Here is a 43,941-nt window from a genome sequence, read left to right on the forward strand (position 1 = left end):
TGTCGCGTCAGCGTGGTTCAGGGCCGCAACGCCATCGGCATCGAACTGCCCAACCAGAAGCGCGAGACCGTCTATCTGCGCGACCTGCTGGCCTCCACGGAATACGCCAAGCCGGGGCACCTGCTGCCCCTGGCGCTGGGCGAGACCATCGGCGGCGAGCCCTATGTGGCCGATCTGGCGCGCATGCCCCACCTGCTGATCGCGGGCACCACCGGTTCGGGCAAGTCGGTGGGGGTCAACGCCATGATCCTGTCGATCCTGTACCGCCTGTCGCCCGAACAGTGCCGCTTCATCATGATCGACCCCAAGATGCTGGAGCTCAGCGTCTATGACGGGATCCCGCACCTGCTGACCCCGGTGGTCACCGATCCCAAGAAGGCGGTCGTGGCCTTGAAGTGGACCGTGCGCGAGATGGAGGACCGCTATCGCCGCATGTCCAAGCTCGGCGTGCGCAACATCGCCAGCTACAACGAACGGGCCCGCGAGGCTCTGGCCAAGGGCGAGCATTTCGAGCGCACGGTCCAGACCGGCTTCGATGATCAGGGCCGCCCGGTCTATGAGTCCGAGAAGATCCGTCCCGAGCACATGCCCTATCTGGTGGTGGTCATGGACGAGATGGCCGATCTGATGCTGGTGGCGGGCAAGGACGTGGAGGGCGCGGTCCAGCGTCTGGCCCAGATGGCCCGCGCCGCCGGCATCCACCTGATCATGGCCACCCAGCGCCCGTCGGTGGATGTGATCACCGGCACCATCAAGGCCAATTTCCCGACCCGCATTTCCTTCCAGGTCACCTCCAAGATCGACAGCCGCACCATCCTGGGCGAACAGGGCGGCGAACAGCTGCTGGGCCAGGGCGACATGCTCTACATGGCCGGCGGCGGCCGCATCACCCGCCTGCACGGCCCCTTCGTGACCGATGATGAAGTGGAGCAGGTGGCCCAGCACCTGCGCGAGCAGGCCGAGCCGGAGTATCTGGACCTGATCACCGAGGGCGGCGACGAGGACGAGGGCTTGGGCGACTTTGGCGGAAACGGCGGCTCCGGCGACGATCTCTACGACCGCGCCGTGGCCGTGGTCACCCGCGACCGCAAGGCCTCCACCAGCTACGTCCAGCGCCGCCTGCAGATCGGCTACAACCGCGCCGCCACCCTGATCGAACGCATGGAGCAGGAAGGCGTGGTCAGCCCCGCCAACCACGCCGGCAAGCGCGACGTCCTGGCCGGGCCGCCTCCATCCTAGGGCGCTACCGCTCGCGTCGCGGACGCTCGCTGCTTGAGCGCATGTGCAGGGCGCTACCACTCGGCCCGCGGGGCCTCGCTGGTTGAGTGCATCTTTGGGCGCTAGCGCTCGCCGCGCGGCGGCTCGCTGCTTGAGCGCGGCTCAGCCTCTCCTCCCCATTCATGGGGAGGGGGACCGCCCCGGCGACTCAGCCGGGGTGGTGGAGGCGGCGGCTCGGTGTCGGCGGGGGCTCGCGGCGCCGGGAACGCCCGGCCGCCTCGCGCGCTCTTATCCGCCGGATGAACCGATCCTGACCGTTTCGCTGAACAGCGCTTCATCGCAGCGCCGGAATATGGTCAGGCTGGCGTCACACCCTTGCCGCGCCACCGCGTCACAAGGATCGTCTCAACAATCCCGAACGGGAGCCTGATCATGAATATCTCACGCCGCGCCTTCGCCACCGGCTCGCTCACCCTGGGCGCCGCCGTCATGGCCGGCCTGCCCGCCTTCGCCCAGAACAATCTCTCCGCCGCCGACCGCGAAACGGTCGGGCGCGTTTCGTCCTGGTTCCAGGGCGTCAGCGCCGCGCGGGGCGACTTCGTGGAGACCGGCCCCGGCGGCCGCCGGGCCGAAGGCCGCTACTTCATCCAGCGCCCCGGCAAGATGCGCTTCGAATACAGCAATCCGGAAGGCCTGCTGGTGGTGGCCGACGGCAACAACCTGATGCGCTACGACCCGCGCCTCGAGGTGTTCCGCCAGGCGCCCTTGTCCGCCACGCCGCTGTCGGTGTTCCTGGGTCGCGACGTCCGCATCGAGGAAGGCGTGCGCATCGACCGCGTCACCCGCATGGACTCCGGCGCCTTCGCCGTGGTCGCCCGGGACGCCCGTCGCCCCAACGAGGGGCAGGTCATCCTGGCCTTCGCCGGCAGCCCCGTCCGCCTGATGGAGTGGACCGTGATTGATCCGCAGGGCCAGCGCACCCGCACACAGCTCTCGTCCTTCGAGGCCGTGAACAGCCTGCCCAACAGCCTGTTCACCCTGCGCGACCCCACTCGTCGTCCAGGTCGAAACTAAGAGTCGTGTTCTCTCAGTCACGCCGAAGCGACTTCGCTTTTTAGTTGACTTTTTTCTGCTTGCGTGGTTTTTGGGACACAGGACGGCGGCGGCTGTCCTGACCGTCCCGGACACCATCCCCTCCCGGTGGCGGCGTGAGAGAGACGAAACTGATTTACGCCCGGTCCGAAAAGACCGGGCGTATTTTTATGCTGGCGTGGACGCCGGCCCGCCGCATGCTCTAGGTGGCTCATGTCCCTTCGCGTCGTCACCTGGAACGTCAACTCCGTGCGCCTGCGGGCCGATCAGGTCGCCCGCTTCGTGGCTGAACAGGCCCCGGACGTGCTGTGCCTGCAGGAGATCAAATGCCTGCCGGACCAATTCCCGGAGGCCGCCTTCAGGGACATGGGCCTGCCGCACCTGAAGATCGCGGGTCAGAAGGGCTGGCACGGCGTGGCCATCGCCTCACGCCATCCCATCGTCGATGCGCCGGACATGGCCGCCTGCCGCGAGGGCCACGCCCGCTGCGTCTCGGGCGTCATCCGGGGCGTCGAAATCCAGAACTTCTACATCCCGGCCGGCGGCGACGTCCCCGACCGGGCCCTGAATGCCAAATTCGATCACAAGCTGGACTTCTACGAGCGCCTGACCCGCCAGTTCGCCGCTCGGGATCCCGAGGCGCCCCTGCTTGTGGCCGGCGACCTGAACATCGCGCCCGGCGAGAACGACGTGTGGAACCACCGCTACATGTCGAAGATCGTCAGCCACACCCCGGTGGAGGTGGCGGCCATGCGGGCGCTGCAGGCCTCGCTGGGGTTCGCCGACGTGATCCGCGACGCCCACCCGGAGGACCAGAAACTGGCCAGCTGGTGGAGCTATCGCGCCGCCGATTTTCGCCAATCCAACCGGGGCCTGCGGCTGGACCACCTTTGGACCTCACCCGGCCTGACGCCGGCCGTCATCCCCGGCTCGGCCCGCATCCACGAGGATGTTCGCGCCTGGGAACGGCCCAGCGACCACGCACCCGTGGCCCTCGACCTGGCGGTCTGACGAAATCGCCAGACATTAACGCGCCCGCAACCGCCGCCGTGGCCTAGTTTCGGCACAACGGGAAAAGGCCGGTCCGAGGGGGGCTGATGCCGGGAGATGGAGCCAAGCGCACTCTGACCGCCGCCTTGAGCAGGGGGCTGGGACTGCTGCATCTGCGCACGCCCCTGAAGATGGCCGTCGCCTTCTCGGTGGTCCTGGCCGCCATCGCCGTCATGGGTCTGGTGCTGTTCGCCCACACGCAGACGGTAAAGCGCGCCGAAGTGGCCAGCGCCCGCGCCCTGGAAACCCTCCAGGCCGCCGAAATCGCGCGCTTCGCCCTGGCGCGGCAGGAGAACTCCCTGCGTGGCTACATGCTGACAGGCGAGACCTATTATCTGCGCCGCATCGAAACCCTGCACCGCCCCGGTTATGTGGAGCAGGCTGAACGCCTGATGGAACTGGCGGCGGCTGACCCGCAGCTGGCCGAGCGGGTCACGGCCATGACCGCCGCCCATGCCCGGTGGGAAGCGGAAGCCATGGCGCCCGCCGTGGCCATGGCCGCCGACCCCGCACGCCGGATGGAGGCCGCCGCCCTGGTGGGCGAGGCCGGTCTGGCCGACCGCCTCATCGCGCCCGCCGAGGACGCCCTGGACGCCATGCGGGACGACGCTCGCCGCGCCCTGGCGGACCACAACGGCGCCGGAGGCCAGGCGCTTCTGGTCATGGAATTCGCCCTGGTCATCGGCATCCTGAGCGCCGCCCTGATCGCCGCGCTTATGGGCGCCCTGCTGGTGCGCGACATGGGCTCGCCCATTTCGGCCCTGACACGGATCATGCGCCGGCTTGCCGCCGGCGAGATCGACTTCGTGGCGCCCGGTGTTGGCCGCCGCGACGAGATCGGCGACATGGCGCGGGCCGTGGACACCTTCCGCCGCGCCGCCGTGGTCAAGCAGCGCCTCGAGGCCGAAGCGGAGGAGCACCGCCGCAATACCGAAGCCCTGATGATCGAGGCCCAGGCCGCCAACCGCGCCAAGTCCGAGTTCCTGGCCACCATGACCCACGAACTGCGCACGCCCCTGAACGGCGTGCTGGGCATGGCCCAGATCATGGCCCACGACGAGCTGTCGCCGGCCCAGCGCCAGCGGCTGGACACCATCAACAAGTCCGGGGGCGCCCTGCTGCGCATCATCAACGACATCCTCGATATCTCGCGCATCGAGGCGGGACGCCTGTCCCTGGAGCCGGCGCCCTTCCACATGAAGACCCTTGGCGACGATCTGGCCGCCCTTTACGAACCGCTGGCCGCCGAGAAGGGGCTGGCCTTCGCCATGACCGTCGCGCCCGAGGCCGAGGGCTGGTTCATGGGTGACGCCGTGCGCATTCGCCAGGTCATGGGCAACCTGTTCTCCAACGCCCTGAAGTTCACCGAGACCGGGCGGGTCGAAGGCCGCATCGAGCGAGAGGACGACGTCCTTCGCCTGAGCGTCGCCGACACCGGGCCCGGCATCGCGGCCCAGGATCGCGCCCGACTGTTCGACCGCTTTGTCCAGGCCGATGGCTCCAGCACGCGAAAGCATGGCGGGGCGGGACTGGGTCTGGCCATCTGTCGCGACCTGGCGGCCCTCATGGGCGGTACGGTGACGGTGGAAAGCACGCCGGGCGAGGGTTCCGTCTTCGCCCTGGAAATCGCCCTGCCCCCCAGCGAGCCTGCGGCGCGTGATGAAACGGCCGGGACCACGCCGGACCGCCCGGTGCGCGTCCTGATCGCCGAGGACAACCCCGCCAACCGGCTGGTGCTTTCGACCCTGCTCAGCCAGTTCGCCATTCAGAGCGAGGCGGTGGAGGACGGGGAGGCGGCGGTGCAGGCGTGGGAGTCGGGCGACTGGGACGCCATCCTCATGGACATCCACATGCCGAAGATGGACGGCCTGGCCGCCACCGCCGGCATCCGCGAGCGGGAACAGTCCGGGGACCGGCCCCGCACCCCCATCATCGCCGTGACCGCCAGCACCCTGGCCCACGAAACCGACGGCTATCTGGCCGCCGGCATGGACGGGTGGGTGCCCAAGCCGGTGGACGCCCGCCGGATGCTGGAAACCCTGAAGAACGCCCTGGGGGTGTGACGCCTGACCCGCCGACGGCTCGGGCCGTATCGACAGGCAAGGCCTTCATGTGGTTCAGAAAGAACAACCATGGCGACCCCGGGAGGACTCCAACCTCCGACCTCGGCTTTAGGAAAGCCTTGCTCTATGCAGCTGAGCTACGGGGCCTTAGACCGCGTTCCTAGCGGCTACATGGGCGAGTGAAAAGCGAACGGAGTTTGAAAGCGTGGAAAGCGTACAGAAGGCCGGGCTGTCCGGAAAGGAACCGGCTGTCAGCAGGCCCGCGGATCTCGCCCGGCCCCTGATCGTGTTCGGGATGGGCCGGTCAGGCACCCGAATGTGCGCCAACATCCTGAACAACTCGCGGGACGTCGAACTGCAGGGCGAAATCGGCGGGGCCGTGGGCTCCAAGATGATGGCGTGGCTGGCGAGCGTGGCGACCCAGAAGCAGCCGCCCGAACCCGTCCGGATGTATGGGCTGGCCAGGGCGGCCTTCCGCGACAGCACGCCGTCTCGCCCCATGGTCCGCAGCCGGGCCCGCTGGTTCGGCCACAAGACGCCGCGACACGAGCGGCATTTCGCTCGCTACGAAGCGATCTTCAGCGACCCGTCGCGCCAGCCGCACTATGTCTACTGCCTGCGAAACCCGTTCCACGTCTGGCGATCCTATCGGATCATGCCCTGGAACAAGTTCAAGACGGTGGGCGCGTTCCTGGAGGCCTGGATCAGGTCCGTGCAGACCTACGAGCGCATGATTCATCAGGCTCCGGGCCGGATTCACCTGTTCAACCTGGACGACATGGTGCGGGCGCCCGACCTGCTGACATGGGTCGAGGCCAATCTGCTTGATCAGCTCGAACTCACCCCGGACGGGTTTCGGCGCGACATCGACAAGCTGGAGAACTCGAATTCAGCCTCGAACAAGCTGGGCCTGAAACCCTCGCCGCCGCCGGTCTCGGACATGATCCAGATCGCTGTGGATCGGGAAGCTGCGCGCATGGTGCGGGCCTACTTCCCGTGGATGGAAGACGAGTTGGCGCGGTACGAGGCCCAGGCCCCGTTGCACAAGCGTCTATTCCGTTTTCGAGCCGCCTGACCGGCCCAGGAACGAGAACTGCGCCTCCGAGGCCTTGCGAACGAACTGTTCGTTGATCAGCCACGCCTTGACCGGGCGCAGGGTGGCCAGACAGCCGACGACGAACAGCGGCAGGGTGAAGATCAGATGCAGCCACATGGGCGGCCGGAAGGCGATCTCCATCCACAGGAACAGCAGGGTCACGGCGATGCCCACGCCCGACATGACAAAGAAGGCCGGACCGTCGGCCGGGTCGGCGAAGCCGTAGTCCAGGCCGCATTCGGGACAGGATTCGCGCAGGTTCAGAAAGCCTTGGAACAGCGCACCCTCGCCACATCTGGGGCAACGGCAGGCGAGCCCCGTCCTGAGCGGCGACAGCGCCGGCCATTGGTCCTGAGCTGCGTCTGAAGGCGGAGGTGTCTTGGCCATGGCGTCAATATAGGCCCCTGCCCGGCTTCTGACAGGATCTTCGTCCGCGCCACAACGCCGCGCCGGAATTCGCTAGTGGTTAAACCCCGTTAAGATACAATATCTTGTAGGGAACAAATCCTGAATCGGGCGAAGTCAGTGATTCGGTCCTGATTCGTTTCGCCCCTGTTCCCCCGAATCCTGCCGCGCTGTTTACACTCGCCACGTCACGCTTGAGTCCGGGCGCGGTCATGGCCACCTTGGAGCCGTCATGAACGACCGCCCCACCGGCCTGGCCCCGTCCCGCGTCACCGCGGTGCTGGGGCCCACCAACACCGGCAAGACCCATCTGGCGGTCGAGCGGATGCTCGGTCACGCCTCGGGCATGATCGGCCTGCCGCTGCGGCTGCTGGCCCGCGAGATCTACGACCGCATCGTGGCGCGCATGGGGGCCCGGTCGGTGGCGCTGGTCACCGGCGAAGAGAAGATCATCCCGCCCCGGCCCCACTGGTGGGTGTGCACGGTCGAGGCCATGCCGCTGGAGAAGACGGTCGAGTTCCTGGCCGTGGACGAAATCCAGCTGTGCGCCGATCCCGAGCGGGGCCATCTGTTCACCCAGCGCCTGCTGCACGCGCGCGGCCAGCTGGAGACCATGTTCCTGGGCGCGGGGACCATGGCGCCGCTGGTGCGGCGACTGGTCCCCGATGCGGAGATCGTGTCTCGGGACCGGCTATCGACCCTGAGCTATGCGGGGTCGAAGAAACTGACGCGGCTGCCGCCTCGCTCGGCCATCGTCGCCTTCTCGGCCGATCAGGTCTACGCCATCGCCGAACTGATCCGTCGCCAACGGGGCGGGGCGGCGGTGGTCATGGGCGCGCTAAGCCCCCGCACCCGCAACGCCCAGGTGGCGCTGTTCCAGTCGGGCGAGGTGGACTTTCTGGTGGCCACGGACGCCATCGGCATGGGCCTGAACATGGACGTGGACCATGTGGCCTTTGCAGGTCTGAGGAAGTTCGACGGACGGCGCACCCGCTGGCTTCACGCCCACGAGATCGGCCAGATCGCAGGGCGGGCGGGGCGACATCTGAGGGATGGGACGTTCGGGGTCACGGGCGAGTGCGACGAGATCGACGCGGACATCGTCGAACAGGTGGTGGAGCACCATTTCGATCCGGTTCTGTCAGCCGAGTGGCGCAACGCCCGGCTGGATTACGACACCCTGCCCGATCTGCTGCGGTCGCTGACGGTGACGCCGGGGCGGGACGGCCTGACCCTGTCCGGCGAGTCGCTGGACGAGACCGTGCTGCGCCGGCTGATGCAGGACGAGGCGGTGGCGCGGGTGGCGGGATCGCGCGGGGCGGTGATGCGTCTGTGGGAGGCGTGCCAGCTCCCCGACTTCCAGAAGACGACGCTGGATGAGCATTCCCGGCTGGCCCTGACCGTGTTCAAGGCTCTGACGGGCCGGGGCGGGCGCCTGACCGAGGACTGGTTCGCCGCGCGGTTCGACCAGGCGGACCGGGACGACGGCCAGATCGACCAGCTGTCGGCGCGGCTGGCGGCGGTGCGGACCCTGACCTACATCGCAAACCGCCCGGACTGGCTGCACAACCCGAAGCACTGGCGCGAGCGGGCCAAGGTGTTGGAGGAGCGACTGTCGGACGTGCTGCACGAGCGGCTGACCGCCCGCTTCGTTGACCGCCGCACCACCGCCCTGATGCGGGCGCTGAACGTGCGCGAGGACATGGCCACCGAGATCGAAGGCGACGGCCAGGTCATTGTCGAGGGTCAGGCCGTGGGCCGCCTGACCGGGGTGGCGTTTACGCCGGAGCGCGGCGCCACCGGTCTTGAGGACCGCGCCCTGCGCGCCGCCGCGCGGCATGCGGTGGGACCGGAGATCGCGCGGCGGCTGGGCCGGCTGGCGGCCGACGAGGACGCCGCCTTTTCGGTGCTGCCTGACGGGGCGGTGCTGTGGCGCGGCGAGATCGCGGCGCGCGTCACAGGCGGCGACCCGTTCAATCCGCGTGTGAGCCTGCTGGGCGACCTGGGGCCGGCGCCGTCGCGGGAGCGGGCGGTGCGGCGCGTCGAGGCCTGGCTGGCGGCCGAGGCGGGGCGAGCCTTGAGGCCCTTGAAACGCCTGCGCGACCTTACGGCCGGCGGGAGCCTGAAGGGGCTGCCGCGCGGGCTGGCCTTCCGGCTGATCGAGGCCGGGGGCCTGATCGACCGGCGCGCGGTGCAGGCCGATCTGGCGGCGTTGAGCCAGGCCGAGCGGCGGGCGTTGAAGACCATGGCCGTGCGCGTGGGGGTCCATTCTGTGTGGATGCCGGCCCTGATGAAGCCGCGCGCGGTGGGCCTGATGCAGGCCCATGTGGCGGATCAGGCGTTCCGCCCCGCGCCGGGGACGCTGATCGCCACCCCCGAGCCCCTGCCCGGCCCCCGCGCGCTGTCCGCGTTCGGCCTGCGGGCCGTCGGGCCGTGGCTGGTTCCGGTAGAGGCGCTGGAACGCATGGCGGAATTGGTCAGGGCCGAGAAGCCGGAAAAGGGCCGTCCGGCCCTGTCAGAGGCCGCCTTGGCCGAGCTGGGCTGGAGCGCCGATCAGGGCCGCGCGATCCTGAACGCCTTGAAGCGGGCCCCGGACCGCAAACCCGCGAAGACGGGCCCGGTCAAGGATTCGCCCTTCGCGGCCCTGGCCGTTCTGAACGCGCCGGCCCCTGCGACGGCCCGCAGGCGCAGACGTCGCAAGAGCGCGAGCCGCCCTGAATGAGCGACGAGGCCTGCCGGCTGGACGTGTGGCTGCACCGGGCGCGGTTCATGCGGACCCGGGCGCTGGCGGCGGCCTTCGTGGAAGCGGGCCGGGTGCGCGTCACCCGTGGGGGCGTTCAGCAGCGCGTGGACCGCCCCGGTCGAACCGTGCGGGTCGGCGACGAACTGCTGTTCGCCATCGGCGGGCGGGTGACGGCCCTGCGCATCGCCGGATTGGGCGTGCGGCGCGGACCGCCCGAGGAGGCCCGCGCCCTTTACGCCGCTCTTAGTCCCGAAGGATGAACTCGCCTTCGATGTGAAGCTCGACCTCGTCGCCCAGCAGGGGCAGGCCGTAGTCGATGCCGAACTCCGACCGCTGGATGGTCGCCTCGCCGTCGAAGCCGACGGTGTAGCGCTGGTTCACCGGATTGACCCCGGCCTGGTTGAACTCGACCTCCATGACCACCGGGCGGGTGACGCCGCGCAGGGTGAGGTCGCCGGTGACGGTGGCCTCGTCCGCATCGTCCGCGTCCACCACGATGGAGGTGGCGGTAAAGGTCGCCGTGGGGTGGTTTTCAGCGTCGAAGAAGTCGGCGGTGAGAAGGTGGCCGTTCAGGCCGTCATCGTTGGACGCCACATCGGCCAGCGGCACGGTGGCGCTGAGAGCGCTGTTGGCCGGATTGGCCGGATCCAGGGTCAGTTCGCCCGAGACGTTCACGAACTGGCCCACATAGGTGGAGAAGCCCATGTGGCTGACGGACCAGGTGATCTTGCCGTGGCTGGCGTCCAGATCATAGACGCCCGCCCGCACCTGGGCCGGGTCGGTGACGAACGGATCCTGGGCGGTGACGGCGCCGGCGGTCGCAGCAACGGCGAGGATGGCGGCGAAGGCGGCGGGGCGGAATGACGACATGGGTGAATCCCTCCTGATGACTATCTGGCGCGCCGGATCGGCAATCGCCAAAGTTACAGATAGGGGCTCTCTCGGCCCGCGCCAGAGGAACTGCGGTTGACTTGATCGCGCGCGGGGGCCATTTCCGCGACCCGTTCCTGAAACCGCGCCCGGACCCGCGACCTTCGATGACCTACATCGTCACCGACGCCTGTGTGAGATGCAAGTTCATGGACTGCGTGGAGGTCTGTCCGGTGGACTGCTTCTACGAGGGCGAGAACTTCCTGGTCATCAGCCCCGACGAGTGCATCGACTGCGGCGTGTGCGAACCGGAATGTCCCGTGGACGCCATCAAACCCGACACCGAGGACGAGCCGGACGGCAAGTGGCTGCAGATCAATGCGGAATACGCCAAGGTCTGGCCCAATATCACCGTCAAGGGCGAACCGCCGGCCGACAAGGAACAGTTCGAGCGCGAGACGGGCAAGTTCGAGAAGTATTTCTCAACAGCGCCCGGCAAGGGTTCCTGAGCCGGTTTCGGCGCCTCAATTTCGCCACGGTCGCCTTGCGCGGCCAATGTCCGACCCTGCGACGCGGACATTTTGAAATTGCGTGGTTTTGTGATAGATTATCTCTCATTGGGTCGGGCGGTCGCCGCTTTTCTGCGGGCCGCCCGCGTTCGTTAAAGAATCCCGCCCTGGAAGGCGGGATCGGCCAGAGGTTGGGTGTCCCGTTCTCATTTCTAGGTCTTGCGTCCTGATTGTCGGTAATCCCGCATCGCCGACGATGACGACGCATGTCCTGAACGAGCGCCCCGTCTTCGCCGCTGAAAGGATTTGATATGACGAGCAAGAGCGGTCTGGAATTCAAGGTGGGCGACAGCGTGGTCTATCCGGCGCACGGCGTCGGCAAGGTGGCGGCTGTGGAGACCCAAGAGGTCGCGGGCATGTCGCTGGAGGTCTATGTGGTGACCTTCGACCACGAGAAGATGACCCTGCGCGTCCCCACCGCCAAGGCCAAGACCGCCGGTCTGCGCTCGCTGGCCGCCGAGGACGTGGTCACCAAGGCGCTGACGACCCTCAAGGGTCGCGCCCGCGTCAAGCGCACCATGTGGTCGCGCCGGGCCCAGGAGTATGAGGCCAAGATCAACTCGGGCGACCTGATCTCCATCGCCGAGGTGGTTCGCGACCTGCACCGCGCCGAGAGCCAGCCGGAACAGTCTTATTCGGAGCGTCAGCTCTATGAATCGGCCCTGGACCGCATGGCGCGCGAGGTGGCTGCCGCCAACCGCATCGACAAGGAAGAGGCCGTGGCCCTGCTGGCCAAGTCGCTGAGCGCCAAGAAGGCCATCACGCCGCCCGCCGCCGAAGCGGCCTGATCGGGCGCACCGCCGAATTGAAAAGGCCCGGGATCGCTCCCGGGCCTTTTTTGCTGTCGAGCCGCTTTTCTCAGAAGTACTCGGCGTCCGCCGGGCACTGGGCCGAGATGCGGCGGGCGGTGATGCTGGCGGGGATATAGGGTGTGCCGCGTGCCAGCTGGGCGCCGCCTTCAAAGCGGAAGTTCTCGCTGGCGTATGGACCGTTCAGGCGCACATTGACGGTGCGCCCGCGCCGGTCCCGGCAGGTGCCCTCGAAGCGCGAGTTTCCGCCGCCAACCTCGCGCACCGGATAGGTGCATTGCCAACGGCGCGTGGACAGGCCGTTGAAGAAGCGGTTGATCTCGCTGGGACGCACGCACTTCTGTTCTGTGTCGCTGACGCCCAGCACGCGGGTGGTGTATTCCCAGTACCCCGGCTGGGGCTGGTCCGGCGGCGGCGTCTGGGCGTGCGGACCGGTCGCCACGGCCAGGGCGGCCACGGCGGCGAGGCCGGATCCGAGCCCAAGGGCGCGTCGTCTGGTGGTCATGGTCTTCATGGTCGCCCCTTTCGTGTGGCTGTCTGATGGTCATGTTACAGATGGCGCTTGAACGGCGGCTGAACAACAGCCGTTCCCCGACGAGGCGAAAGACTCTCACGCCCTTGACGCAAAGGGGTCTGTGCGCCTATACGGCCCCCTCTCGCGCGGGAGCCCTGCCCCGCGCGCCATTGTTTCATGCGCCGCGCGGCCGTTCGGTCCGCCCGCCTGCCAAGGATTTTGACGATGTCGCGTCGTTGCGAACTCACCGGGATCGGCCCGATGGTCGGCCACAGCGTCAGCCACTCCAATGTCAAGACCAAGCGCCGGTTCCTGCCGTCGCTGAAGACGGTCAAGCTGGCTTCGGAATCGCTGGGTCAGACCTTCTCCCTGCGCATCTCCAACGCCGCGCTGCGCACCCTGGACTACAAGGGCGGCCTGGACGTGTTCATCGTCAAGGCCCGCGACGAGCAGCTGTCGGTCAAGGCCCAGCGCATCAAGCGCCAGATCCGCGCCAAGCTGGCGGAACAAGCCGCCGCCTGATCGGGCGCACCAACAAGCATTCTCAAGGGCCGGCGGAAACGCCGGCCCTTTTGCTTTGCGCCGCTTGGAATGGTCGTCGCGCCTCTCTATCTGTCGCAGGAAACCACAGGAGCCATCCATGACCATCAAGCCCGGCGACCGCCTGCCCGACGCCACCCTCGCCACCATGACCCCCGAGGGCCCTAAGCCGGTGAAGACCGCCGAGCTTTTCGGCAAGGGAACCACGGCCCTGTTCGCGGTGCCCGGCGCCTTCACCCCGACCTGTTCCGCGCGCCACCTTCCCGGCTTCAAGGAGAAGCATGACGAGCTGAAGGCCAAGGGCGTGGACCGGATCGTGGGCGTGTCGGTCAACGACCCCTTCGTCATGGGCGCCTGGGCCGAGCAGCAGGGCCTGAGCGGCGACGACATCCTGCTGGTGGCCGACGGCAACGGCGACTTCACGAAACAGCTGGGTCTGGAGCTGGACGCCACCGGCTTCGGCATGGGTCACCGCTCGCAGCGCTATTCCATGCTCATCAAGGACGGCGTGGTGACCGAGCTCAATGTGGAGCAAGGCGGCGAGTTCAAGGTGTCGTCGGCCGAACATCTGCTGACACAGCTTAGCTGATAAGAGCCCTATCACTCGCCGCACGGCGGCTCGCTGCTTGAGGGCATTATGCGCGCCCTATCACTCGCCGCGCGGCGGCTCGCTGCTTGAGGGCATGGGGCTGTCATGACCACCGACGTCTTCAGCCCGGACAAGCGCAGCGCCGTCATGCGGCGGGTCAAGGGCCGCGACACCGGACCGGAGATGATCGTGCGCCGGGCGCTGAGGGCGCTGGGCGTGGGGTATCGACTGGGGGGCGCGGGCCTGCCGGGACGGCCTGACGTGGTCATGAAGGGGCGGCGGGCGGTGATCTTCGTGCACGGCTGTTTCTGGCACGGTCATGACTGCGCACGGGGCGCCCGGCAACCCAAGGCCAACGGCGATTACTGGCGCGCCAAGATCGGCCGGAACCGGGAGCGTGACCGGACGTCGGAAGAGGCGCTGGCCGCCGACGGCTGGCGCGTCCTGATCCTGTGGGAATGCGAGCTTAAGGACGCTGCAGCGCTGACGGCGCGGCTGGGGTCCTTCCTGTCCGTCTAGGCGGCCTCGGTCTCGCGGGTTGCGGCGGCTTCGGCCAGAACGTGATTCAAGGCGCCCAGCAGGGCCGCCGGCGTCAGGGGCTTGGAGACGAAATAATCCATGCCCGCAGCCATACAGGCGTCGATGTCGTCCTGGGCCGTATCGGCGGTCACGGCGATCACAGGGGTCGTGCGGTTGGGCCCGTCGCCGGCGCGCAGGCGCCGGGTGGTTTCGCGCCCGTCCAGTTCCGGCATGCGCACATCCATGAAGATGACGTCGTAGGTCTGGACCTCGGTCAGGGCCAGGGCGGCGAGACCGTCAACGGCCGAACCGATTTCAACGCCCAGTGGCGTCAGGATCAGCTGGACGGCGCGCCGGTTGATCTCGTGATCATCGACCACCAGCACGCGCAAGGGGCGCCCGGCGGGCTCCGCCTCTTCGACCGTGTCGGCCTCGACCGACATCTCGGCGGGTTCGGCGACCTCATCCGCGACGGTTTCCGAGGCGATGACCAGCGCTGGCTCGGGCTGCTCCGATGGGTCAGGCGCCTCGGCCGCGGGCTTGCGGGCGGCGAGGGGCCGGCTCTTGGCGACACGATCAACCGCTTCCGGCGCCTGGACCGGCGGCGCGTCGGGGGCGGCGGCGCGCGGCAGGGTCAGGGCCAGGGTGAAGGTCGCGCCCTCGCCCCTGGCGCTGCGCGCCGTCAGCCAGCCGCCCATGAGGCGCGCCAGATCGCGGCTGATGCTGAGGCCCAGACCGGTGCCGCCGTGACGGGCGGTGACCGCGTCGTCTGTCTGGTCAAATGGCGTGAACAGGCGCGCCAGCTGTTTCGCGTCCATGCCCGGACCCGTATCGATCACGTCCAGGGTCAGGGCGACGCCTTCGTCCTGATCCCAGGCGCGCATGCGAACCGTGACGGTTCCGTCCTGGGTGAACTTCAGGGCGTTTGAGATCAGGTTGTTGAGCACCTGCCGGATGCGGGTGGGATCCCCCCTCACCCAGTCTGGCGTCTGGGACGCGCCCTCCAGACGCAAGCGAAGTCCCTGCTCGGCCGCCTCGCGCTGCCAGAGCCGGATGGTGCGGGCCAGCACCTGACGCAGGTTGAAAGGCTCGGCCTGGACCTCCATCCGGCCCGCTTCCAGCTTTGCGTGGTCCAGCAGATGATCCAGCAGGGTCTTCATCATCTGACCCGCCTCGCCGATCAGGGCGGCGGTTTCGCGCGAGCCGGGATCGGCGGCTCGGGCCTCCAGCTCCTGGGCGCCGGTCAGGATGGCGGACAGGGGCGTCCTGAGATCATGGCTGATGGTGGCCACGAAGGCGGACTTGCCGGCGACCGCGGCCTCGGCCTCGCGGCGACGTCGATCCGAGTCGCGTTGGGCCTCCCGTTCGGACTCCGCAAGGCGGGCGTTGCTGCTGTAGGCGGCTAGGGCGAAGGCCAGAATGGTGAAGCTGATGACCGCCGCGGCGGTGGCCTCCGCGCGCCCGGCGCCTTCCGCCAGCATCAGCAGGGGGGTGGCGATCAGATACAGAAACAGCGGCGCCAGATACAGGCCCAGCATCAGTGACGAACGGCCCGAAACCATCAGGGCGTTCATCACCCCGCCCGCGATGATCATCACGGCGCAGATGCCGCCCGCCAGGCCGCCCATTTGCCATAGCGGCAGGGCGAAGAAGCCGTAAACCGCCGAACTGGCGGCGATAGCAACCGCAGCGATGATCTTGCGCCAGACCGTCAGGGTCTCGGTTTTTCCCGACGAGATGGGCGAACAGGCCAGGGCGTCAAGCAGTTGCACAATGAAGTAGGCGGCGATCCACGCCAGGGCCAGGCCGGCTCCGATAACCGGCGAAAACACCAGAACGCCCACCACCGCCACGCCCATGCGAATGGGCAGGTTCTTGCGGCGACGCCGAACCGCGTCGGCGAAGGCTTCGTCATGGATGGCGGCGTCGTGAGCCATGAATACGCCCGTTTGCCCGCCCCGTCGGCGGCGTTGGGCGCGTATCCTGCCCCAGCTTGCCCTAACGCGGAGTCAACGCCGCCTTACAGATTGAGCAGGGCGGGGTCGCCGCCCTGAGCGGCGATATTGACGCTGATGGCCTTTTCCGCCGCATAGCGGATCAGGCTGTTGGGCCCGCCCGCCTTGGGACCGGTGCCCGACAGACCTTCGCCGCCGAAGGGCTGAACGCCCACAACCGCGCCGGTGATCGAGCGGTTCACATAGACGTTGCCCGCAGGCACCAGTTCCATGACGTCCGCCGCGAAGGCGTCGATGCGGCTGTGCACGCCCAGGGTCAGGCCATAGCCACGCGCCGCCAGCTTGCGCGCCACCTCTTCCAGGTTGTCCGGGTCGTAGCGATAGATGTGAAGGATCGGACCGAAGACTTCCTTTTCCAGGAAGTCGGGCGCGGGCACCTCGGCGATGACGGGGGCGAACAGATCGCCCTTGTCGGCGCCCTCGGGAAGGTCGGCGCGGGCGACGACCTTGGCCTCCTTCTCAAGACGCTGGACGTGCCTCTCGAGAATCTCCCGGGACTCCGCGTCGATGACCGGTCCGATGTCTGTGGAGGGATCGGCGGGATCGCCCACCACGCGGGTCTTCAGGGCGCCGGCCAGACGCTGGATGAAATCGTCGGCGTTGGACCTGGGGATGAACAGCATGCGCAGGGCCGAGCAGCGCTGACCGGCGGAGCCGAAAGCTGACGCAATCACATCGTCGATGACCTGTTCACGCAGGGCGGTGGTGTCCACGAACATGCCGTTCAGTCCGCCCGTTTCGGCGATGAAGGGGATGATCGGACCTTCACGGGCGGCGATGGAGCGGTTGATGGCCGAGGCGGTGTCGGTGCCGCCCGTGAAGGCGACCCCGTCGATGCCCGGATGATTGACCAGGGCCGCGCCCACCGTTTCGCCCCGGCCCGGGACGAGCGCGAGAAGGTCAGGATCCAGGCCCGCCTTCTGGAACTGACGGACGGCCTCGCAGGCAACCAGCGGCGTCTGTTCGGCGGGCTTGGCCAAGACGGCGTTGCCGGCGGCCAGGGCGGCGGCCACCTGGCCGGTGAAGATGGCCAGGGGGAAGTTCCACGGACTGATGCAGGCGAACACGCCCCGGCCGTGCAGGACCAGGCGGTTGGACTCGCCCGCCGGGCCGATCAGATCCTCCGGGCCGCCGAACTGTTGCTCGGCCAGCATGGCGTAGTAGCGGCAGAAGTCCGCCGCCTCGCGCACCTCGGCAACCCCGTCATCCAGGGTCTTGCCCGCCTCGCGGCACAGCAGCGCGATCAGGCGGTCCATATCCGTTTCCAGAGCGTCGCCCATGGCGCGCAGGATCGCCGCGCGCGCGGCGCCGCCGGAGCGGTCCCAGGCGATCTGGGCTTTCGCCGCACGCTGAACCGCCTCGTCCACATCCTCGGCCGTGGCTTCGGACACGTGCCCCAGAATGCGCGAGCGATCGCACGGGCTCGTCACATCGCGCGGATTCTCGCCCGCCTTCAGGGCGCCGCCGATGAAGGGGCCGGCGTTCAGCTTCTCACGGTCCAGCGCCTCCAGCGTCTGGGCGTGGATTTCGCGGTCTTCGGCCTGGGAATAGTCGCGGCCGAGTGAGTTCAGGCGATTTCCGTACATGTCTCTGGGCACCGGGAGTTTGGGGTGACGGTCGGGCTGAGCCTCGACGGCGGAGATTGGATCGGCGGCCACGTCGGCGGCCGGGACGCGCTCGTCCAGCAAGGCGTGGACGAAGGATGAGTTGGCGCCGTTCTCAAGCAGGCGGCGCACCAGATAAGGCAGCAGCTCCTCATGGCCCCCGACCGGCGCATAGGCCCGGACCACCGGTTCGGCGCCTTCGTTCCACGTATGACGGGCGGCGTCGTACAGCGCCTCGCCCATGCCGTGCAGGCGCTGGAATTCGATGCGCACCTCGCGCTCGCGCGCCATGCGGTTCACGGCGGCCAGGGTGTGGGCGTTGTGGGTGGCGAACTGGGAATAGATGTGGGGCGCGGCTTCCACCATGGCCTCGGCGCAGACCAGGAAGTTCAGGTCCGTGGCCTGTTTGGTGGTGAAGACGGGATAATCCACGCGCCCGGCGATCTGGGCGCGCTTGATCTCGGTGTCCCAGTAGGCGCCCTTGACCAGACGCACCATCAGCCGGCGGCCCGAACGCTGGGCCAGGTCGGCGATCATGGCGATCACCTGCGGCGCGCGCTTCTGATAGGCCTGAACCGCAAGGCCCAGACCGGTCCAGTCGCCCAGCTCGGGTTCGTGAACCAGCCGGTCCAGAAGCTTGAGCGACAGAACGAGGCGGTCGGCCTCCTCCGCGTCGATGGTGAAATTCAGATCGTACTTTGCGCCCAGCTTGGCCAGACGCAGCAGGCGTGGATACAGTTCATCCCACACCCGATCTTCCTGAATGGCCTCGTAGCGGGGCGACAGGGCCGACAGCTTGACCGAGACGCCGTGGCCATCTTCGGGGCCCAGCCCTTTCTTGCGGTTCTTGCCCACGGCCTCGATGGCGCCGGCGTAGATGCGCTCGTAATGCTCGGCGTCGGCGGCGGTGCGGGCGCCCTCCCCCAGCATGTCGAAGCTGCACAGCCAGTCGTGACGATCCGCGCGTTTGAGCGCCGCGCCGATGTTGCGGCCCAGCACGAACTGCTCACCCATGATCTTGACGGCGGTGACCACGGCCTGACGGATCACAGGCTCGCCGATGCGGCCGGCCACCCGCGCCAGGAAGCCGGGCAGGTCGCGCCGGGCGTCCTCATCCACATCCACCAGTTTGCCGGTCAGCATCAGGCCCCAGGTGGAGGCGTTGACGAACAGGCTGTCGGACTGGCCCAGGTGCGACGCCCAGTCGGCGGAGCCGATTTTCTCGGCGATCAGGCGATCCCGGGTGTCGTCATCAGGAGTGCGCAGCACCGCCTCGGCCAGGCACATGAGGGCCAGGCCCTCTCGGGTGCCCAGGCTGTATTCCTGCAAGAAGCCCTCCACCACCCCCTGCCGGTTGGCGGCGGCGCGCGCCCGCTCCACCAGGGAGACGGCCTCGCCGACCACGGCGCCGCGCTCCATCGGGTCCAGCGGCATGCGCGCAAGCAGGTCCGTGACGGCCTCGCGCTCATCACGGAACTTCAGTTGATCAAGGGCGTCCCAGTGACTCACGCGCGTCGCAGCTCCGGCAGGTGTTCGGCTCCCCATACTCTGGCCAGAAGGAAATATCCTCTGTATCTTTGCCGTCAGGACCGAACAATATTTGGTTCAAACCGGGAAACGCCGAATGCATGATTTGGATGCGACCGATCTCAGAATTTTGAAGACTCTTCAACTGGATGGGCGGATCACCAACGCCGAGCTGGCCAAGCGCTGCAACCTGTCCCCGGCGGCCTGTCTGGAAAGGGTCAAGCGGCTGCGGCAGCGCAAGGTGATCCTGGGCTATTCCACCCTGATCGATCCGGCGGCGGTGAACCGGGGGCTGCTGATCTTCATCGAGGTGGTTCTGGACCGCACCACCGGCGACCTGTTCGACGCCTTCGCCGCCCAGGCCAGAAAGACGCCCGAGATCATGGAGTGCCACATGGTGGCGGGCGGGTTCGACTATCTGATCAAGGCCCGGCTGGCGGACATGGAGGCTTACCGCGCCTTTCTGGGGGACGTTCTGGTGCATATGCCGGGGGTGCGCGAGACCCGCACCTATGCGGTGATGGAGGAGATCAAGAGCATCCCGATTCTGCCCATCTGAACGGGCTTGTCAGGGCGCGGATCATGTCTCGCGTTTGTCGCGGTTAGGCGTTAAGCCTGTCGCCCTTCGGAAACGGGGAGCTCAAGCCCTTAATGCGCATCGTACTGGCCACCGACGCCTGGGAACCCCAGATGAACGGCGTCGTCCGCACCCTGACCCGCACGGTCGCCGAATGCCGCGCCATGGGCCACGAGGTGGAGGTCATCGAGCCGGGGCAGTTCAAGACCATCCCGTGCCCCACCTATCCGGAAATCCGGCTGGCGCTGGGCGCCGAGGAGGAGATCCGCGAGCGGCTGCGCGCCTTCGAGCCGGAGGCGGTGCACATCTCCACCGAAGGGCCCATCGGCATCGCCACGCGGCGCATCTGCGTGGAATGGAAGCTGCCGTTCACCACCAGCTATCACACCAAATTCCCCGAGTACGTCTCGGCCCGGTTCCCGATCCCGGTGCAGGTGGGCTACGCCTACATGAAGTGGTTCCACAAGCCGTCCGGGCGGTTGATGGTGGCCACGCCGACCCTTCGGGACGAGCTGACCGAGCATGGGTTCAGGAACGTGTCGCCCTGGTCGCGGGGCGTGGACACCGAGCTGTTCCGGCCCGACCGCGAGCCCATCTATGAGGAACTGGGCGGAAAGGACTGGCCGCGCCCGTTCTGGCTGAACGTGGGCCGGGTGGCGGTGGAGAAGAACATCGAGTCCTTCCTGGAGCTGGACCTGCCCGGCACCAAGATCATCGTCGGCGACGGCCCGGCCAAGGCCGAGCTGGAGGCCAAATATCCCGAGGCCAAATTCCTGGGCGCGCGGTTCGGTGAGGAATTGGCCCGCTGTTTCGCCGATGCGGACGTCTTCGTGTTTCCCAGCTGGACCGACACCTTCGGCCTGGTGATCCTGGAGGCCATGGCCGCGGGCGTGCCGGTGGCCGCCTATCCGGCCCACGGACCCATCGACATCATCCCCGGCTCCGGCGCGGGCGCGATCGATGACGACCTGAAGACCGCCTGTCTCGAGGCGCTGAAGATGGATCCCGTGACCGTGCGCGCCTATGCGGAGAAGTTCAGCTGGCGCGCCTCGGCGGAGCAGTTCGTGGAGAACCTGCAGCCCTATCCCGAGCCGCAGAAGACGCGGCTGTGGCGCCGCCTGCGACGCCTGGCCCGGGTGCGCGGCAAGGCGGCCTGAGCCGAACCTTCGAGCACGGACAAAGAAAAACGCCGCGAACCGAAAGGCTCGCGGCGTTTGTCGTTTCAGACGATGGGTCCGGTCACTCTTCCGGACGGGTCATGCTGGTCTGGTTGGTCACGGCCTCGCGCTGGGCGGCGAAGCGCTCGGCGTCCAGCGGGATCAGGCCGCGGTCCTGCAGATAGCCGCCGCGTCCCATGCTGTTCTCGGAGACGTATTCGGCCACGAACGCTTCCAGACCGGGCACCACGCCGATGTGGGCTTTCTTCACGTAGATGAACATGGAGCGGCTGATCGGGTATTCGCCCGAGGCGATGGTGTCCACCGTGGGGGCCACGCCGTTGACCGTCGCGGCCTTCACCTGATCCATGTTCTGCTCCAGGAACGAGAAGCCGAACACGCCCAGGGCGCCGGGGGTGCGCGTCAGGGTCTGGACGATGGCGTTGTCGTTCTCGCCGGAGTCGATCCAGGCGCCGTCCTCGCGCAGGGTGTGGGCCAGGGTCTCGAAGCGGTCCTCGTCACTTTCAGCCAGGGCGGCCAGTTGCGGCACGGCCTCGGCCGACGGCGCCATGCCCAGCTCCAGCCAGGAATCGCGGGTGCCCGAGGTGGGCGGGGGGCCATAGACCTGGATGCGCTGGGCCGGCAGGCCGGCGCGCACCTGATCCCAGGAGGCATTCGGGTTGGCGACAAACGCGTCGCCCTCGCCCGGCACCTGGGCGGCCAGGGCCAGATAGAGGTCGCCGCCCTCGAAGGCGAAGTCGGCGCCGTCGCGGGCCGTGGCGATGACGATGCCGTCATAGCCGATCTGGATCTCGATGATGTCGGTGACGCCGTTGGCCACGCACTGGTCGAACTCCGACGCCTTCATGCGGCGCGAGGCGTTGGCGATGTCCGGGGTCTGGGTGCCGACGCCGGCGCAGAAGGCGGCGATGCCCCCGCCGGTGCCCAGCGACTCCACGCGCGGGGCGACGCCCCCGCTGCGCTGGGCGAAGTTCTCGGCCACGCGGGTGGTGAAGGGGAAGACGGTCGAGGAGCCTGCGGCCCACACCGTGTCGCGCTGGGCCCCGGCGCCGCCGGAACCGTCGCCGCACGCGGCCAGAAGGGCGGCCGCGGCCGCCACGATCAGATAGGGTCTCATGTCCTGGATTCTCCCATGGAAGGTCGAAACCGTCCTTACCCGGAGCATGTGACAGGGCGTCTGCGCGTCCGTGACGGTTCCGTTACAGAAGCCGCTTGCGCATGGCCTGGGACAGCATGTCGATCAGGGTGACGGCGATGACGATGACGATGGCGATGGCCGAGACCGTCGCATAGTTGAACGCCTGAATGTTTTCGAACAGCAACTGACCGATGCCGCCGGCGCCGATCAGGCCCAGAACGGTGGCCGCGCGGCTGTTGGACTCGAAACGATACAGGGCGAACGAGGTCCAAAGGGGCGCCACCTGGGGGATCACGCCCCAGACGATCTCATGCAGTCGGCCAGCGCCGGTGGCGCGCACGCCCTCGACCGGCCCGTGATCGATGGACTCCACGGCCTCGGAGAACAGCTTGGCCAGCACGCCAGCGGTGTTCAGGGCGATGGCCAGCACGCCGGCCAGCGGCCCCAGGCCCACCGCCACGATGAACAGGGTGCCCATGACCAGATCGGGGATGGAGCGCAGGATGTCCATGACCCGGCGCATGGGCCAGACGATCCAGTTCGGCGCGATGTTGCGAGCGGCGGCCAGCCCCATTGGAATGGCCAGGAACACGGCGATGAAGGTGCCCCACAGGGCGATCTGGATGGTCAACCACATCTGGCCCACCAGCCGCGCCCACAGATCGGGATTGTCCCACGGCATGGGGGGGTTGAGCAGTTCGCGGCCGTAAAGACGGATGTTGTCGGTGTTGGTGAACAGCAGCGGCAGGCGGCTCATGTCCACCGGGCCGAAGCTGATCAGCAGCAGCAGCAACAGGCCGCCCCACAGCAGGATGTCCAGCGCCCAGGCCCCGGCCGAACGGGACGGCGGCTCGGGGATCACGCCGGGCTGAAGCGGGGTCGCGGTCAAGGCGTCACCTCACGACGCGAACGCAGCTCGGCCAGACGTTCCTGAGCTTCAGCGATCGCAGCCTGATCGCCTGCGGCCCGGGCCTCGCGAAGGGCCTGGTCGGCGCGCATCTCGCGGATGGGGTCCAGATAGCTGCCGTCGGCGGCGCGGAACTGGGAGTAGTTGAGCGCGGCCAGAACCTGACGCTGGCGCTCCGCCTCGGGGCCTTCGCCCTGGCCGTAGGTCAGGAAGAAGCTGCGGATCCGCTCCTTCAGGGCCGGATCCAGATCGGACCGCAGGACGATGCCGGACTCCGGGATCGGCGGCGATTCCCAGATGGTCTCGAGCTGCTCGACGATCTGCGGATTGTTCCGGGTCAGGAACACCGTGTTGACCGAGTTGGAGGTGGCCACATCCAGCACGCCGGTGGCCACCGAGAAGGAATTGGCCTGGTGGTTCGCCGAACGCACAGTGCGGAAACAGTCGCTGGGCTCGATGTTCCGGGGGCTGAACAGGAAGGTCATGGGCGCCAGGGTGCCCGAGGTGGACTGGGCGTCGCCCAGCCCAAACGTCAGGCTCTGATCACAGGCCAGCACCTGATCCAGCGTAATGCCTGAACCGCGCCGCACGATCAGGGTGGAGGTGTAGCTGTCTTTGCCTTCCACATCGACGGTGCGGGCGATGACCTCGCCTTCAGACCGGTCGATGGCCTGCAGCGCCGGCAGGGCCGAGAACCAGCCCACCTGCACCTGATTGAAGCGCATGGCCTCGATCAGGGCGTTGTAGTTGCTGGCGAAGAAGGGACGGACCTCGACGCCGATTTCTTCTTCCATGTCGTTCAGCAGCGGCTCCCACAGGGGGCCCGAGGCGGTCTGGCTCTCGGCCGACAGGATGGAGAAGGTGATTTCGGTGGGCGCGCCGTCGGCGCTTTCATCGCCTTGTCCGCACGAGACGGTCATGGCGGCGAGGGCGATGGCGGAGGCGGCGATGGCCAGACGACGGGTGATCATCCTTGAGTCTCCCAGAACGCGTCCTCGAACTCGGGACCGTAAATATCAATGAGGGTGGCGCGGTCCAGACCGGCCGAGGGGCCGTCATAGACCACCTTGCCCGCCTTCAGCGCGATGACGCGCTCGCAGTAACGGATGGCGTAGTCCACCTGGTGCAGGGTGACGATGACCCCAAGGCCGTCGCGGCGGTTCAGCTCGACCAGCAGCTCCATAACCTTGCGGGCCGAGACCGGGTCCAGCGAGGCCACCGGCTCGTCGGCCAGAATGGCCTGGGCGCCCTGGACGATGGCGCGGGCGATGGCGCCGCGCTGCTGCTGGCCGCCGGACAGGGTGTTGGCGCGCTGGGCGGCGTAGTCGGCCACGCCCACCCGGTGCAGGGCGGCCATGGCCTTGTCCTTGTCCTCGGGCGGCCACAACCCGAATATCCCGCGCCATGCGGGCAGGCGCCCCAGAGCGCCGAGCATGACGTTGGAGAACAGGCTGAGGCGACCAACCAGATTGAACTGCTGGAAGATGAAGCCCAGCTTGCCGCGCGTGCGGCGCACCGAGGACGCCTGACGCCCGTTCTGCTGCACCGTCTCGCCGAAGACGACGACCTTGCCCTTGCCGCCGTCGATGGGGATCAGACCGGTGATGGAGCGAAGCAGGGTGGACTTGCCCGAACCGGACGGGCCGATCAGGGCGACCATCTCGCCGGGCGCCACGGACACGGTGACGCCGTCCAGCGCCTTGCGCGCGCCATAGGTCTTGGACACGTCGCGCACATCTGCGACGGCGGCGATCTGGGAGCTCATGAACGCGTCAGGGGGCTGCTGGAACGGGTGTGTTCGAAAGGGCAAGCGCCCCTTCTGCCGGGCGCGGATGACTTGTTAATGACACGCCGGGCCGCTTTGCGTCCAGTGCGTCTGATGCGGCGGATTGATCCGAAGGGTCAGATCGCTTTCAGACCCGTCGGACGATCGGTCATCCAGGGCGGCGCGGGCATGGCCCGGTGGGCGTCGGCCAGCGCCTGTGACCAGCGGGCGCCCAGTTCGCGGAAATAGGGATCCTCCGCCTCGATGCGGCGCTGATCGCTTTTCAGGGCGTCCCGCTCCAGGGTGATCAGATCGAACGGCGGGCCCACCGCCACATTGGAGCGGATGGTGGAATCGAACGAAATCAGACCCAGCTTCACCGCGTCGTCCAGGGGCGTGTCCGTCGTCAGGGCGCGGTCCAGGATCGGCTTGCCGTATTTGAACTCGCCGATCTGCATGTAGGGCGTATCGGCGCCGCACTCGATGAAATTGCCCTGGCTGTAGATCAGGTACAGGCCCAGCGCCCCGCCCGCCACCTGACCGCCCATCAGCACCGTGGCGCTGACGTCCACCGCCTCGGCCTCCAGCGAGGGGGCGATGGTCTCGCGCACGCTCTTGACCGCATGACCGACCAGCTGGGCGGCGCGGAACAGGGTCGGCGCGGTGTGCAGGGTCTCAACCTCTTCGGAATCCGCCATGCGAATGCCTTCGCGCACCATGGCCAGAGCCGTCTGGGTCACCGACAGGTTGCCCGCCGTGGCCAGGGCGATGACCCGCTCGCCGGGCGTCTCGACCACGTGCAGCTTCTTGTAGGACGAGATGTTGTCCACGCCCGCGTTGGTGCGGGTGTCGGCCATCATGGCCAGGCCTTCGTTCACCAGCATGCCGACGCAATAGGTCATGGATTGTCGTCCGACTTGAAACCCCGGAAAGCCATAACCGATTCGAGGGTGATGTGATCCACGTTCATCGCGGCCATCCAAACTGGCGGCCGCCGGACTGCTGGGCCTGCTGCTGGCTCTGGGACTGACGCACGTCGCGCACGTCCAGCTTGACGCTGAGGCGTTCGCCCCCGCCGCCATAGCTGGTTCCGCGCACCGGGGCGGCGCCCAGGTAGTCGGGGCCCGAGGCGATCCGCACATGGGTCTCCGAAGGGCTCACCCCGTTGGCCGGGTCGAAGCCCACCCAGCCGAGGCCGTCCACGTGCGCCTCTGCCCACGCATGGGCCGCTTCCTGATCGGTCTGGCCGTCCATGCGCACCATGTGGCCCGAGACGTAGCGGGCGGGCACGCCGAGGCGACGAGCCACGGCGATGAACACATGGGCGTGGTCCTGACAGACGCCGCGCCCCTCGGCGAACGCCTGCGCCGCCGTATGGGTGGCCGAGGTGACGCCCACCTCGAAGGTGATCCGCTGGTGCAGCGCAGCCATCAGGGCGTGAAGTTGCTCCAGCCCGGATTTGTCGCGGAAAGTCTCTGCGAAATCGATCAGGGCGGCGTCGCACGTGGTCAGGGGTGTGTCGCGCAGAAACACCAGCGGCGACAGGCGCTCGGGCCAGCCGCTCATCACCCCGCCGGTGTCGGTGGTGGTGACCTCGCCGGTGACGCGCACGGTCAGGCTGTCGGCGGGCTGCTCGGTATAGAGTGTGTGGACGATGTTGCCGAAGGCGTCCTCGGACTGGCGCAGGCGGGCGTCCACGTCGGTCTCGATGCGCCAACGGTCCACCTGCTGGCCGTCGCAGGAGCGGGGCGTCAGGCGCAGCACCTGGATAATGAAGCGCGCGGCCTGATCATAGCTGTAGGTGGTGGCGTGATCGATCCGGATGCGCATGGTCAGCTCAGATACTGTTCGCTGATGGCCTGACCAAGGCGGTTGTTCTGGTCCAGAAACGCCTGGATGTACTCGTGCAGGCCCGACTGGAAGATGCGTTCGATTGTGGCCTCCTCGAACTGCATCAACCGGGTGTTGGCGATGCGCTGGGACAGGCCGCGGCGGCCATAGTCTGCAGCCAGAAGCTCCAGACAACTGACGATCTCGGACTGGCAGCTGGCCAGCGAGCGGGGCATCTGGCGGTTCAGCACCAGCAGGTCCGCCACCAGCCACGGCTTGACGTTGTCCCGGTAGACCCAGCGATAGGCGGTCAGGGCCGAGACCTCGCGCAGCAGGGTGGTCCACTGGAAATAGTCCAGCTGGCCGCCCACCCGTTCCCCCTCGGGCAACAGCAGGTGGTATTTCACGTCCAGCAGCCGGGCGGTGTTGTCCGCCCGCTCCACCGCAGCCCCCAGCTTCAGGAACCAGTAGGCGTCGTTCCTCAGCATGGTGCGCGATGACGCGCCCTCAACCGACAGGGTGACGGTCTTCACCCACTCCAGAAAGTTGACGAAGTCGTCGCGCCGGGTGGGCCGACCCTGCTCCGCCAGACCGTTCCAGGCGCCGTTGATGGCTTCCCACAGCTCCACCGTCAGGGCGGTGCGCACCGAGCGCGCATTGGTGCGAGCCCGGGTGATGCAGGCCGTGATGGATGAAGCGTTGTCCGGCGCAAAGGCCAGGAACTCGCGCACGGACCGCTCGCCCGGCGTGGCGCCGAGCGCGGCGAAGGCGTCGGCCATGCCGGCGGAGGCCACGGCCCCGGACCACACCCCCTCGCTGGCGCCCTCCCGCGTCGGTATGGCGGCAAGGCGCAGGGTGGCTTCCAGAATGCGCGCCAGATAGTCGGCCCGCTCGATGTAGCGGCCGGTCCAGAACAGGCTGTCGGCGGTGCGTGAAAGCATCAGTCCTCCAGCACCCATGTGTCCTTGGTGCCGCCGCCCTGACTGGAGTTCACCACCAGAGAGCCGGCCTTCAGCGCCACGCGGGTCAGGCCGCCGGGCGCCGCCCTGATACCCTGCGGCGACGACAGCACGAAGGGACGAAGGTCCACATGGCGGCTGGCCAGCTCGCCCTTGTCCAGGGTCGGGGCCGTGGACAGGGACAGGGTCGGCTGGGCGATGAAGTCGTCGGGGTCGGCGATCAGCTTCTTTCGGAAGTCTTCGATCTCGGCCTTGGTCGCGGCGGGCCCCACCAGCATGCCGTAACCGCCCGAGCCGCCCACTTCCTTGACCACCAGCTGGTCCAGCTTGCCCAGCACCTCCTTCAACGCCTCGGGCTCGCGGCAGCGCCAGGTGGGGACGTTCTTCAGGATCGGCTCCTCGCCGGTGAAGAAGCGGATGATCTCGGGCATGTAGGTATAGACCGCCTTGTCGTCGGCCACCCCGGTGCCGGGCGCATTGGCGAGGGTCACCGTCCCGGCCTGATAGGCGGTCATCAGGCCCGGCACGCCGAGGGCGGATTCCGGCTGGAACGTCAGGGGATCCAGCCAGGCGTCGTCCACCCGGCGATAGATCACGTCCACCCGCTTGGCCCCCTGGGTGGTGCGCATGAAGACGAAGCCGTCGTCCACGAACAGGTCGGCCCCCTCGCACAGCTCAACGCCCAGCTTGTCGGCCAGAAACGAGTGTTCGTAGTAGGCGGAATTATACTGACCCGGCGTCAGCACCACGATGCACGGGTCCGCCCCTGCCCCCGCCGGCGCGCAGGCGCGCAGGCTGTCCAGCAGCATGTCGGCATAGGTCTCAACCGGCCGCACCGGATACTCGGCGAACAGGTCGGGGAACAACCGCATCATCATCTCGCGGTTCTCCAGCATGTAGGAGACCCCGGACGGGGTGCGGACGTTATCCTCCAGCACGTGGAAGCCGTCCTCGTCCGTGCGGACCAGGTCCACCCCGGCGATATGGATCCAGATGTCACCCGGCGGACGGCGGCCCTGCATTTCGGGCCGGTAGCAGGAATTGGTCAGCACCAGTTCAGGCGGAATGACGCCGGCTTTCAGACACTCCTGAGCGCCGTAGATGTCCTTGAGAAAGGCGTTCAGGGCGCCGACGCGCTGGACCAGACCGGCCTCAAGCCCCGCCCATTCCGCCGCGCCGATGATGCGTGGCACCACGTCGAAGGGGATCAGCCGCTCGCTGGACGCCGCCTCGCCGTAGACGGCGAAGGTGATGCCCATGCGGCGGAAGAACAGTTCCGCCTGGCGGGACCGGGCCTGCAGCAGGTCAGGCGGCGCCTCGGCCAGCCAGCGGGCCAGCGCCTGATAGCTCTCCCGGATCTCGGGCGGTCCGTTGTGACCGGTCATCTCGTCGAAAGGCATGGCGCCTCCGTGCGGCTTGGCGCACAGACTGGACCGGACGGGCCCCGCCCGGCAACCGAATTGTGCATTGCAACATCGACAGCCTTGGTCAGGGGACGGCCTTTTCGATGGTGTTCAGGTCCGGCTTGTAGGCGATGGCCTGGCGGCAGCGGGCCAGGAGATGCTTGTCCATGCGGCTCACGGCCGGTTCGAAGATTTCAGCGCCCTCAACCAGCGACCACAGGGCCTTTCTCAGGCGGATCATCACCGCCGGGTCGGTTGCGCCGTGGCGCGCGATGGGGTCCATCACGTCGCTGAGCAGATCGTCCGGTTCGATCCCCGGCGCCAGAATGCGTGAACAAATCTGGTCCTCCGGCTGGTCCGGCGTCGTGCGCGCCCAGTCATCCAGCAGCCGGACGCCCACGCCGATGACCTGCATGGCCGTACCCGGATCGTTCACGCCGGGCGACAGGGCCCTCGTCGCGATCTCGCCCAGCACGATCAGGCCGAAGCGAGGGTCCTGATCGAACGAGCGGGCGGGACCCAGCGCGAAGGCCGAGACGAATTGCTTGCGGACGTCGTCCTCGCACGTCTCCAGACTGATGCGGGCCAGCGGCTCTCCGCGTCGGACGAAGGCGCCGGGTACGGCGATGACCTGGACCTCGCAGTCCAGGGCCTCCGCCACCTCCTGAAGACGCTGCGGATCAACGTTGTGCACATAGCCGGTGGAGCCGGCCGCCACCAGCGCGCCCTGTTTCAACGCGCCTTCGCGTCCGCTGATGAAGGGGCGCCGTCGCCGGTCCGTCAGGGCCTCGCAGGTCTTTTTCTCCACTACCGCCACCATGTGCCCGACCTGAGCCAGGCTGGACAACCGGTCGATCCAGGCCAGCAGCCTGAACGCCACCAGAGCGACAACGCACAGGCTGACGATGAAGATGATCGCGCGCCCCTCCGCGCCGTAATAGTTGGCGTTGATCGCCGTGACCCCGACGATGGCGTAGAGGAACGCGCCGACGAAGGTGGCCAGGGACTTCTGGGTGCCCTCATCCGAGGTGACCAGCGATGCGGCGCGCGGCGTGGCGGCCGAGGACACCGCCGTATAGGCCGTCACCATGGCGCCCAGGGAGAAGGTGGCCACCGCCAGCAGGCTGGAGGCGAGAATGGTCAGGATTTCCTCGACGGACTCGCCGCCGAGGCGTTCGGCCACGTCGTCGGGCACCCACGGCGCGCCCACCACCGCCAGCAAGGCCGCCCCTACGCCCACCAAAGCGTAGAGCGCGGCGCGGAACCAGAGGCGGCCTTGCAGCCGCCGCCAAGCGAACAACCATCGGTCCATGAAAGCCCCTTCCTCGCCCCTGCAACGCCCTCGAGAGCGGCCGGCTCCCGAAAAACCTCGGAACCTGCCCGGAAATTGTCACTTTACATGACAGCCCATGAACCTTATGTCGCGCGTTCCGGCGGACCCCGTAGGTCCTTATGCTTGCGCCGCTAACGCCGGTCTGGGTTAACAATCTGCAGGGGGTTACGTGAATTGCGCACGTACCAATTTCCCCTGGACCTGGTCCGTGAGCGGTCCCCTGAGCGTCCCGTCGCCCTCGTGCGGCCGCGCTCTGTTTCCGTAGCGGCACGCTGGTTCCAGGACAATCTGAAGGCCGATGTCTTCTATGCGGTGAAGGCGAACCCTTCCGCATGGGTCATCGAGGCCCTGATCGAGGCGGGCGTGACCGCGTTCGACGTGGCCTCCCTTTCCGAGATCGAACTGGTGCGTTCGGTCAGTGCCACTGCGCGTCTGGCCTTCATGCACCCGGTGAAGGGCCGCAGCGCCATCACCAAGGCCTATTTCGACCACGGCGTCCGCACCTTCGCGCTGGACAGCCACGATGAGCTTCAGAAAATTCTCGACGCCACCGGCGGCGCGAAGGATCTGAACCTGATGGTGCGCATGGCGGTCTCCGCCGACGGCGCGGCCTATACCCTGTCGGGCAAGTTCGGCGTGGCGACGCACGATGCGCCGTCGCTGCTGCTGGCCGTGCGCCAGGCGACGGTGGACGGCCTGATGGGCGTGTCGTTCCACGTGGGCAGCCAGTGCATGCGTCCCTCGGCCTATGAGGCGGCCATGGCCCAGGTGGGCCGCGCCATCAGCCGCGCGGGCGTGTTCGTGGACATCGTCGACGTGGGCGGCGGCTTCCCGTCGGTCTATCCGGGCATGGTCCCGCCGGACATGCAGGAATACGCCGACGCCATCCATCGCGGCTTCAACGAGATGCCGGTTTCGGAAACCACCGAGCTGTGGTGCGAGCCGGGCCGCGCGCTGGTGGCGGAATCGTCCTCGATCCTGTGTCAGGTCGAACTGCGCAAGGGCGACGCCCTCTATCTGAACGACGGGTCCTACGGCTCGCTGTTCGACGCGACGCACTCGCGCTGGCCCTTCCCGGTCAAGCTTGTGCGTGACGGCGAGCAGGCTGGGGAGCTGAAGCCCTTCCGCTTCTATGGTCCGACCTGCGATTCCATCGACCACATGCCCGGGCCGTTCTACCTGCCCGCCGATGTGCGCGAAGGCGACTATATCGAGATCGGCATGCTGGGCGCCTACGGCGTGGCCATGTCCACCGGCTTCAACGGCTATGGCGTGCACGACATCGCCGCGGTCGAGGACGCCCCCATGGCCTCGCTCTACGGTCTGGCGCCGCGCTCCATCCCCACCGTGCGCACCACGGCGGAAGAGACCGCCCGCAAGGTGGTTCGCTTCAGCCGGCCCAAGGGCAAGGCGGGCCAGCGCAAGAAGTCGCGGCGCTGAATCGTCACTGATGCGTTGATATAAGCAGCGGCCCGTCGCTCCGTCCGGGCCGCTGCATTTCATTCAAGGACGGGCGCTCAAACCAAAGGGAAACCCGCGAGATGAACGCACCCGTGAAGCCCAACACCAAGGCCGAACTGCTGCAGAACGTGATCGAGCACGTGGACATCACGTCCTTCGACGCCCGCCCGATCATCGACTCCATGCGCAAGATGAGCTTCTCGAGCCGCGACACGGCCCGGGCCGCCGACATCTTCAACATGGCCATCGAGGACAAGGCCTGCTCGCCCTGGCTGATCCTGGCCGGATCCACCTCGGCCGGCGGCTGCATGCACGTGTACCGCGATATGGTGAAGTTCGGCATGGTGGACGCCATCGTCGCCACCGGCGCCTCGATCGTCGACATGGATTTCTTCGAGGCCCTGGGCTTCAAGCACTATCAGGCCGCCGGTCCGGTGGACGACAACGTGCTGCGCGAGAACTACATCGACCGCATCTACGACACCTACATCGACGAGGAAGAGCTTCAGGCCTGCGATCACACCATCCTGGAGATCGCCAACCGTCTGGAGCCGCGCGGCTATTCCAGCCGTGAGTTCATCTGGGAGATGGGCAAGTGGCTGTCCGAAGGGAATGCCAAGAAGCCCGGCAGCCTGATCCAGACCGCCTATGAAGAGGGCGTGCCGATCTTCTGCCCGGCGTTCGTGGACTCCTCGGCCGGTTTCGGTCTGGTCAAGCACCAGAAGGAGCGCGCCGCCGCCGGCAAGCCCTACATGATGCTGGACGCCATCGCCGACTTCCGCGAGCTGACCGACATCAAGATCGCCGCGGGCGTCACCGGCCTGTTCATGGTGGGCGGCGGGGTTCCCAAGAACTTCGCCCAGGACACCGTGGTCTGCGCCGAGATCCTCGGCGTCGAGGCCGAGATGCACAAATACGCCGTGCAGATCACCGTGGCCGACGTGCGCGACGGCGCCTGTTCCTCCTCCACGCTCAAGGAGGCCGCGTCGTGGGGCAAGGTCCAGACCACCCACGAACAGATGGTCTTCGCCGAGGCCACCACGGTAGTGCCGCTGATCGGATCGGACGCCTATCACCGCGGCGCCTGGAAGAACCGCGAGAAGCGGCGCTGGAACAAGCTGTTCGCTTAAGAATCAAAAAGGCCCCGGTTCGCACCGGGGCCTTTTCTCTTTCCGGACCTGGCCTTTAACGAAGGCGGCCGGCCACCGCGTTCAGCGTTTCCCGCAGCGCCGCCGCACGCTCGGCATCGCCGTTGACGTTCAGTCCGCCGGCAAGCTGCTGGAGCGTCCCGGCCAGGGCCGCGTCCGAGCCGCCGGCGTCGATGCGGGCCGTGGCCTGGGTCAGGGCCTCGGTCAGCCGGGCGGCCTGATCGGCAGACATGGCCTCGGCCCGGGCCAGCTGATCCACATAGGCCTGGGCGATGACCGGATGGTCCGGCCAGCTGACCGGGTACTGCTGCTGCGGATTGAAGGTCCCGCCCTGGTCGGCCAGGCCCGCCGCGGCGATCTCGGCCTCCGACAGATGCTCGCTGGGTTCAAGCGTCAGCACGTCCAGACCCCGCACGATCTCGGTGCCGTAGATGCGGCCGTCGTACCAGTAGGTGGACCAGTAGCCGCCCAGAATGGAGTGCTCGCCGTCCACGGCGCCCCGGTCGAACGAGGCGATCTCCACCGGATTGGCGGAGTCGGTGAAGTCGATCACCGAGACGCCGCCCTGATACCAGGCCTGAACGAAGATATCGCGGCCGGGCACCGGCACGATGGAGCCGTTGTGGGCGACGCAGTTCTCCTGCTCGCTCTGGGGGGCGGGCAGCTTGTAGTAGCCGCGCCGCTCCAGCTGGCCGTCGACGATGTCGTAGAAGGCGTTGGCGCCCCAGGTCACCGGATCCTGCACCCGGCAACGCGGGCGGGCGCCGCCGCCCCACTCGTCGGTGAACAGCACCTTGGTGCCGTCGTTGTTGAAGGTGGCCGAGTGCCAGTAGGCGAAGCCGGGATCGTTGACCGCGTCGATGCGCCGGGGCGCACGCGGGTCGCTGATGTCCAGAATGATGCCGTTGCCCGAGCAGGCGCCCGCCGCCAGATTCGCGGACGGGAAAACGGTGATGTCGTGGCACTGGTCGGTGCGGCTGGTGCGCTGGGTGCCGTCGCCGTGGTCCCCGCCCTGCCACAGACCGGCCACCACGCCGGTCTCGTCGTCGGCGAAGACGCGCGGGCTGTCGATGATGCGGGATTGTGACGGGTCGGCCACCGGGATCTCGATCACATCGATGCTGAACAGGGCCGTGCGCGGATCACCCGGCAGGCCGACGACGCAGCCGGCCAGTTCTTCTTCATCGCGCACCGAGGAAGTGCCCGAGTTGTAGACGATGATCGAGCGCTCGTCGGACGACACCACCGAATGGGTGTGCGAGCCGCGGCAGGTCTGGACCTGCCCCACCTGCGTGGGACGCACCGGGTCGCTGATGTCGAAGATGCGCAGGCCCCGGAAACGGTCGGGGCTGACGTCCTCGCTGATGCCCTCGCGGCCGCAGTCGACGCGGGCGGTGGTCTGCTCCACCGACATGATCAGCAGGTCGCCGACGATGGAGACGTCCCCCTGCCCGCCCGGACAGACCACCGAGCTGATCAGCTGGGGCTCGGCCTCGCCGATGCGGTACAGATTGAAGCCGTGATAGTTGCCCACCGCCATCAGGTCGCCAGAGAAGGCCATGTCAGTGTTGGCGAAGCTGAGGAACGGACCACGCCGGCCGAAGCGGCCCGGCGTCTCCTCGCCCCGCTCGCCCTCGGCCGCGTCATCCTCGGAAGGGATCGGCGGCGGCAGGCCGGCGGGATTGGCGGCGTCATAGAAGCCGGCGGGCTTGGGCAGGCTGGTCAGCAGGGTCATGTTGCTGGCCGCCTCGCCTGCGTCGCGGAAGCCCGGCGTCAGGCTGGACCGCGGATCGTCGGTCAGGCCGCGCGCCAGGGTCGTCATGCGGGTGATTTCGGACTGCTGTTCGTTGGTGATGTCGGTGGCGAACTCGTACAGCACCGGATCATAGGCCGAGCCGGAACGGCCCAGCAGGTCGCTGACCATCTCGATGGCGCCCGCGTGGTGGGCGATCATCAGGTCCAGGAACAGGCGGTCGAAGGCCGGGCCGCTGGCGGCGGCCAGTTCGGCCATCTGCTCAGGCGTCGCCATGCCCGCCATGGTCATGTGGGCCTGGCCTGCGCCGTGGCCGCCGTGATGCGCGTGTCCAGCCATGGCCGCCGGGTCCGGCGCATCCTCGCCCCGCTGGCGCAGCCAGTCCTGCATGAAGGCGATCTCGTCAGCCTGCGACGCGGTGATGCGGCCCGCGATGTCCACGATGTCCGGCGTATTGGTGCGGTCCGCCACCAGGGCCGCCATCTCGGTGGCCTGATGGTGGTGGTGGATCATGTCCTGCATGAAGCGCACGTCATCGGCCGAATAGCGGTTGTCGGCGATGCGGGTCGCCTCCTCCGCCGTCAGGGCGCGCGGCGCCTGTCCCGGCGCGCCCGGCTGCAGGATTGGCGCTTCCTGCGCGAACACCGACCCTGCGGCCATGAGACTGAGCACCGAACAGCTCACAAGCAGGCGAACGGATGAGGCAGATTTGGATGACATGAGGAACCCCGCACACGATGAATAAATCCAGCCTAGCATGCCATCTGGAGTGGCGGCGTAAAAAGGAGGCAAGGTCATGGGAACCTTTGCGGAACCGTATCCACCATCGTGCTTTGTTTGGTCACAGGAGAACGACCATGGACGACCAGGCGAAAAAGCATCCCTCTGATCATGGCGATAAACCCGATCTGGGGAGAACGTCGGACAATCTGGCTGACACCCTGGGGGAGGCCCTGACAGGCACCAACGGCGGCTCTGACACGCGCGCTGGCTCCCTGCGGGGCGGTTCCGCCTCAGGTTCGGACATCGACCCGGACCAGGAGGCCATCGACAGGGTCCTGACGACCGAGGGCATGGCCGCCGCGGATGATGCGGACGACGAGGCCGACGACGGTGTGCGCAACACCGGACGCAGGCGCTCGGGTCCGGGCGACGACGCGGACGCGGCGACCGGCTGAAACCGTCGCTTGCGAGCGGCGCCGGGATGCGCCACGCTGCGGCCGTAGCGATAGAGGACTGTCTTATATGAGGCGGCTGAGCCTGGGCCTTGCGGCCCTTGTCCTGATGGGCGTGGGCGCATGCGGGGGCGACGAGCCCGCGCCGCCGGAAGAGGCGACCGAAGCCGCCGAAGCGTCCGATGCGGTCGTGGAGGCGCCGGCGACCGCCGCCGGCGATGAAGCAAGCGACGCCGCCGCTAGCGAGATCGACCTTTCCGACACCGAGGCGGTTCTGGCCGCGCCGGGCGCGCCGGCGTTCGCGGTGCTGTACCCGGGCGGGACGATCCAGGAGCCGGAGGCGGAAGCCGGAGACCCTGCAGGGCCGAGCGGCGCGGTCACCTACCTCACCACCGCCTCCCCCGATGAGGTCATGGCCTTTCACCGGGCGCGCGCCGAGGCGGAAGGTCTGGCCTCGGTCATGGCCATGAACCAGGGCGAGTCCCGAGCCTACGGGGCCCATTCGACCGAGAACGGGGCCAATCTGTCGGTCTTCGCCACGCCCGGCGAGGACGGCGGCGCCTCTGTGCAACTGGTCTGGAGCGCCGGGGGATGAAGCGGGCCGTCCTGATCGCCGCGGCCGCCCTTCTGGCGGGAAGCTGCGCGGTCAACGACGCCTTTCCCGCACCCTCGCGCATAGAGACCGCCGCTCCGGCGCCCGGACCCTATCTTGGCGAGCAGACCCTGACGGCGCTGGCCCAAGCGGTGCAAGGGCCTCCGGCCCCCGGGTCGGCAGAAGCGGCGGCGGACCACGCGGCGTCGCAGCGCTGGCGCGCATTTGAGGACAGCGACCGCTGGCGGCTGGCGCAGGCCCACGCCGAGGTCCGACCGAACCTGGCCGTCCAGCATTTCGACTGCCCCCTGAACACGCGCCTGGCTGAGGAGCCTCCCCCGGCGCTCATGCACCTGCTGGGCCGGTCGCTGCGGGATGCGTCGGTCGCTTCCAACGCCGCCAAGGCTGTGGGCTTTCGAAACCGCCCGATCGTCGACGATCCGGATCGCCGGGCCTGCATCCGGGTGGACGACGACCTCAGATCCAGCGCCTCTTATCCCTCCGGCCACGCAACGGTCGGCGCCCTGTGGGGCCGCATCATGGCCGAGGTGGCGCCTGATCAGGCCCAGACCCTGACCCGTATCGGCGACGAGATCGGCGTCAGCCGCGCGGTCTGCGCCCTGCACTATCCGTCCGACGTGGCCGCGGGTCAGGCGCTGGGCGTCGCCCTGTTTCAGGCTGTGCGCGAGACGCCGGAGTATCAGGCCGACCTGGCGGCCGCCCGCGCCGAAGTGGCCCGGGCGCGCAGCCTCGGCCTTCGCAATCCCGGCTGCGCGGCGGAACGGGCCGCCCTTGGGCAGACCCCATCCTGACCCTGCTGGTCGCCCTGATCGCCCTGCAGCTGGCGGCCGAGCCGCCGGCGCGGTCCTGTTCCGCTGAAGAAACGGCCGCCCTGCTGGCGCCCGGAAGCCATGACGATCCGCCGGTGCGCCTGACGTGCCGCGCGCGGCTCGGCCCCGGCGACCGCGTCACGCGGCGCGTGCTGATCGAAGGCGCGGAGGCGTCGGGCGCGGGGCTGATCTGCGACGGGTCCGTGATCGGGCGCGCCGGTCAGGCCACCACCACCCGCGCGCCCACCATCGCCGTCTGGTCGCGGCGCGACGGGCCGGACTGGAGCCGCCCACGCAACATCCTGATCCGGGGCTGTCATGTGCACGGCGCGATCCGGGTCTGGGGCGTCGGCGCGGGCCAGCGGATGGACCAGCTGCGCCAGTCCTCACACCAGGCGGACCACACTCGCCGCCTGCAGGCCGCCGCCCCGACGGCCGTGCGGCTCGAGGATGTGACCATCACCGGCACGGGCTCCGTCCCGCTTTATGTGGGCCCCGGCGTCATGCGCCTGAGCCTGACCGGATCGCGGGTGGACGGGCGGTCGGTGTCCACGGCCATCTATCTGGACGCCGAGAGCGGGCTGAACGTGTTGAGCGACAACACCATAGCCGTGCGCACCGGACGCGAGGTCATCGCCGTGGACGGCTCGGCGGGCAATGTCATCACCGGCAACACCATCGCCCTCAGCGCGGGCGGCCTGACAAACCGGGGCGGCGTCTTCCTGTACCGGAACTGCGGCGAGGACGGCATCGTCCGGCATCAGACGCCGTCGAACAACCGCATCACCGGCAACACCTTCCACGCCTCATGGTTCGGGCCTGTGCGGGCCGTGGTGGTCGGGTCGCGCGAGGGCGATCGGCGCTACTGCGACGCCGACGCCGGTCACCCCTTCGGCAGCAGTGTGGACGACGGCGACGGCGCCACGGGCAATGTGGTTGGCGACAACCGCATCGAGCGCGGCCTCTAGACGGGTTTTCCAGTCAAGGCGCCGTAGAGGTCCGTGCGGCGGTCGCGGAAGAAACCCCAGGCGGCGCGGTGGCGGTCCAGGAAGTCCAGATCGAACTCGTGCACCAGCACGCCCTCGTCATGACGGCCCAGCGTCTGGACCAGATCGCCCCGGTGGTCGGCGATGAAGGACGAGCCGTAGAAGGTCTGCCCCGCCTCGGTGACCTGCTCATGGCCGGTGCGGTTGGCGCCCACCACGGGCACGACGTTGGAGACGGCGTGGCCCTGCATGGCGCGGCGCCATGGCTCGGCGGTGTCCAGCGAGGGGTCGTGGGGCTCTGACCCGATGGCGGTGGGGTACATCAGCACCTCCGCCCCCATCAGCATCATGGCCCGCGCGGTTTCCGGGTACCACTGGTCCCAGCAGATGCCGACGCCCACCTTGCCGAAGCGGGTGTTCCAGACGCGGAAGCCGGTGTCGCCCGGGCGGAAATAGTACTTCTCCTGATAGCCCGGGCCGTCGGGGATGTGGCTCTTGCGATAGACGCCCAGGACCTCGCCGTCGGCGTCCAGCATGACCAGCGAGTTGTAGTAGTGGGGCCCGTCGCGCTCGAAGATGGAGACCGGAATGGCCACGCCCAGGTCCTTGGCCACCGGGGCAAGCGCCGTCACGCACGGATGCTCGCGCCACGGATGGGCGGTGGCGAACCAGTCCTCCTCCTGGGTGACGCAGAAATAGGGCCCCTGGAACAGCTCGGACGGCAGGATCACCTGCGCGCCCTTGTCGGCGGCCTGACGGATCAGGTCGATGGTCTTCTCGATATTGGCCTGCATGTCCGTGCCATAGGACGTCTGGAGCGCGGCGACAGAAATCGTGCGGGGCATCAGGCGGGCTCCTGCTGGGTGATGCAGTGGAACGAGCCGCCGCCGGAAAGGATCGCGAGGGACGGCAGGGAGATGATCTCGCGGTCGGGGAACACCTCGCCCAGCGCCTTGCAGGCCAGGCCGGCGGCGGCAGCGTCGCCATAGGTCGGCACGATCACCGCGCCGTTGGCGATCAGGAAATTCATGTGGCTGGCGGGGACGACCTTCTCATCCTCATCCACCACCACGCCGGGCGACGGGATGCGGATGACCCGGATGGCGTTTCCGTCCGCGTCGGTCATGGCGGCCAGATCGCGGGCGGCGGCGTCATAGACGTCGGCGTTGGGGTCCTTGGTCCCCCAGGCCACGGGGCAGGCGACCACGCCGGGCGCCACGAAGCGCGCCAGATTGTCCACGTGGCCGTCGGTGTGGTCGTTGAACAGCCCGTCGCCCAGCCACAGCACCTTGCGGGCGCCCAGCGCCTTGGCGAGGGCGGTTTCGGCCGTCGCTTCATCCCAGTCGGCGTTGCGGTTGGGGTTCAGCACGCACTGTCGGGTGGTCAGGATCGTGCCGGCGCCGTCGTGATCCACCGCGCCGCCTTCGAGGATGAAGGCGTGAGGCGTCAGGGCCGCGCGGGCGTGACCGGCGATCTGCACGGCCACGGTGTCGTCGTGCTCCAGCTCGTACTTGCCACCCCAGCCGTTGAACTCGAAGGCGTTGGCGATCCCATCTCCATTGAAGATCGGCCCGGTGTCGCGCAGCCAGATGTCGCCGAAGCGGCCGTCCACCACCTGCACATTCGCCACGTCGGCGAAGCGGGCGCGGGCGTCGTCAAGCGCCTCGGCCTTGCCCACCAGCAGGCGCACCTGCTCGCGGCCGGGTCCGGCCAGGGCGCGGACCAGAGCCTCCACCTCGGCTTGAGCGGGCTCCAGGTTCTCCTCCCACAGCTCGCCGTGGCTGGGCCAGCCGACCCACATGGCGCGGTGCGGGCTCCACTCGGCGGGAATGACGGTCATGACGGGATCCTGAAACGCGAAAGAGGCGGCGCGCGCAGATAGCCACGCCCGCCCCCGCATTCAACCTGCACCGCGCCCAAAGAAAAAGGGCGGACCCGAAGGCCCGCCCTTTCCAGACGTTCAGATCACGGGGATCAGAAGCGATAACGCACGCCGAACTTCACCTGCCAGACGGACTGGTTGTTGAAGACAGCGGCCGAGTTCGTGCGCAGCTGCTGATACTCGTAGAAGTTGCCGGGTCCAGCCGCGCAGGTTTGAACCTGGCAGTTGGCGGCGACCACGTTGTTCGAGAGGTACGGGAAACCGACCTGCTGGATCACGCCCCACTCGTCGTTCAGCAGATTGCCGAAGTTCTCGACGTCTGCATACAGCTCCAGACGCGCGCCGCCGGGGAAGAAGGCGGGCAGCTCCTGGGCGATATGCAGGTCGACCGTCGTCACGTCTTCCGACTGGAAACCGTTACGCGGGGCGATCTGACCGGCGTACTCGATCAGGCCGGTGTTCTGCAGGAACTCGTTGAACGCGCCCAGATCGAAGCCCGCGCCGTAGGTGACGATCGGGTCGCTGCCCGCCGTCACAACGCCCGAGCCGTCGGTCTGCGGCACATACAGCAGCTGACGGTTGGCCGAGTAGTTCTCGCCGAACATGCCGCCCGGGTTGCTGGCGAAGGTGTAGCTGAACGGCAGGCCCGAGCGGTGCTGGGCGAAGACGTTCAGACGGGTCCGGTAGTCGCCGAAGAACGCGCGCTCGTAACGAACGTTCAGCTTGATGGCGTCCTCGATCTCGTAGTTGGAGGTCGAGACTTCCGGGTTGTTCGGGTTGAACACAGCCAGGTTCTGGTAGTTCGACGCGGCCACCGAGGAGGTGCCGGCGTGCTGATCGGTCGTGTCCAGGTGAGTGTAGGACAGGTTGAAGCCCAGGCCTTCGGCCCAGCCCTCGTACCAGTCCTTGCTCAGGCTGATGGCGAACTGATCGGTTTCACCGCCCTGGAAGTTGGTCAGCATGAGCACCTGACGGCGCGGCTGGCCCGTGCCGAAGAAGGTGGGACGACCGTCAGGCGCCGTGCCGTTTTCACGCAGGTTGGCGTTCAGGTCTTCCCAGCCGATCGCGTTCTCCAGTTCGGAGTGCACGTATTCGGCGCTGACGGTCCAGCCGTCACCCAGTCCCCAGCGGCTCAGGTCGAGCTCCTGGACCAGCCCCAGCGACGTCTTCCAGATGGAAGGCGCGTTGAAGGTGGGGTCGATGATGTTCAGGTTGCCGGTGCCAAGGTTGGCGCTGTCCGCCACCCGGTCCAGAGCTTCCTGGGGCGGGTTGAAGCCGTCGATGCCGGACAGCAGGCCCGCCGGGCAGACCGGGTCACCCGAACCGGAGAACTGGCCTTCGTAGGTGGCATCGATACGGCAGTCGAAGAAGCCGATCAGATTGCCAGTGTTGGTGAAGTTGTTGGAAATCCAGACGTTCGGCGAACCGCCTTGGAACCGGCCGATGCCGCCGTACACCGTCAGCGTGTCGGTGGCCTGCCAGTTGAAGCCCACGCGCGGCTGCAGGACGCTGACGCCGTCGATGTTCGAGTTGCTGGCGAAGCCGTAGGTGGATTCGAACAGCGGGTTGGCTTGGGGCGCGTCGTCGGTGGTGTACCAGTCGTAGCGCAGGCCGGCGTTGATGGTCAGGGTCGGCGAGACGTCCCAGGTGTCCTGGAAGAACAGGCTGTTGACCGCATAGCCGAAAGCGGCGGCGCCGTCGTTCTTGTCGCCCGTCACCGTGTTCTGCAGGCCAATGTAGGAAGCTTGCTGGTTCTCGAAGTCGGTGATGGAGGCGAACTCGTATTCACCGTTGGCGAACTGGACGAAGAGGTTGAAGACGTCGATGTCCTCGCGCTCGAAACCGGCCATCAGGTTATGGCCGTTGCCGGCGTCATAGTTACCGACAACGCGGAACTGGGTGGTGTCCACGGTCAGTTCGTTGGCGTGACGCGAACGTTCAGGCCCCATGCGGATGGAGCGGATCGGGCCGGGGCCGCCCGGGTCGTCCAGGAAGATCTGGAAGGCGGCGAAGTCATTGCCGGCCAGCGGGCTGGAGATATTCTCCACTTCCTTGATCGAGAACGACATTTCGGTCGAGAAACGATCGGTCCAGTCAGAGAACAGCTGGCCCTTGTAGGTGTAGAGGTTGGACTGTAGCGTATAGGCTTGCGACAGCAGGGCCACGGTCGGGAAGTTGCCGAAAGCGCTGCTGGACCCAAGACGCAGGTCGCCGCCTTCGGTCTGCTGATACGACAGCACGGCGCGGTGCTGATCGCTGATGTTCCAGTCCAGCTTGCCGAACCACTTCTCGTCCTCGACCAGAAGCGCGTCTGCGCTCCAGTCCAGCGGGTCGAAGCCATATACGTCCTGTGAAATCTGGCGAACCAGATCCACGTCGGCCTGGGTGATGCCGGGCACTTCATTGACCGCGCCCGAGCCCTCGACGCCCGTCAGCACCGGCTGGGTGGACTCATAGAACTCATAGTTGATCAGGAAGAACAGACGATCGCGCAGGATCGGGCCGGACAGAGTGGCGCCCCAGGTGGTTTCCTCGAAGGTGCTGCCCGAAGTGTCGCGGGTGATCTCGTTGCCCGTGACGAAGTCCGTGTAGGTGAACTCGTTGCCTTGCAGACCGTCGTTGGTGGTCTCGTAGAAGGCTTCACCGGAGAAGACGTTGCCGCCGGACTTGGTGACCGAGTTCACCACGCCGCCGGTGAAGGTGCCGTACTGAACGTCGAACGGCGCCACATCGACGCTGACCGCTTCCAGGGCCGAAATGGAGATGGGCGAACGCTGGGTCGGATAGCCGTTGCCGTTCAGGCCGAAGTCGTCGCCCTGACGGATGCCGTCAACCAGGAAGGCGTTGAAGCGGGTGTTCTGGCCGCCGATCGACAGAGCGTCGTTGTTGGTCGGGTCGGTGGTGGCGAACGGCGACGTACGGACGAAGTCCTTGATGTCGCGGCTGATGGACGGAAGGGTTTCGATGTCGCCCAGGCCGAAGGTCGAGCGGGGGCTGGTGGCCAGCTCGGCGCCGGCGGCGGTGATGACCAGTTCATCGACGGTCGTGGCGCCGGAGAACACCACCACGTCCACATTGGCCGGATCGCCGATGCCGATGGCGGCCACCTGGGCGCTGGCCGGCTCGGCGCCGGGCGCGGTGACGTCAACGGTGTAGGGGCCGCCGACGCGCAGGCTGCGCGTGGTGTAGATGCCCGAAGCGTCGGTCATGGTGGTAGAGCGGGTGCCGGAGGGCACGTGGGTCACGGTGACGGTGGCGCCCGCGACGCCCATGCCCGCTTCGTCGGTGACCTGGCCGCGGATGCCGCCGGTGGTTTCCTGGGCGAAGACGGCCGAGGAGGCCGCCAGCGCGATGACGGCCGCTGAAGCGCCGCAAGCCAGCTGGTTGAGTCTCATTCTCAGAGTATCCCCTCTCTGCGGCCGCGCTACGCCCGGCGGGCGAAGATGATGCATGCGGCCATGATGGATAGGCGCCCTTTAGGCCTCACTCCCGACACTCGGAAGACAGATGTGCTTCGTTTTTGTGACAAGCCCCGGCGTGTTGCAGTGCAGCAACATTAAGACGGGGTTAAGGGAAACCAAGGTCGGCCGCCCACCCCAATGGAATCAACCGTATGCGGATCGTTCGGCGGATTCCGGCTCCGGCGCCGCCGCGTTCGGCCATCCACAGGTTTCCCACAAGAAAACGCCCCGCCTGGCGAGAGCCGGGCGGGGCGTTTGAAGTCTTGGCCGATGGCCGTCGACATCTTCCAGGTCCGTCCCTCCCGGCCGGAGCCGGGAGGTCTGGGTCTTAGAAGTTGAT

General features: G+C 67.7%; 38 protein-coding genes and 1 tRNA gene. 20 read left to right on the top strand and 19 right to left on the bottom strand.

The features are described 5' to 3' along the window. The 4 genes from ACI8U3_RS14240 to ACI8U3_RS14255 all read left to right on the top strand — a co-directional run. The coding region (locus ACI8U3_RS14240) for a DNA translocase FtsK (RefSeq protein ID WP_415015532.1) at positions 1-1,239 on the top strand (1,239 nt) is incomplete at its 5' end. Between the two features lie 411 nt (positions 1,240-1,650). Beyond that, a complete protein-coding gene (locus ACI8U3_RS14245) occupies positions 1,651-2,292 on the top strand; it encodes a LolA family protein (RefSeq protein ID WP_415015533.1) in 642 nt (213 codons plus the stop codon). A gap of 231 nt (positions 2,293-2,523) precedes the next feature. After that, positions 2,524-3,321 carry an exodeoxyribonuclease III gene (locus tag ACI8U3_RS14250; protein ID WP_415015534.1) on the top strand — a complete coding sequence of 266 codons (798 nt, stop codon included), beginning with the start codon at positions 2,524-2,526 and terminating at the stop codon, positions 3,319-3,321. Positions 3,322-3,407: 86 nt separating this feature from the next. After that, positions 3,408-5,423, top strand: coding sequence for an ATP-binding protein (locus tag ACI8U3_RS14255; protein ID WP_415015535.1), 2,016 nt, complete (start codon positions 3,408-3,410; stop codon positions 5,421-5,423). A gap of 70 nt (positions 5,424-5,493) precedes the next feature. Here the strand turns inward: ACI8U3_RS14255 and ACI8U3_RS14260 are convergent. Next, positions 5,494-5,570: transfer RNA gene (locus ACI8U3_RS14260), tRNA-Arg, on the bottom strand. A 139-nt stretch (positions 5,571-5,709) separates the two neighbouring features. Between ACI8U3_RS14260 and ACI8U3_RS14265 the strand changes: the two genes are divergently transcribed. Continuing rightward, the gene (locus ACI8U3_RS14265) at positions 5,710-6,498 is read left to right on the top strand and encodes a sulfotransferase (RefSeq protein ID WP_415015568.1); all 789 of its coding nucleotides are present in this window, start codon (positions 5,710-5,712) and stop codon (positions 6,496-6,498) included. Here the strand turns inward: ACI8U3_RS14265 and ACI8U3_RS14270 are convergent. Then, on the bottom strand, positions 6,475-6,906 hold the full coding sequence (locus ACI8U3_RS14270; RefSeq protein ID WP_415015536.1) for a DUF983 domain-containing protein: 432 nt from the start codon (positions 6,904-6,906) through the stop codon (positions 6,475-6,477). The two genes, ACI8U3_RS14265 and ACI8U3_RS14270, sit on opposite strands and share 24 nt — an antisense overlap. 250 nt (positions 6,907-7,156) lie before the next feature. Here ACI8U3_RS14270 and ACI8U3_RS14275 point away from each other — a divergent pair, with 250 nt between their 5' ends. Both ACI8U3_RS14275 and ACI8U3_RS14280 read left to right on the top strand, forming a co-directional pair. Then, positions 7,157-9,646 carry a helicase-related protein gene (locus ACI8U3_RS14275; protein WP_415015537.1) on the top strand — a complete coding sequence of 830 codons (2,490 nt, stop codon included), beginning with the start codon at positions 7,157-7,159 and terminating at the stop codon, positions 9,644-9,646. Then, positions 9,643-9,927 (top strand): S4 domain-containing protein, encoded by a 285-nt coding sequence (locus ACI8U3_RS14280; protein WP_415015538.1) that lies wholly within the window; start codon positions 9,643-9,645, stop codon positions 9,925-9,927. Before ACI8U3_RS14275 ends, ACI8U3_RS14280 begins: the two co-directional genes overlap by 4 nt. Here ACI8U3_RS14280 and ACI8U3_RS14285 read toward each other — a convergent pair. Next, positions 9,911-10,537 carry a YceI family protein gene (locus tag ACI8U3_RS14285; protein WP_415015539.1) on the bottom strand — a complete coding sequence of 209 codons (627 nt, stop codon included), beginning with the start codon at positions 10,535-10,537 and terminating at the stop codon, positions 9,911-9,913. The genes ACI8U3_RS14280 and ACI8U3_RS14285 overlap by 17 nt on opposite strands. Positions 10,538-10,704: 167 nt before the next feature. Here ACI8U3_RS14285 and fdxA point away from each other — a divergent pair, with 167 nt between their 5' ends. Both fdxA and ACI8U3_RS14295 read left to right on the top strand, forming a co-directional pair. Further along, positions 10,705-11,046, top strand: a complete 342-nt coding sequence (gene fdxA / locus ACI8U3_RS14290) for a ferredoxin FdxA (protein ID WP_045318964.1) — start codon at positions 10,705-10,707, stop codon at positions 11,044-11,046. Between the two features lie 311 nt (positions 11,047-11,357). Then, complete coding sequence (locus ACI8U3_RS14295; RefSeq protein ID WP_415015540.1) at positions 11,358-11,894, top strand: CarD family transcriptional regulator; 537 nt, start codon at positions 11,358-11,360, stop codon at positions 11,892-11,894. Between the two features lie 70 nt (positions 11,895-11,964). Here ACI8U3_RS14295 and ACI8U3_RS14300 read toward each other — a convergent pair whose 3' ends face one another. Then, complete coding sequence (locus ACI8U3_RS14300) at positions 11,965-12,429, bottom strand: DUF3617 domain-containing protein (protein WP_415015541.1); 465 nt, start codon at positions 12,427-12,429, stop codon at positions 11,965-11,967. Between the two features lie 225 nt (positions 12,430-12,654). On the opposite strand from ACI8U3_RS14300, the gene rpmB reads away from it, so the two are divergent. The 3 genes from rpmB (at position 12,655) to ACI8U3_RS14315 (ending at position 14,077) form a co-directional block, all read left to right on the top strand. Then, entirely contained in the window at positions 12,655-12,951 is a 297-nt protein-coding gene (rpmB, locus tag ACI8U3_RS14305; protein WP_415015542.1) for a 50S ribosomal protein L28, read from the top strand. Positions 12,952-13,069: 118 nt separating this feature from the next. Then, positions 13,070-13,558: a peroxiredoxin gene (locus tag ACI8U3_RS14310; protein WP_415015543.1), complete on the top strand. Its 489-nt coding sequence runs from the start codon at positions 13,070-13,072 to the stop codon at positions 13,556-13,558. Positions 13,559-13,663: 105 nt separating this feature from the next. Then, the gene (locus ACI8U3_RS14315; RefSeq protein ID WP_415015544.1) at positions 13,664-14,077 is read left to right on the top strand and encodes a very short patch repair endonuclease; all 414 of its coding nucleotides are present in this window, start codon (positions 13,664-13,666) and stop codon (positions 14,075-14,077) included. Here the strand turns inward: ACI8U3_RS14315 and ACI8U3_RS14320 are convergent. Next, positions 14,074-16,014, bottom strand: a complete 1,941-nt coding sequence (locus ACI8U3_RS14320; protein WP_415015545.1) for a hybrid sensor histidine kinase/response regulator — start codon at positions 16,012-16,014, stop codon at positions 14,074-14,076. The genes ACI8U3_RS14315 and ACI8U3_RS14320 overlap by 4 nt on opposite strands. An 83-nt stretch (positions 16,015-16,097) precedes the next feature. Next, positions 16,098-19,241: a bifunctional proline dehydrogenase/L-glutamate gamma-semialdehyde dehydrogenase PutA gene (putA, locus tag ACI8U3_RS14325; RefSeq protein ID WP_415015546.1), complete on the bottom strand. Its 3,144-nt coding sequence runs from the start codon at positions 19,239-19,241 to the stop codon at positions 16,098-16,100. A 79-nt stretch (positions 19,242-19,320) separates the two neighbouring features. Between putA and ACI8U3_RS14330 the strand changes: the two genes are divergently transcribed. Next, positions 19,321-19,782 carry an Lrp/AsnC ligand binding domain-containing protein gene (locus tag ACI8U3_RS14330; protein ID WP_415015547.1) on the top strand — a complete coding sequence of 154 codons (462 nt, stop codon included), beginning with the start codon at positions 19,321-19,323 and terminating at the stop codon, positions 19,780-19,782. Between the two features lie 92 nt (positions 19,783-19,874). Beyond that, on the top strand, positions 19,875-20,957 hold the full coding sequence (locus ACI8U3_RS14335) for a glycosyltransferase family 4 protein (RefSeq protein ID WP_415015548.1): 1,083 nt from the start codon (positions 19,875-19,877) through the stop codon (positions 20,955-20,957). A gap of 82 nt (positions 20,958-21,039) precedes the next feature. On the opposite strand, the gene ACI8U3_RS14340 is transcribed toward ACI8U3_RS14335, so the two are convergent. The 9 genes from ACI8U3_RS14340 to ACI8U3_RS14380 form a co-directional block, all read right to left on the bottom strand. Then, a complete protein-coding gene (locus ACI8U3_RS14340; protein ID WP_415015549.1) occupies positions 21,040-22,095 on the bottom strand; it encodes a substrate-binding domain-containing protein in 1,056 nt (351 codons plus the stop codon). A gap of 82 nt (positions 22,096-22,177) precedes the next feature. Further along, a complete protein-coding gene (phnE, locus tag ACI8U3_RS14345; RefSeq protein WP_415015550.1) occupies positions 22,178-23,005 on the bottom strand; it encodes a phosphonate ABC transporter, permease protein PhnE in 828 nt (275 codons plus the stop codon). Next, complete coding sequence (phnD, locus tag ACI8U3_RS14350; RefSeq protein ID WP_415015551.1) at positions 23,002-23,994, bottom strand: phosphate/phosphite/phosphonate ABC transporter substrate-binding protein; 993 nt, start codon at positions 23,992-23,994, stop codon at positions 23,002-23,004. The genes phnE and phnD overlap by 4 nt, the downstream gene beginning before the upstream one ends. After that, the gene (gene phnC / locus ACI8U3_RS14355) at positions 23,991-24,788 is read right to left on the bottom strand and encodes a phosphonate ABC transporter ATP-binding protein (RefSeq protein WP_415015552.1); all 798 of its coding nucleotides are present in this window, start codon (positions 24,786-24,788) and stop codon (positions 23,991-23,993) included. The genes phnD and phnC overlap by 4 nt, the downstream gene beginning before the upstream one ends. 137 nt (positions 24,789-24,925) lie before the next feature. Further along, positions 24,926-25,690, bottom strand: a complete 765-nt coding sequence (locus tag ACI8U3_RS14360) for a peptidase (RefSeq protein ID WP_415015553.1) — start codon at positions 25,688-25,690, stop codon at positions 24,926-24,928. A gap of 64 nt (positions 25,691-25,754) precedes the next feature. Next, on the bottom strand, positions 25,755-26,618 hold the full coding sequence (locus ACI8U3_RS14365; RefSeq protein WP_415015554.1) for a transglutaminase family protein: 864 nt from the start codon (positions 26,616-26,618) through the stop codon (positions 25,755-25,757). Positions 26,619-26,620: 2 nt separating this feature from the next. Beyond that, positions 26,621-27,559, bottom strand: a complete 939-nt coding sequence (locus ACI8U3_RS14370; RefSeq protein WP_415015555.1) for an alpha-E domain-containing protein — start codon at positions 27,557-27,559, stop codon at positions 26,621-26,623. Then, positions 27,559-28,977: a circularly permuted type 2 ATP-grasp protein gene (locus tag ACI8U3_RS14375; protein WP_415015556.1), complete on the bottom strand. Its 1,419-nt coding sequence runs from the start codon at positions 28,975-28,977 to the stop codon at positions 27,559-27,561. The genes ACI8U3_RS14370 and ACI8U3_RS14375 overlap by 1 nt, the downstream gene beginning before the upstream one ends. Positions 28,978-29,065: 88 nt before the next feature. Then, the gene (locus tag ACI8U3_RS14380) at positions 29,066-30,292 is read right to left on the bottom strand and encodes a DUF2254 domain-containing protein (RefSeq protein WP_415015557.1); all 1,227 of its coding nucleotides are present in this window, start codon (positions 30,290-30,292) and stop codon (positions 29,066-29,068) included. 195 nt (positions 30,293-30,487) lie between these two features. On the opposite strand from ACI8U3_RS14380, the gene ACI8U3_RS14385 reads away from it, so the two are divergent. After that, a complete protein-coding gene (locus ACI8U3_RS14385; protein ID WP_415015558.1) occupies positions 30,488-31,753 on the top strand; it encodes a type III PLP-dependent enzyme in 1,266 nt (421 codons plus the stop codon). Between the two features lie 101 nt (positions 31,754-31,854). Next, on the top strand, positions 31,855-32,904 hold the full coding sequence (locus ACI8U3_RS14390) for a 1,9-bis(guanidino)-5-aza-nonane synthase (protein WP_415015559.1): 1,050 nt from the start codon (positions 31,855-31,857) through the stop codon (positions 32,902-32,904). Between the two features lie 55 nt (positions 32,905-32,959). On the opposite strand, the gene ACI8U3_RS14395 is transcribed toward ACI8U3_RS14390, so the two are convergent. Then, positions 32,960-35,347, bottom strand: coding sequence for a DUF305 domain-containing protein (locus ACI8U3_RS14395; RefSeq protein WP_415015560.1), 2,388 nt, complete (start codon positions 35,345-35,347; stop codon positions 32,960-32,962). A gap of 185 nt (positions 35,348-35,532) precedes the next feature. On the opposite strand from ACI8U3_RS14395, the gene ACI8U3_RS14400 reads away from it, so the two are divergent. The 4 genes from ACI8U3_RS14400 to ACI8U3_RS14415 all read left to right on the top strand — a co-directional run bounded on the left by ACI8U3_RS14400 (position 35,533) and on the right by ACI8U3_RS14415 (position 38,240). Then, positions 35,533-35,853, top strand: coding sequence for a ribonuclease (locus ACI8U3_RS14400; RefSeq protein WP_415015561.1), 321 nt, complete (start codon positions 35,533-35,535; stop codon positions 35,851-35,853). Positions 35,854-35,920: 67 nt separating this feature from the next. Beyond that, the gene (locus ACI8U3_RS14405) at positions 35,921-36,445 is read left to right on the top strand and encodes a hypothetical protein (protein ID WP_415015562.1); all 525 of its coding nucleotides are present in this window, start codon (positions 35,921-35,923) and stop codon (positions 36,443-36,445) included. Beyond that, positions 36,442-37,254, top strand: coding sequence for a phosphatase PAP2 family protein (locus ACI8U3_RS14410; protein ID WP_415015563.1), 813 nt, complete (start codon positions 36,442-36,444; stop codon positions 37,252-37,254). Before ACI8U3_RS14405 ends, ACI8U3_RS14410 begins: the two co-directional genes overlap by 4 nt. A gap of 113 nt (positions 37,255-37,367) precedes the next feature. Beyond that, positions 37,368-38,240: a right-handed parallel beta-helix repeat-containing protein gene (locus ACI8U3_RS14415; protein WP_415015564.1), complete on the top strand. Its 873-nt coding sequence runs from the start codon at positions 37,368-37,370 to the stop codon at positions 38,238-38,240. On the opposite strand, the gene aguB is transcribed toward ACI8U3_RS14415, so the two are convergent. The 3 genes from aguB to ACI8U3_RS14430 form a co-directional block, all read right to left on the bottom strand. After that, positions 38,237-39,103 (bottom strand): N-carbamoylputrescine amidase, encoded by an 867-nt coding sequence (aguB, locus tag ACI8U3_RS14420; RefSeq protein ID WP_415015565.1) that lies wholly within the window; start codon positions 39,101-39,103, stop codon positions 38,237-38,239. The two genes, ACI8U3_RS14415 and aguB, sit on opposite strands and share 4 nt — an antisense overlap. Continuing rightward, on the bottom strand, positions 39,103-40,098 hold the full coding sequence (locus ACI8U3_RS14425) for an agmatine deiminase family protein (protein WP_415015566.1): 996 nt from the start codon (positions 40,096-40,098) through the stop codon (positions 39,103-39,105). The genes aguB and ACI8U3_RS14425 overlap by 1 nt, the downstream gene beginning before the upstream one ends. 134 nt (positions 40,099-40,232) lie before the next feature. Continuing rightward, a complete protein-coding gene (locus ACI8U3_RS14430) occupies positions 40,233-43,535 on the bottom strand; it encodes a TonB-dependent receptor (protein ID WP_415015567.1) in 3,303 nt (1,100 codons plus the stop codon). Positions 43,536-43,941 lie beyond the last annotated feature (406 nt).

Source organism: Brevundimonas sp., assembly GCF_047617075.1.
GTDB lineage: Bacteria > Pseudomonadota > Alphaproteobacteria > Caulobacterales > Caulobacteraceae > Brevundimonas.

Coding starts and splice junctions, on each gene's coding strand:
- ACI8U3_RS14245 (WP_415015533.1), top strand. CDS start 1,651: ATGAATATCTCACGCCGCGCCTTCGCCACCGGCTCGCTCACCCTGGGC.
- ACI8U3_RS14250 (WP_415015534.1), top strand. CDS start 2,524: ATGTCCCTTCGCGTCGTCACCTGGAACGTCAACTCCGTGCGCCTGCGG.
- ACI8U3_RS14255 (WP_415015535.1), top strand. CDS start 3,408: ATGCCGGGAGATGGAGCCAAGCGCACTCTGACCGCCGCCTTGAGCAGG.
- ACI8U3_RS14270 (WP_415015536.1), bottom strand. CDS start 6,906: ATGGCCAAGACACCTCCGCCTTCAGACGCAGCTCAGGACCAATGGCCG.
- ACI8U3_RS14275 (WP_415015537.1), top strand. CDS start 7,157: ATGAACGACCGCCCCACCGGCCTGGCCCCGTCCCGCGTCACCGCGGTG.
- ACI8U3_RS14280 (WP_415015538.1), top strand. CDS start 9,643: ATGAGCGACGAGGCCTGCCGGCTGGACGTGTGGCTGCACCGGGCGCGG.
- ACI8U3_RS14285 (WP_415015539.1), bottom strand. CDS start 10,537: ATGTCGTCATTCCGCCCCGCCGCCTTCGCCGCCATCCTCGCCGTTGCT.
- fdxA (WP_045318964.1), top strand. CDS start 10,705: ATGACCTACATCGTCACCGACGCCTGTGTGAGATGCAAGTTCATGGAC.
- ACI8U3_RS14295 (WP_415015540.1), top strand. CDS start 11,358: ATGACGAGCAAGAGCGGTCTGGAATTCAAGGTGGGCGACAGCGTGGTC.
- ACI8U3_RS14300 (WP_415015541.1), bottom strand. CDS start 12,429: ATGAAGACCATGACCACCAGACGACGCGCCCTTGGGCTCGGATCCGGC.
- rpmB (WP_415015542.1), top strand. CDS start 12,655: ATGTCGCGTCGTTGCGAACTCACCGGGATCGGCCCGATGGTCGGCCAC.
- ACI8U3_RS14310 (WP_415015543.1), top strand. CDS start 13,070: ATGACCATCAAGCCCGGCGACCGCCTGCCCGACGCCACCCTCGCCACC.
- ACI8U3_RS14315 (WP_415015544.1), top strand. CDS start 13,664: ATGACCACCGACGTCTTCAGCCCGGACAAGCGCAGCGCCGTCATGCGG.
- ACI8U3_RS14320 (WP_415015545.1), bottom strand. CDS start 16,014: ATGGCTCACGACGCCGCCATCCATGACGAAGCCTTCGCCGACGCGGTT.
- putA (WP_415015546.1), bottom strand. CDS start 19,241: ATGGGGAGCCGAACACCTGCCGGAGCTGCGACGCGCGTGAGTCACTGG.
- ACI8U3_RS14330 (WP_415015547.1), top strand. CDS start 19,321: ATGCATGATTTGGATGCGACCGATCTCAGAATTTTGAAGACTCTTCAA.
- ACI8U3_RS14335 (WP_415015548.1), top strand. CDS start 19,875: ATGCGCATCGTACTGGCCACCGACGCCTGGGAACCCCAGATGAACGGC.
- ACI8U3_RS14340 (WP_415015549.1), bottom strand. CDS start 22,095: ATGAGACCCTATCTGATCGTGGCGGCCGCGGCCGCCCTTCTGGCCGCG.
- phnD (WP_415015551.1), bottom strand. CDS start 23,994: ATGATCACCCGTCGTCTGGCCATCGCCGCCTCCGCCATCGCCCTCGCC.
- phnC (WP_415015552.1), bottom strand. CDS start 24,788: ATGAGCTCCCAGATCGCCGCCGTCGCAGATGTGCGCGACGTGTCCAAG.
- ACI8U3_RS14360 (WP_415015553.1), bottom strand. CDS start 25,690: ATGACCTATTGCGTCGGCATGCTGGTGAACGAAGGCCTGGCCATGATG.
- ACI8U3_RS14365 (WP_415015554.1), bottom strand. CDS start 26,618: ATGCGCATCCGGATCGATCACGCCACCACCTACAGCTATGATCAGGCC.
- ACI8U3_RS14370 (WP_415015555.1), bottom strand. CDS start 27,559: ATGCTTTCACGCACCGCCGACAGCCTGTTCTGGACCGGCCGCTACATC.
- ACI8U3_RS14375 (WP_415015556.1), bottom strand. CDS start 28,977: ATGCCTTTCGACGAGATGACCGGTCACAACGGACCGCCCGAGATCCGG.
- ACI8U3_RS14380 (WP_415015557.1), bottom strand. CDS start 30,292: ATGGACCGATGGTTGTTCGCTTGGCGGCGGCTGCAAGGCCGCCTCTGG.
- ACI8U3_RS14390 (WP_415015559.1), top strand. CDS start 31,855: ATGAACGCACCCGTGAAGCCCAACACCAAGGCCGAACTGCTGCAGAAC.
- ACI8U3_RS14400 (WP_415015561.1), top strand. CDS start 35,533: ATGGACGACCAGGCGAAAAAGCATCCCTCTGATCATGGCGATAAACCC.
- ACI8U3_RS14405 (WP_415015562.1), top strand. CDS start 35,921: ATGAGGCGGCTGAGCCTGGGCCTTGCGGCCCTTGTCCTGATGGGCGTG.
- ACI8U3_RS14410 (WP_415015563.1), top strand. CDS start 36,442: ATGAAGCGGGCCGTCCTGATCGCCGCGGCCGCCCTTCTGGCGGGAAGC.
- aguB (WP_415015565.1), bottom strand. CDS start 39,103: ATGCCCCGCACGATTTCTGTCGCCGCGCTCCAGACGTCCTATGGCACG.
- ACI8U3_RS14425 (WP_415015566.1), bottom strand. CDS start 40,098: ATGACCGTCATTCCCGCCGAGTGGAGCCCGCACCGCGCCATGTGGGTC.
- ACI8U3_RS14430 (WP_415015567.1), bottom strand. CDS start 43,535: ATGAGACTCAACCAGCTGGCTTGCGGCGCTTCAGCGGCCGTCATCGCG.